The 56,885-nt window shown below is 73.3% G+C and carries 47 protein-coding genes and 2 pseudogenes (2 of these 49 cut by a window edge); 31 read left to right on the top strand and 18 right to left on the bottom strand.

What is annotated here, in order from left to right; genetic code table 11:
- The 6 genes from AB0L21_RS17805 to AB0L21_RS17780 form a co-directional block, all read left to right on the top strand.
- A protein-coding gene (locus tag AB0L21_RS17805) for an acyltransferase (RefSeq protein WP_365705880.1) crosses the window boundary here: on the top strand, positions 1 to 883 show its 3' portion. 290 nt of this gene lie to the left of the window's left edge; the window shows 883 of its 1,173 coding nt (coding positions 291-1,173); its start codon lies beyond the left edge, outside the window; its stop codon occupies positions 881 to 883.
- A 950-nt stretch (positions 884 to 1,833) separates the two neighbouring features.
- Complete coding sequence (locus AB0L21_RS17800) at positions 1,834 to 2,727, top strand: STAS domain-containing protein (RefSeq protein WP_365705878.1); 894 nt, start codon at positions 1,834 to 1,836, stop codon at positions 2,725 to 2,727.
- The gene (locus AB0L21_RS17795; RefSeq protein ID WP_030640693.1) at positions 2,724 to 3,104 is read left to right on the top strand and encodes an STAS domain-containing protein; all 381 of its coding nucleotides are present in this window, start codon (positions 2,724 to 2,726) and stop codon (positions 3,102 to 3,104) included. Before AB0L21_RS17800 ends, AB0L21_RS17795 begins: the two co-directional genes overlap by 4 nt.
- Positions 3,104 to 3,550, top strand: a complete 447-nt coding sequence (locus tag AB0L21_RS17790; RefSeq protein WP_365705874.1) for an ATP-binding protein — start codon at positions 3,104 to 3,106, stop codon at positions 3,548 to 3,550. The genes AB0L21_RS17795 and AB0L21_RS17790 overlap by 1 nt, the downstream gene beginning before the upstream one ends.
- Positions 3,547 to 4,608: a SpoIIE family protein phosphatase gene (locus tag AB0L21_RS17785; RefSeq protein WP_365705872.1), complete on the top strand. Its 1,062-nt coding sequence runs from the start codon at positions 3,547 to 3,549 to the stop codon at positions 4,606 to 4,608. Before AB0L21_RS17790 ends, AB0L21_RS17785 begins: the two co-directional genes overlap by 4 nt.
- On the top strand, positions 4,592 to 6,259 hold the full coding sequence (locus tag AB0L21_RS17780) for a SpoIIE family protein phosphatase (RefSeq protein WP_365784944.1): 1,668 nt from the start codon (positions 4,592 to 4,594) through the stop codon (positions 6,257 to 6,259). The genes AB0L21_RS17785 and AB0L21_RS17780 overlap by 17 nt, the downstream gene beginning before the upstream one ends.
- Positions 6,260 to 6,343: 84 nt before the next feature.
- On the opposite strand, the gene AB0L21_RS17775 is transcribed toward AB0L21_RS17780, so the two are convergent.
- Positions 6,344 to 8,626 (bottom strand): catalase, encoded by a 2,283-nt coding sequence (locus AB0L21_RS17775; RefSeq protein WP_365784942.1) that lies wholly within the window; start codon positions 8,624 to 8,626, stop codon positions 6,344 to 6,346.
- Positions 8,627 to 9,071: 445 nt separating this feature from the next.
- Positions 9,072 to 10,535, bottom strand: a complete 1,464-nt coding sequence (locus tag AB0L21_RS17770; RefSeq protein WP_365784940.1) for an ornithine decarboxylase — start codon at positions 10,533 to 10,535, stop codon at positions 9,072 to 9,074.
- A 140-nt stretch (positions 10,536 to 10,675) separates the two neighbouring features.
- Here AB0L21_RS17770 and AB0L21_RS17765 point away from each other — a divergent pair, with 140 nt between their 5' ends.
- On the top strand, positions 10,676 to 11,842 hold the full coding sequence (locus AB0L21_RS17765) for an amidohydrolase (RefSeq protein WP_365784938.1): 1,167 nt from the start codon (positions 10,676 to 10,678) through the stop codon (positions 11,840 to 11,842).
- An 81-nt stretch (positions 11,843 to 11,923) separates the two neighbouring features.
- Here the strand turns inward: AB0L21_RS17765 and AB0L21_RS17760 are convergent, their stop codons facing one another.
- The gene (locus AB0L21_RS17760; protein ID WP_365784936.1) at positions 11,924 to 12,274 is read right to left on the bottom strand and encodes an ANTAR domain-containing protein; all 351 of its coding nucleotides are present in this window, start codon (positions 12,272 to 12,274) and stop codon (positions 11,924 to 11,926) included.
- A gap of 132 nt (positions 12,275 to 12,406) precedes the next feature.
- Here AB0L21_RS17760 and AB0L21_RS17755 point away from each other — a divergent pair, with 132 nt between their 5' ends.
- Positions 12,407 to 13,348 (top strand): helix-turn-helix transcriptional regulator, encoded by a 942-nt coding sequence (locus AB0L21_RS17755; protein ID WP_365784934.1) that lies wholly within the window; start codon positions 12,407 to 12,409, stop codon positions 13,346 to 13,348.
- Between the two features lie 20 nt (positions 13,349 to 13,368).
- On the opposite strand, the gene AB0L21_RS17750 is transcribed toward AB0L21_RS17755, so the two are convergent.
- Positions 13,369 to 15,909 (bottom strand): discoidin domain-containing protein, encoded by a 2,541-nt coding sequence (locus AB0L21_RS17750; RefSeq protein WP_365784932.1) that lies wholly within the window; start codon positions 15,907 to 15,909, stop codon positions 13,369 to 13,371.
- Positions 15,910 to 15,972: 63 nt separating this feature from the next.
- The gene (locus tag AB0L21_RS17745; protein WP_365784995.1) at positions 15,973 to 16,530 is read right to left on the bottom strand and encodes an RICIN domain-containing protein; all 558 of its coding nucleotides are present in this window, start codon (positions 16,528 to 16,530) and stop codon (positions 15,973 to 15,975) included.
- On the opposite strand from AB0L21_RS17745, the gene AB0L21_RS17740 reads away from it, so the two are divergent.
- From AB0L21_RS17740 to AB0L21_RS17715, 6 genes and pseudogenes are all read left to right on the top strand, one after another.
- Positions 16,465 to 16,788: a ribosomal protein L7/L12 gene (locus tag AB0L21_RS17740; protein ID WP_365705856.1), complete on the top strand. Its 324-nt coding sequence runs from the start codon at positions 16,465 to 16,467 to the stop codon at positions 16,786 to 16,788. The two genes, AB0L21_RS17745 and AB0L21_RS17740, sit on opposite strands and share 66 nt — an antisense overlap.
- Positions 16,789 to 16,868: 80 nt before the next feature.
- Positions 16,869 to 17,876, top strand: coding sequence for a Ppx/GppA family phosphatase (locus AB0L21_RS17735; RefSeq protein WP_365784930.1), 1,008 nt, complete (start codon positions 16,869 to 16,871; stop codon positions 17,874 to 17,876).
- Between the two features lie 153 nt (positions 17,877 to 18,029).
- Positions 18,030 to 18,280: pseudogene (locus AB0L21_RS17730) on the top strand (hypothetical protein); the annotation flags it as partial.
- Between the two features lie 345 nt (positions 18,281 to 18,625).
- The gene (locus tag AB0L21_RS17725; RefSeq protein WP_365705852.1) at positions 18,626 to 19,402 is read left to right on the top strand and encodes a polysaccharide lyase family 7 protein; all 777 of its coding nucleotides are present in this window, start codon (positions 18,626 to 18,628) and stop codon (positions 19,400 to 19,402) included.
- 94 nt (positions 19,403 to 19,496) lie between these two features.
- A complete protein-coding gene (locus tag AB0L21_RS17720; protein WP_365784928.1) occupies positions 19,497 to 19,979 on the top strand; it encodes a hypothetical protein in 483 nt (160 codons plus the stop codon).
- 181 nt (positions 19,980 to 20,160) lie between these two features.
- Positions 20,161 to 21,138: a hypothetical protein gene (locus tag AB0L21_RS17715; protein WP_365784926.1), complete on the top strand. Its 978-nt coding sequence runs from the start codon at positions 20,161 to 20,163 to the stop codon at positions 21,136 to 21,138.
- Between the two features lie 153 nt (positions 21,139 to 21,291).
- Here AB0L21_RS17715 and AB0L21_RS17710 read toward each other — a convergent pair whose 3' ends face one another.
- Both AB0L21_RS17710 and AB0L21_RS17705 read right to left on the bottom strand, forming a co-directional pair.
- Positions 21,292 to 24,666: a pyruvate carboxylase gene (locus tag AB0L21_RS17710; RefSeq protein WP_365784993.1), complete on the bottom strand. Its 3,375-nt coding sequence runs from the start codon at positions 24,664 to 24,666 to the stop codon at positions 21,292 to 21,294.
- A gap of 386 nt (positions 24,667 to 25,052) precedes the next feature.
- A complete protein-coding gene (locus AB0L21_RS17705; protein ID WP_365784924.1) occupies positions 25,053 to 25,913 on the bottom strand; it encodes a hypothetical protein in 861 nt (286 codons plus the stop codon).
- 393 nt (positions 25,914 to 26,306) lie between these two features.
- On the opposite strand from AB0L21_RS17705, the gene AB0L21_RS17700 reads away from it, so the two are divergent.
- The 7 genes from AB0L21_RS17700 to AB0L21_RS17670 all read left to right on the top strand — a co-directional run bounded on the left by AB0L21_RS17700 (position 26,307) and on the right by AB0L21_RS17670 (position 33,349).
- On the top strand, positions 26,307 to 28,163 hold the full coding sequence (locus tag AB0L21_RS17700; protein WP_365784922.1) for an ATP-binding protein: 1,857 nt from the start codon (positions 26,307 to 26,309) through the stop codon (positions 28,161 to 28,163).
- Positions 28,160 to 28,567, top strand: coding sequence for a roadblock/LC7 domain-containing protein (locus tag AB0L21_RS17695; RefSeq protein ID WP_365705842.1), 408 nt, complete (start codon positions 28,160 to 28,162; stop codon positions 28,565 to 28,567). Before AB0L21_RS17700 ends, AB0L21_RS17695 begins: the two co-directional genes overlap by 4 nt.
- Before the next feature lie 41 nt (positions 28,568 to 28,608).
- A complete protein-coding gene (locus AB0L21_RS17690) occupies positions 28,609 to 28,956 on the top strand; it encodes a DUF742 domain-containing protein (RefSeq protein WP_365705840.1) in 348 nt (115 codons plus the stop codon).
- A 25-nt stretch (positions 28,957 to 28,981) separates the two neighbouring features.
- The gene (locus tag AB0L21_RS17685; protein WP_365784920.1) at positions 28,982 to 29,575 is read left to right on the top strand and encodes an ATP/GTP-binding protein; all 594 of its coding nucleotides are present in this window, start codon (positions 28,982 to 28,984) and stop codon (positions 29,573 to 29,575) included.
- Complete coding sequence (locus AB0L21_RS17680) at positions 29,572 to 30,783, top strand: cytochrome P450 (protein ID WP_365784918.1); 1,212 nt, start codon at positions 29,572 to 29,574, stop codon at positions 30,781 to 30,783. Before AB0L21_RS17685 ends, AB0L21_RS17680 begins: the two co-directional genes overlap by 4 nt.
- Positions 30,784 to 30,890: 107 nt before the next feature.
- Positions 30,891 to 32,117, top strand: a complete 1,227-nt coding sequence (locus tag AB0L21_RS17675) for a cytochrome P450 (protein WP_365784916.1) — start codon at positions 30,891 to 30,893, stop codon at positions 32,115 to 32,117.
- 242 nt (positions 32,118 to 32,359) lie between these two features.
- Complete coding sequence (locus tag AB0L21_RS17670) at positions 32,360 to 33,349, top strand: aldo/keto reductase (protein WP_365705832.1); 990 nt, start codon at positions 32,360 to 32,362, stop codon at positions 33,347 to 33,349.
- Positions 33,350 to 33,533: 184 nt separating this feature from the next.
- Here the strand turns inward: AB0L21_RS17670 and AB0L21_RS17665 are convergent, their stop codons facing one another.
- Positions 33,534 to 33,869, bottom strand: a complete 336-nt coding sequence (locus AB0L21_RS17665; RefSeq protein WP_365784914.1) for a DUF6343 family protein — start codon at positions 33,867 to 33,869, stop codon at positions 33,534 to 33,536.
- 285 nt (positions 33,870 to 34,154) lie between these two features.
- On the opposite strand from AB0L21_RS17665, the gene AB0L21_RS17660 reads away from it, so the two are divergent.
- The gene (locus AB0L21_RS17660) at positions 34,155 to 35,489 is read left to right on the top strand and encodes an MFS transporter (RefSeq protein WP_365784912.1); all 1,335 of its coding nucleotides are present in this window, start codon (positions 34,155 to 34,157) and stop codon (positions 35,487 to 35,489) included.
- A 135-nt stretch (positions 35,490 to 35,624) separates the two neighbouring features.
- Here the strand turns inward: AB0L21_RS17660 and AB0L21_RS17655 are convergent, their stop codons facing one another.
- The 3 genes from AB0L21_RS17655 to AB0L21_RS17645 are packed head-to-tail and all read right to left on the bottom strand — an operon-like array spanning position 35,625 to position 37,314.
- Complete coding sequence (locus AB0L21_RS17655) at positions 35,625 to 36,356, bottom strand: metallophosphoesterase (RefSeq protein ID WP_365705826.1); 732 nt, start codon at positions 36,354 to 36,356, stop codon at positions 35,625 to 35,627.
- Positions 36,353 to 36,631 (bottom strand): BON domain-containing protein, encoded by a 279-nt coding sequence (locus tag AB0L21_RS17650; RefSeq protein WP_365705824.1) that lies wholly within the window; start codon positions 36,629 to 36,631, stop codon positions 36,353 to 36,355. The genes AB0L21_RS17655 and AB0L21_RS17650 overlap by 4 nt, the downstream gene beginning before the upstream one ends.
- Positions 36,628 to 37,314 (bottom strand): hypothetical protein, encoded by a 687-nt coding sequence (locus tag AB0L21_RS17645; protein WP_365705822.1) that lies wholly within the window; start codon positions 37,312 to 37,314, stop codon positions 36,628 to 36,630. The genes AB0L21_RS17650 and AB0L21_RS17645 overlap by 4 nt, the downstream gene beginning before the upstream one ends.
- Before the next feature lie 281 nt (positions 37,315 to 37,595).
- On the opposite strand from AB0L21_RS17645, the gene AB0L21_RS17640 reads away from it, so the two are divergent.
- From AB0L21_RS17640 to AB0L21_RS17630, 3 genes are all read left to right on the top strand, one after another.
- On the top strand, positions 37,596 to 38,741 hold the full coding sequence (locus tag AB0L21_RS17640) for a PP2C family protein-serine/threonine phosphatase (RefSeq protein WP_365705820.1): 1,146 nt from the start codon (positions 37,596 to 37,598) through the stop codon (positions 38,739 to 38,741).
- 270 nt (positions 38,742 to 39,011) lie between these two features.
- The gene (locus AB0L21_RS17635; RefSeq protein ID WP_365784910.1) at positions 39,012 to 39,770 is read left to right on the top strand and encodes an NPP1 family protein; all 759 of its coding nucleotides are present in this window, start codon (positions 39,012 to 39,014) and stop codon (positions 39,768 to 39,770) included.
- A gap of 84 nt (positions 39,771 to 39,854) precedes the next feature.
- Positions 39,855 to 40,916, top strand: a complete 1,062-nt coding sequence (locus tag AB0L21_RS17630) for a glycerophosphodiester phosphodiesterase family protein (RefSeq protein WP_365784991.1) — start codon at positions 39,855 to 39,857, stop codon at positions 40,914 to 40,916.
- Positions 40,917 to 41,003: 87 nt separating this feature from the next.
- Here the strand turns inward: AB0L21_RS17630 and AB0L21_RS17625 are convergent, their stop codons facing one another.
- The 3 genes from AB0L21_RS17625 to AB0L21_RS17615 form a co-directional block, all read right to left on the bottom strand.
- Positions 41,004 to 41,504 carry a hypothetical protein gene (locus AB0L21_RS17625; RefSeq protein ID WP_365705816.1) on the bottom strand — a complete coding sequence of 167 codons (501 nt, stop codon included), beginning with the start codon at positions 41,502 to 41,504 and terminating at the stop codon, positions 41,004 to 41,006.
- 417 nt (positions 41,505 to 41,921) lie between these two features.
- Complete coding sequence (locus tag AB0L21_RS17620) at positions 41,922 to 42,737, bottom strand: SAM-dependent methyltransferase (protein ID WP_030984463.1); 816 nt, start codon at positions 42,735 to 42,737, stop codon at positions 41,922 to 41,924.
- Between the two features lie 83 nt (positions 42,738 to 42,820).
- The gene (locus AB0L21_RS17615; protein ID WP_365784908.1) at positions 42,821 to 43,696 is read right to left on the bottom strand and encodes a helix-turn-helix transcriptional regulator; all 876 of its coding nucleotides are present in this window, start codon (positions 43,694 to 43,696) and stop codon (positions 42,821 to 42,823) included.
- A 980-nt stretch (positions 43,697 to 44,676) separates the two neighbouring features.
- Between AB0L21_RS17615 and AB0L21_RS17610 the strand changes: the two genes are divergently transcribed.
- Positions 44,677 to 45,333 carry a GNAT family protein gene (locus AB0L21_RS17610; RefSeq protein WP_365784906.1) on the top strand — a complete coding sequence of 219 codons (657 nt, stop codon included), beginning with the start codon at positions 44,677 to 44,679 and terminating at the stop codon, positions 45,331 to 45,333.
- 3 nt (positions 45,334 to 45,336) lie between these two features.
- Here AB0L21_RS17610 and AB0L21_RS17605 read toward each other — a convergent pair.
- Together AB0L21_RS17605 and AB0L21_RS17600 are read right to left on the bottom strand one after the other, a co-directional pair.
- Positions 45,337 to 45,489, bottom strand: a pseudogene (locus AB0L21_RS17605) (acyl-CoA desaturase); the annotation flags it as partial.
- Positions 45,490 to 45,842: 353 nt separating this feature from the next.
- Complete coding sequence (locus tag AB0L21_RS17600; protein ID WP_365784904.1) at positions 45,843 to 46,301, bottom strand: NAD(P)H-dependent oxidoreductase; 459 nt, start codon at positions 46,299 to 46,301, stop codon at positions 45,843 to 45,845.
- A 146-nt stretch (positions 46,302 to 46,447) separates the two neighbouring features.
- Between AB0L21_RS17600 and AB0L21_RS17595 the strand changes: the two genes are divergently transcribed.
- Together AB0L21_RS17595 and AB0L21_RS17590 are read left to right on the top strand one after the other, a co-directional pair.
- A complete protein-coding gene (locus AB0L21_RS17595) occupies positions 46,448 to 47,089 on the top strand; it encodes a class I SAM-dependent methyltransferase (RefSeq protein ID WP_365784902.1) in 642 nt (213 codons plus the stop codon).
- A gap of 84 nt (positions 47,090 to 47,173) precedes the next feature.
- Positions 47,174 to 47,887: a lipoprotein gene (locus AB0L21_RS17590; protein ID WP_365784900.1), complete on the top strand. Its 714-nt coding sequence runs from the start codon at positions 47,174 to 47,176 to the stop codon at positions 47,885 to 47,887.
- On the opposite strand, the gene AB0L21_RS17585 is transcribed toward AB0L21_RS17590, so the two are convergent.
- Entirely contained in the window at positions 47,874 to 48,530 is a 657-nt protein-coding gene (locus tag AB0L21_RS17585; RefSeq protein ID WP_365784898.1) for a GNAT family N-acetyltransferase, read from the bottom strand. The two genes, AB0L21_RS17590 and AB0L21_RS17585, sit on opposite strands and share 14 nt — an antisense overlap.
- Positions 48,531 to 48,622: 92 nt before the next feature.
- Positions 48,623 to 50,575 (bottom strand): DUF1996 domain-containing protein, encoded by a 1,953-nt coding sequence (locus AB0L21_RS17580; RefSeq protein WP_365784989.1) that lies wholly within the window; start codon positions 50,573 to 50,575, stop codon positions 48,623 to 48,625.
- A 394-nt stretch (positions 50,576 to 50,969) separates the two neighbouring features.
- Here AB0L21_RS17580 and AB0L21_RS17575 point away from each other — a divergent pair, with 394 nt between their 5' ends.
- From AB0L21_RS17575 to AB0L21_RS17565, 3 genes are all read left to right on the top strand, one after another.
- Positions 50,970 to 52,751 (top strand): NlpC/P60 family protein, encoded by a 1,782-nt coding sequence (locus AB0L21_RS17575; protein ID WP_365784896.1) that lies wholly within the window; start codon positions 50,970 to 50,972, stop codon positions 52,749 to 52,751.
- A gap of 903 nt (positions 52,752 to 53,654) precedes the next feature.
- Positions 53,655 to 55,019, top strand: a complete 1,365-nt coding sequence (locus AB0L21_RS17570; protein ID WP_365705801.1) for an FAD-dependent oxidoreductase — start codon at positions 53,655 to 53,657, stop codon at positions 55,017 to 55,019.
- A gap of 910 nt (positions 55,020 to 55,929) precedes the next feature.
- Positions 55,930 to 56,885, top strand: partial view of a hypothetical protein gene (locus AB0L21_RS17565; RefSeq protein ID WP_365784894.1) — the 5' portion only. Its footprint extends 259 nt past the window's final position; the window shows 956 of its 1,215 coding nt (coding positions 1-956); its start codon is at positions 55,930 to 55,932; its stop codon lies beyond the right edge, outside the window.

Below are 56,885 nucleotides of genomic sequence, written 5' to 3'. Positions count from 1 at the left end.
GCTCGCCTTCTGGCGGCGGCGCGTCGCCCGGATCTACCCGGTGCACCTGGCCACCCTCGCCGTCGCGCTCCTCATGGCGTACACGCTGACGCACCAGGCACGGCCGACGGCGAAGCAGACGCTGGCGAACGCGCTGCTGCTGCACTCCTGGTGGCGCCCGTGGTGGCAGACGCTGAACCCGGTGAGCTGGTCGCTGGCCTGCGAGGCGTTCTTCTACGCCGCCTTCCCGCTGCTGATCCTGCTGCTGCGCCGGCTCGGAGCGCGCGGCTCGGCCGCGCTGGGCGGGCTGTCGATGGCGGCGGTCCTGGTACTGGCCCGGGCGGACGCCCACCACTGGTGGACCTACTCGATCTACTCGTTCCCCGCCGCGCGGCTGCCCGAGTTCGTGCTCGGCGCGGTCACCGCGCGGCTGGTGCTGCTCGGCCGCTGGCGCGGACCCGGCCTGGAGGCCTCGCTCGCCCTGGCCGTCATCGGCTACTTCATGGTCCCGCAGGTCACGCCCGGCTACTCCGCCACCGTGTGCACCATCGCCGGGTTCGCCCTGCTCATCCCGGCGGCGGCCGTCGCCGACCTGCGCGGGCTGCCGTCCCTGTGGCGGCGCCGGCGGATGGTCCGGCTCGGGGAGCTGTCGTTCGCCTTCTACATGATCCACCTGCTGGTCCTGCGCGCCGCTACGGAGGTGCTGGGCAGGAAGCCGCACTTCGGCGCCCTGGCGGGGCTGACGGTCACCGCGACGGCGTTCACCGTGTCGCTGGCCCTGTCCTGGGCGCTGTACGAGGGGGTGGAGCGCCCGGCACGGCGCCTGCTGCTGCGCCGCCGTCCTTCTTCGCAGCCGGACCCGGTACCGGTCCGCCGGGAGGCCCCGGCACCGGCGCGCGACTGATCCCCGCGGTCACGGCCGGTCGCACGCACGGGTGACGTCCGCAACAGCGAGGAGAGTCCCGCGGGTTTCGGGGTAGGCGGCCCACCGACACCGGCCCGGCGGCACACGACGGCGGGCCGGCACCACGTGAACGCACCGAAGGAGCCGAATCGCCGTGCGCGGGAAGCAGACCGGGACGAGCCGGCGGCCGAGGACGGCCGGGCCGTGCCCTGCGCCTGCCCCTGCCCGTCGACGGGTCCGCGCCGCGACGGAACACAACGCTCCGCATCGCGGCACGGAGTCCCGCGGCACAGCCCGTGCCGCGAGCCACAGCCTGGCAGCCCACGGCCCGGCCGGTACGCGGCACCACGACAGCCCGGCCCCAGCCTCGCACCACAGCACGGCGACCCACGGCCCCGCCCCTACCCCGCACCACAACACAGCGGCGTACAACCCGGCCCGCGGCACGGAGTCCCGCGGCACAGCCCGTGCCGCGAGCCACAGCGTGGCAGCCCACGGCCCGGCCGGTACGCGGCACCACGACAGCCCGGCCCCAGCCTCGCACCACAGCACGGCGGCCCACGGCCCCGCCCCTACCCCGCACCACAACGCAGCGGCGTACAACCCGGCCCGCCCGGCGCCCCCGTCCCCCGGACGCCCCGTCCGGGACGGCACCCGGCGTCTCGGGCGACCGGCCGCGCCGGCACTGACGGCCGCGGCTCCGGTCCCCCACACCAATGCGGGGCCGCCTCCGGCCTACCGACCGGCGCGGCGGCCGGCGGCACGGCCAGTACCGATGGCGTCCGCCCGATGTCCCCGGCCAAACGACGCTGACCTGGGGAAAGTTGCCATGGACGCGGTGTCGGGACCGGGTTTGGCCCGGTCGGACGGCGAGAGCTACGGTGGGCGGTCGGCAATGATCGGTTCGGGGAGCCGGCCGGCCGGCGGACCTGGCTGTGCGAGAGGAGAGGATGAGAGTGCCCGAGCAGGACACGGCCGAATCGGCCCCGCAGGTGGTGAGTTCCTTCCTGGAACGGCGCAAGGAGCAGATCGCCCAGCGCTGGGCCGACGCCCCCCTGTTCCGCTCGGTCTTCACCGTCTCCCGCGACGAGGCGGTCGAGGCGTGCAAGGCCGTGGTGGACGCGCTGTCCGAGGTGGCCGTCAGCGGACGGCTGGAGGACATCGGGGCGCCCGGCTTCACGCCGGTGCGTGACCAGTTGGGGCGCATGACCCAGACCCGGACCCGCACCGGATCCACCCCGGCCCAGATCGCCGACGAGGTGGCCGGCCTGCGCGTCCCCGTGGTCGATCTGCTCCGCGAGGAGTTCGCCGACCCCGCCACCCCGCAGGCCCAGGAGTGCGTGATGGCGCTGACGCTGCTGCTGGGCACGCTGCGCCTGGTGGTGATGGAGACGGCGCTGGACGCGAACGCCGAGCTGATCGAGCGGCAGCGCCAGCAGCTGCTCGAAGTGGCCACCCCCGTCATCAAGTTGTGGGAGGGCACGGTCGCCGTACCGCTGATCGGGACGCTGGACAGCGCGCGCAGCCAGGTCGTGATGGAATCGCTGCTGGAGGCCATCGTCGACCAGCGGGCCCGGTACGCCATCCTGGACATCACCGGTGTGCCGACGGTCGACTCGCTCGTCGCGCAGCACCTGATGAAGACGGTGGCCGCGGCGCGTCTGATGGGCGCGGAGTGCATCGTGTCGGGAATCCGTCCGGCCATCGCGCAGACCATCGTGCAGCTCGGCATCGACCTGGGCTCGGTGCTCACCCGCGCCTCGCTGTCCGACGCGCTGGCCTACGCGCTGGGCAAGCAGGGCATCGAGGTGTCCCGTGCGGACGCGGGTGCGAGCGCCCGGTGAACCAGCCCACTCCCGCCCAGCCGTCCCAGGTCCCGGTGCTCGCCCTGGGCGACATTCTGCTGGTCTCCCTGCAGGGCGAGCTGCACGACGGTATGGCCGAGCAGTTGCAGCACGACATCACCGAACGCATCGCCACCAGCCGGGTGACCGGTGTGGTCCTCGACATCTCCGGCGTGGACATCGTCGACTCGTTCCTCGGCCGGGTCCTCGCGGAGATCGCGTCCACGGCCAGCCTGCTGGCGGCCCGTACGGTCCTGGCCGGCATGCGGCCCGCCGTGGCGATCACCCTGGTCGAGCTGGGGCTCACCCTGCCCGGCCTGGTCACCGCCCTGGACGTCGACCGTGCCATGGAACTGCTGTCCCAGAGGGGGAGCTGATGCAGTCGTCCGGCCAGGCTTCCGTGACGAGCCTGCCCATCGGCTCGGACGCGGATCTGGCCTGGGTCCGGCAGCAGGTGCGGCAGTGCGCGGCGCAGCTCGGCTTCGGTCTGGTGCAGCAGACCAAGCTGGTCACGGCGGCGAGCGAGCTGGCCCGCAACACGCTGGTGCACGGCGGCGGCGGGCGGGCGGAGATCACGCCGCTGGACAACGGCCGCAGCCGCGGTCTGCGCATGTGTTTCATCGACAGCGGCCCGGGCATCCGCGACCTGGAACTGGCCATGACCGACGGGTACACCACCGGCGGCGGCCTCGGACTCGGGCTGAGCGGAGCGAAGCGGCTGGTGCACGAGTTCAGCGTGGACACCGAGCCCGGCCGGGGCACGACCGTCACCGCCGTCGCCTGGGTCGCCCAGGTGCCCGCGTCGCGTCCGGGGGTGGGATGAGCCGGGTATGGGAGATCCCGGTGCACGACTCCACGCGTGTCCGGGACGCCCGGATCGCGGCCCGTGAGGCGTGCGGACAGGCGGGCCTCGCCGCCCCGCGCACGGCCGCCGCCGAGCTGGTGGCCACCGAGCTGGCCACCAATCTGCTCAGACACGCGGGCGGGGGCCGCATGGTGGTCAACCTGGTGATGCCGCCGGGCGGCGGGGAGGACATGTCGGTGCAGCTGTTCTCGCTCGACCACGGTCCGGGCATCGCGGACGTCGGCGCCGCGCGGCGGGACGGCTGGTCCACCGCCGCCGGCTCGCTCGGCGCGGGTCTGGGCGGCTGTCAGCGCAGCGCCAACGCCTTCCACCTGTACAGCCTGCCGGGCCGGGGGACGGTGGCGGCGGCGCGGATCGACCCCGAGCCCGGCCGGCGCGGGACACCGGCGGCACCGGTGCCGGCGGGCGGGATCACGATCGCCCTCGCGCAGGCCGAGCAGAGCGGTGACGCGTGGAGCTGGGTGCGCTGCGGGAGTCTGCTGACGCTGCTGCTCGCGGACGGTCTGGGGCACGGTCCGAAGGCCGCGCACGCCTCCGCCGCTGCGGTGGCGGAGCTGCGCCGCACCGCGCATCTGCCGCCGGCGGACATCCTGCGCCGGCTGCACACCGCGCTGCGGCCCACCCGGGGCGCGGCGGTCACGGTGGCCCAGGTGGACACGGACCGGGCGGAACTGAGTTTCGCGGGCGTCGGCAACGTCGGCGCCCGGGTGCGCACCGGGGACTCCTGGACGTCCCTCGTCTCCCATCCGGGGATCGTCGGCGCGTACTTCCCGGCGCAGGTTCCGGTGCGCCGGGTGCCGTGGCGCCCGGACAGCCTGCTCGTCGTGCACAGTGACGGGCTGCCCAGCCGATGGCGGCCTCCGGAGGACCCCCGGCTGCTCGCCCACGACCCGTCGGTGGTGGCCGCGGCCATCCTGCGCGACGCGGGCAGCCCGGCCCGCCCCGCACGCGACGACACCAGCGTGGCCGTACTGGCCCCCGACCGCCGGACCAGCGCCCATGACAGCCGCCTCTGAGAACTGGACCATCGCCTCCGCCGCCGACGCGGCCCGCGCCCGTGCCCTGCTGGCGCGGCTCACCGCGGACGCCGGGATGCCCGCGCTCGACCGCGCCCGCTTCCTGACCGCGCTCGGCGCCCGGCTGCGCCGTGCCCTCGGCACCGGCGGCGCGGACCTGGCCGTGACCGCCGAGGCGGGCGGGAAGCTGCGGGTCGCCCTGGGCGGTCCGCAGCCGTGGCGGCACACGCTCGTCTGCCCCGCCCCCGTGACCGGCCCGCTGCCCGGCCTGGACGACGCCCCGCTCGCCGAGGCCCTGCTGGGCGCCGACGAGGACACCGCCGCGCTGCTGGCGCGCCTGGCGGAGACGGAGAAGCTGCTGCGGTTCCACCGGGAGGAGCTGCACCAGACCAACCAGGGGGTGCTGGCGCTGCACGCCGAGCTGGAGGCGGCGGCGCTGGCGCAGCGCGAACTCCTCGACGCGGAGCGGGCGGCGCGCGCGGAGGCGGAGAAGGCCCGCAGTCTGCTGACGTTCCTGGCCAACGCGAGCGCGGTGCTGAACGCCTCCCTGGACCACGAGGACATCCTGCGCCGGCTGCCCGAGCTGCTGGTCCCGGAGTACGCGCGGCACGTCGACGTCTGGCTCGTGGACGACGAGCGGATCCCGTCGGCCGAGCGGGCGGCGGCCACGGTCACGGCGGCGCGCACCGGCCGTCCGCAGCACGCGGGCCCCCACCCCGGTGACCTCCCCGGCGTGGACGACCTGCCGGCCTCCGCGCTCTCCCCGGACCGGCCGCTGCTGTGCCTGCCGCTCGGCGCCCGCACCGTGCAGGGGGTGCTGACGCTGTCGGCGCCCGGTGAGCGTTTCGACCCGGACACCACCGTGATGCTGCTGGAACTGGCCCGGCGGGCGGGCATCGCCCTGGACAACGCCCGCCAGTACGAACAGCACCGGGACGTGGCCGAGGCCCTGCAACGGGCCCAGCTGACCGAACTGCCGACCACCCCGGGCCTCGACCTGGCCGCGCGCTATCTGCCGGCGACGCACGGTCTGAACATCGGCGGCGACTGGTACGACGCCTTTCCGCAGCCGGACGGCAGTGTGCTGGCGGTGATAGGGGACGTCACGGGGCACGGGCTGCGCGCGGCGGTGATCATGGGCCAGCTGCGGACCGCGCTGCGCGCCTACGCCGTGGAGGGCAACGGCCCGGCGCGCATCCTCACCCTGTTGCACCGGATGCTCCGCCATCAGCAGCCGGAGCTGTACGCGACCTGCGCGATCGCCCGGTTCACGCCCGGGGAGCCGGGGGTGGTGTGGGCGGCGGCCGGGCATCCGCCGGCCATCGCGCGCGGGCCGCACGGCGAGGTGCGGGTGCTGGAGGGCAGACCGGGGATCATGCTGGGGGTTCCGATGGCGTTCTCGTACGAGGAGCACACCCTTCAGCTGCCGGTGGGCTCGACGCTCGCGCTGTACACGGACGGTCTGGTGGAGCGGCGGTCGGCCGGGATCGACGCGGGCATCGACCGGCTCGCCCAGGCCATGGGGGCACTGGGCCGTTCGGATCTGGCGGATCTGGACGGGGCGGCCGACGCGCTGCTGAAGCCGATGCTGCACGACTCGGAACACGACGACGACATCTGCCTGCTGCTGTGCCGCACCACGTCGGAGTGAACAGCCGTGCGCCGGCTCCTGGCGTGCGGAGCCGGCGCGGGGCCGACGCTCTGGCGACGGGTCCGGACGACTGTCCGAAGACCGTCAGGCGGCGGACGGGAAGCGTTCCCAGACCCGGTGGGCGCCGAGCAGCTGGGTGAGCCGCTGGAGCGCGGCGGTGGCGCTGTCGTCGGCGATGACACCGGGCGCCTCCAGCGGGATGCCGGCCGCCTCCAGGGCGCTCTGGCCGCCCTTGGCGGCGCCGATGGCCTTCCCGTGCCGGAAGGCCTCCGCCAGCAGCAGCCCCACCCGCGGGTCGGGGGTGGCCTGGTGGCCGTTGGGCCGGCCTGCCTTGGCGTCCCGGGCGCCGTAGGCGTCGGCGCCCACGCCGGGGGTGCCGGCCACCAGCAGCGCGTCGAACTCCACGGAACGGGCGGTGGCGTAGGTCCGCTGGACGGTGAGGGCGTCCGCGCCGTCGCCGAGGGTGCCGCCGGCCGGTGCGACGATCAGTGGGACCATGCCGCCGTCCAGGATCTCCTGGCGTACGGCCCGTACGCCGTCCAGGTCGCCGTCGGGGCCGGTGACGATGCCGATGATCCGGCCGTCGGTGGGCCAGGTGTGCCCGACCTGGGAGAGGGCGGGGCTGGGCTCGACGTCGGCGAGCGGCACGGTGGGCGCGGGGGCGGGCAGGCCGAGGCCGGCGGCGACGCCCTCGCACAGTTCCGGGTCGATGTTGGCCAGGACCCGCAGGGCCCGTTCCCTGATGGCCTGTTCGTAGCACTTGCCGAGTTCGAAGGTGTAGGCGCCGATGATGTGCTCGCGCTCGGGCGGGCTCATGCTGAGCCAGAACCGGCGCGGCTGGCTGAAGTGGTCGTCGAACGACTCGGGTGCCTCACGCACCTTGGTCGCCTCCGGGATGCGCACGGGCGTCTCGACGTACGCGCCGTCGAGGCCGGCGCCGGGCGTGAACGGGCAGCCGCCGTCGAGGGAGTTGGGGCGGTAGGGGGCCACGCCCCGGTGCACGGCGGTCTGGTGCATGCCGTCGCGCAGCATGTCGTTGACGAGGGCGTGCGGCCGGTTGATGGGCAGCTGCGGGAAGTTGGGGCCGCCGAGCCGGGTGATCTGGGTGTCCAGGTAGGAGAAGAGCCGGCCGGCGAGCAGCGGGTCGTCGGTGATGTCGATGCCGGGGACGAGGTGGCCGACGTGGAAGGCGACCTGCTCGGTCTCGGCGAAGAAGTTCGACGGGTTGCGGTTGAGGGTGAGCAGCCCGATCGGCTGCACGGGGGCCAGTTCCTCGGGGACGATGTTCGTCGGGTCCAGCAGGTCGATGCCCTCGAAGGTCTGGTCGGGGGTGTCGGGGAAGGTCTGGATGCCGAACTCCCACTGCGGGTAGGCGCCCGCCTCGATGGCGTCGGCGAGGTCCCGGCGGTGGAAGTCGGGGTCGACGCCGTTGATGATCTGGGCCTCCTCCCACACCAGGGAGTGCACGCCCAGCTTCGGCTTCCAGTGGAACTTGACCAGGGTGGTCCCGCCGTCGGCGTTCACCAGGCGGAAGGTGTGGACGCCGAAGCCCTCCATCGTGCGGTACGAGCGCGGGATGCCCCGGTCGGACATGTTCCACAGGGTGTGGTGGGTGGCCTCGGTGTGCAGGGTGACGAAGTCCCAGAAGGTGTCGTGGGCGCTCTGCGCCTGCGGGATCTCCCGGTCCGGGTGCGGCTTGCCGGCGTGGATGACGTCCGGGAACTTGATGGCGTCCTGGATGAAGAACACCGGGATGTTGTTGCCGACGAGGTCGAAGACGCCCTCGCTGGTGTAGAACTTGGTCGCGAAGCCCCGGGTGTCGCGGACGGTGTCGGAGGAGCCGCGGGAGCCGAGCACGGTGGAGAACCGGACGAACACCGGTGTCTCGACGTCCTCGGCGAGGAAGGCCGCCTTGGTCACGTGGGCGGCGGTGCCGTAGCTGCGGAAGACGCCGTGCGCGCCGGCGCCGCGGGCGTGGACCACGCGCTCGGGGATGCGCTCGTGGTCGAAGTGCATGACCTTCTCGCGCAGGTGGTGGTCCTGGAGGAGCACCGGGCCACGGGGGCCCGCCTTGAGGGAGTGGTCGGTGTCGTACAGCCGGGTGCCCTGGGCGTTGGTCAGGTAGCTTCCGCTCTGCGCCGTCCGCGCCTGGTCGGCGCCGGTCGGCTGCCCGGTCGGCGAGACGGTGTCCGGGCCGGTCTGGTCGGGCTTGGGCGGGTACGGCTCATGGGGGTCGGTCGGCTCGTCGACCGGCGGCGACTTGGGTCCCGGCTTGCCGGGGATGCCGTCCTCGGGGCCCGCCGGCCCGCCCTGCAGGGCGTCCGCCACCTTGTCCGCCGCTCGCTTCAGGGGGTTCGTCTCGCTCATCAGTTCCAATTCCTTCGCTGGTCACGGGGCGGGCCGGGCAGGGGCGAGGTGGGCGTCCGAGGCGCGGCGGCCCACGCCGGGGCATGCGGCCGACACCAGGGACGTACCGGGCGAACGTCGAATGAAAGGGGTACGACCGGGCTCGTACCGAGGTCCCCGGGCCGGGGCGTCCGAAACCGGGAATCACGGGGATTTCCGGTCGGGGTGAAGTCGGGCCGTCTCCTATCGAGTTGCCGGGGCGGGAGGCCCGCCGGACGCTGGTCCGGACCCGGGGACCACCGGCAGGGCCAAGGGCCCCCTGCCGAGGACGTGTTGATCGGCAGGGCCGGCTTCTTGACCCGGGGCGGGCGGTCACCCGGCGGCCGCCCGCACAGGCCACCCTAGGCGCTGACCCCGTCCGGCGCAGGTCGGGACGGGCCTGGGGGTACGGCCCCTCGGCCGCCGGTCACGGGCGCGCCGCGACCCGGAAGGTCTCCAGGGAGGAGTCCGCCGCGTCCGGGATGAGGAAGCCGTGGGCGACACCGCTGCGCAGGTAGTCGACGACCTCGGCGGTGATCACCTCGCCCGGCGCCACGACCGGAACGCCCGGCGGGTAGGGGCTGATGGTCTCGGCGGCGACCCGGCCCACGGCCCGCTCGGCGGGCACCTGTTCGGCGGGGCCGAAGAAGGCGTCGCGGGGCAGCACCGCCTGTTCCAGTTCCAGGGCGTGGGGCTCGGGCAGGTGCACGGCGGGCTGCCGCTCGATGGTGTCCGCCCGTTCCACCAGCGAGCTCACGGACTCCACGAGGAGTTTCTCGGTCTCCTCGTCGTCGGAGTGGGTGATGGAGGCGCTGATCCGGCAGGTGTCCGAGCCGCCCACGTCGATGTGGCAGTTCGCGCGCAGCCACTCGGCCGCCTGCATGCCGCTGATGCCGAGGTCCCGGACGTCCACGACGATCTTCAGGGGGTCGAACTCGGCGGCCAGGCCCTCCTCGATGATTTCCCCGCCCATCACCCGCAGCCCGGTGAGTTCCCGCAGCCGGGCCCGGACGCGCTCGGCGCGGTGCAGCGCCGCGTCCAGGAGGCCGTGTCCCTGTTCGACCATCTGCCGCCGCCAGCCGTCGAGGGTCGCGTAGACCAGGGAGGAGGCGCTGGTGGTGCCGAGCAGGTCCTCGCGCTGTTTGAGCACGGTGGGCGAGACCCGGTCGTGCTGGAGGTGGAACACCGAGCTCTGCTCGATGGCGCCGCCCATCTTGTGGACGCTGGTGACGACCAGGTCGGCGTCCGCGTCCATGCCCCAGGCGGGCAGGCCCGGGTGGAAGGGGAGGTGGGCGCCCCATGCCTCGTCCACGATGAGCGGGACGTCGAAGGCGTGGCAGGCGTCGGCGACCGCGCGCACGTCGGCGCAGGTGCCCCAGTCGGTGGGCGTGATCAGCAGCATGCCCCTGGCGTCGGGGTGTTCGCGCAGCCGGTTGCGCACGTCGTCGGCCTCGGGCGGATGGGCCATGTACCGTTCGGCGTCGAACTTGGGGTGGACCCAGATCGGCTCCACGCCGTTGATGATCACCGCCGCGATGACCGACTTGTGGGCGTTGCGGGACAGCAGCAGCTTCTCCCCCGGTCCGGCGACCGAGCACATCGCGGTCTTCACGGACAGGGAGCTGCCGCAGGTGGAGAAGAAGGCGTGCTCGGCGCCGACCGCGTCCGCCATCAGCTCCTGGGCCTGCTCCAGCACGCCCTGTGACTGGCGGCGGTCGTCCAGCCCGTTGAGGCTGAGCACGTCCGAGCGGAAGACGTCCAGACCGAGGATCTCGGCCACCCGGGGATCGGTACCGCGGCCCTGTTTGTGCCCGGGTGGCCCGTACGCCACGTCTCCTCGCCGCCGGAACTCCTGCAGAGCCTCCAGGACGGGTACGCGTGAGTGATCCATGGCTGTCCTCCTGAGCTGGTCGGTGCCGCATCCATCGTGTTGCACCGGCCGGGCTCCCCAAACACGCGGCCGGTGTCAGGGGGCCGTTCGGTGGAACCCGGGCCGGCACGGAACACGCCCGCCGAACCCCAGGAGGTCTCGTGTCGCTGTACCAGCGGATCCGGGAGGAGACCGCGCGCCGCGCCGACGCGCTGTGGAGCGTGGCGACGGCCCTGCACGCCGATCCGGAGACCGCGTTCGCCGAGCACCGGGCGGCGAAGCTGCTCACGGGGGAGCTGGAGCGCGCGGGGTTCGCGGTGCGACGGGAGGCCGCGGGGCTGCCGACCGCGTTCACGGCACGCTCGGGCGAGGGCCGGCCGGTGGTCGCCTTCCCCTTGGAGTACGACGCCCTGCCCGGGCTCGGGCACGCCTGCGGGCACAACCTGATCGCGGCGGCGGGCCTCGGGGCGGCCCTCGTGACGGAGGCCGTGCGGGACGGCACCGGGGGCACGGTCCTGGCGGTGGGCACGCCGGCCGAGGAGGGCGGTGGCGGCAAGGCCCTGGAGGTGGAGGCTGGGGTCTTCGACGGGGTGGACGCGGCTCTGATGTTCCACCCGGGGGTGTACGACTGGGTGCGGGCGCCGCTGACCGCGCAGGTGCAGTACCGGGTCGCCTTCCGGGGCCGGGCCGCGCACCCGACGGGCAACCCGACGGAGGGCATCGACGCGCTCGCGGCGCTGATCGAGCTGTTCAACGTCCTGTCCGCGCTCGGGCGGCGGCTGCCGGAGGGGTCCCATGTGCAGGGGATCATCACCGAGGGCGGTACGGCGACGAACATCGTCCCGGAGTACGCCGAGGGCCGCTTCGGGCTGCGCGCGGTCACGACGGCGGCCCTGGACGAGCTGGCGGAACAGCTGCGCACCGCCGCCGAGGGGGTGGCGCTGGCGACCGGCACGGCCGTCACGGTGGAACGCGCGAGCGTGCGGTACGAGCATTTCCGGGACAGCTCGGTGCTGTCGGAGCGGTTCGCCGGGCACCTGGACCGCGCCGGCATCACGCTCACCGCGCCCACGCCCGGCGTCTACCTGGGCTCCTCCGACATCGGCAACGTCAGCGGCCGGGTGCCCGCCATCCACCCGTTCGTCGCGATCATGGGCGCCGACGGCTCCGACCACACGCCTCAGTTCGCCGAGGCGGCGGCCTCGAAGCGGGCCCGCCGGGTACTGACGGCGGTGGTGGAGGCGCTGGCCTGCACGGCGGTGGACATCCTGCGGGACGCGGATCTGCGGGGCCGGGCGTGGGCGGACCTGCACCTGACGGCGGACTGACGGCGGCCGTGGGCCCGCCGGCCCTGGGCACCGGCCGCCGTGCTCCCGCCCGGCCCGGCGGTGCGACCGCCGTACGGTCGTTCAGCCCGGCCGGCCGCAGCGGACCTCGCGTTCGTCCTCCCTGCCGGCGGCCTCGGCCAGGGTGCGCACGTGCTCCACGGCGGCGGGCAGGGCCCGGCGGACCACCTCGGGCAGCCGGCGGCTCGACGGCCAGTCCACCAGGCAGCGCGCGACCTCCCGCAGTTTGATGTTGGTGTGCTGCGAGATGTGCCGCAGCATCTCCCAGCCCTGCTCCGGACGCAGCCCGCCCACGGTGATGACCACGCCGATCGCCTGGTCGACCAGGGCGTGCGAGCCGAGGGCGTGACGCAGCTGCTCCACCTCCTCCTGAAGCGCCGTCAGCTGGTCCGTCTGCTCGTCAGGTCCGATCATGCGCTCACCCTCCGCAGCCCGGTCGCCGAGCACCAGCCGCCAGGCGAACACCTGGGCAACAGGCCGTACAGAAAACGAAAAACCGCTGGTCGGCGGGCCCTGGAAGCGGGATTCGGGGGCAGCCGGGGGGACATGGACACCCTCACCTTCGACAGCCACGACCTGGACGTGACGGAGGATTTCCTCAGCCGGGCCTACGCCAGGACGCGCATCGCCAGCGGGACGCCCGGCTCGACCCGTGCCCGGATCCACCGCACCGGCATCCCCACGGTGAGTGTCGACGAACTCGCGCTGGACTTCGAGATGGCCTACTCGGTGTCACCGCTGGGCCGGGTCTGCCTGTGCGTCGTGCACGAGGGAACCGTGCGGGACCACGGCTACCAGGGCGTCGAGGACACCTTCGGCCCCGGTGACGTGGTGCTGTTCGCGCCACCGGACCTGCCGTGCGCGGGCCGCGCCTGCAACGCCCGCTGCAACATCACCATGCTGGAGCCCGCGCTGCTCGCCCAGGTGGCCGGGGACGGCTCGCGACCGGTACGGCTGACCGGGCACCGGCCGCGCTCGGCCGCCGCAGCGCGCCATCTCAGCCGTACGATCGCCCATCTGCGGGACGAGGTGCTGTGCGACCCCGAGATCGCGGACCAGCCGCTGATCGCCGCCACGGCCGCCCAGCACCTGGCGGCGAGCGTCCTGAACGCGTTCCCCAACACGGCGCTGGACGAGCCCGACGCCCACGGCGCCGACGCGCACCCGGCGGTGCTGCGCCGCGCGCTCGCCTACATCGACGACCACGCGGACCAGCCCGTCACGGTCGCGGACATCGCCGCCGCGGCCCATGTGACAGTACGGGCGCTGCAGTACGCGTTCCGCCGTCATCTGGACACCACTCCGCTGGCCCAGTTGCGGCGGGTGCGGCTCGCGCACGCCCATCACGAGCTGGTGGCCGCCGGCCCCGGCGAGGTCACGGTGACGGAGATCGCGGCCCGGTGGGGCTTCCACCACCCGGGCCGCTTCGCCTCCCTGTACCGGGACACCTACCGGAGGGCCCCGCACGAGACTCTGGCCGGCGGCTGAACGGCGGCTGACCGGTGTCCCTAAGGGAAGGACGTGACCTTGGACGGGACCGTGTCGCTGCCCGAGGTGGGTGCGCCGGTGCTGTTGACGACGTGCGCGTACTGGCCCTTGCCGCCGAGGGAGATCACCAGCAGGTCGTGCATCTTGATCCCCGGGGTCACGGGCACCTGGAAGCCGTGCGCCTGGACGATCGAGGGATCGGCCGTGTAGTTGCAGTAGCTGCCCAGGCCCCACGCCTCGTGGGTGGTGACGGAGTCGGCCACCTTGTAGGCCGCGTAGCCGGTGATGCCGTCGTGGGTGATGGCGGCGGCGTTCGGGGCGTCGTAGGCCTTCTCGTTCTGGAAGAAGATCGTCCGGCCGTGTTCTCCGCTCCAGTAGACGTCGTACTTGTTGAAGTGCTCCACGAACAGGCCGGTGGCCAGGACGTCGTCGCCGTTCACGCGCAGGCCGTGGTCGGCGCGGTTGGTGTCCCAGCCCACGCCGCTGCCGTGGTCGGCGCGCCAGAGCCAGGTGTGGTCGATGATGACGTCGTCGCTGTTGACCACCACGGAGTTGGTGGCGAGCCCGGGGCCGGCTCCGCCGACGCGGATGAACACGTCCTGCATGGTGGTGGGGTTCGCGGAGTGGTCGGCGGTGGCGCCGGGTGTGCCGATGCGCAGCAGCGTGTCGGAGTTGACCGGGCCCGCGTCGATCAGGAATCCGGCGAGCCGCACGCCGTCGACGTCGGCGACGTGCATCGCGTCGATGCCGTTGTCCGGGACGAGGGTGGCGAGGCCGAGTCCGAGGACGACGGTGTTCGGCCGGGTGACGTCGATGGTCTGGTCGAGGTGGTAGACGCCGGGGGTGAACACGAGGTTGAGGCCCTGGGCGAGGGCCTGGTTGATGGTGGCGGCCGTCGCGCCGGGCTTGACGACGTAGAACTGGTCCAGCGGGAGCGACGTGCCGGCGTTCACGGGCCAGGAGACGCCCCGGGCGTTCGTGCGCCTGGCCGGGACGAACACCTTGTAGGCGGAGCCGTCGAGGTAGAGGAACGGCTTCTCACGGGAGACCGGGGTGGTGTCCAGGGTGGTGTACGGGCCGCTGTCGAAGTCGGTGGCGGGGGCGCCCTGGACTCCGGAGAAGGTCATGTTCCACACGCCGTTGGTCCAGCCGCCGACCGAGCTGTCCCGGGTGTACCACTGCTGCTGGGAGTACGGGCCGACCGTACCGTCGATCTTCGAGTCCGCGATATAGCCGCCGGAGGCCCAGCCGTAGCCGTTGGGGGCGAGGTTCAGGCCGCCCCGCACGTGGATGCGGCGGAACGGCGCGGCCTGGGCGACGGCCCAGCGGTCGGTTCCGCTGACCGGCTTGAGGGCGAGGTTCTCCGCCGAACGCCAGAAGTTCTGGGTGGCGTTGCCGTTGAACCAGCCCGCGTCGACCGTGATGTCCCCGTTGATCTGGGTGTCGTCGGGGTTCAGGCCGAGGCCGGAGACCGCGGTGTAGAAGCCGAGTTGGGCGTTGATGTCGTTGTAGGTGCCGGGCTTGAGCAGGAACTGGTAGCGGCCGGTGCCGAACTGCGCCGACTCCTGCTTGGCGAAGACGTCGTCGAACTTCTGCTGGAGGCCCGGGGTCGAGGGGTCGACGACGATGACGTTCGGGCCGAGGTCGCCGCCGCCCTGGACGGGCGGGACGCCGGTGGTGCCGGTGTGCACGGCGACCTCCCACAGGGAGTAGCCGTAGCCGGTGCCGCGGGCGGTGCCGAGGATCCGGACGTACCGGCCGGAGCCGCCGACGCCGTAGGACGCCGTACCGCCGGTCGCCCCGGTGACGGTCTTGAGGGTGTTCCAGCTCTGCCCGTCGGAGGAGGCCTGGATCTGGAAGTCCTTGCCGTAGGCGGCCTCCCAGTTCAGGTCCACCTCGCACAGGTCCTGGACGGAGCCGAGGTCGACGCGGAGCCACTGCGGGTCGGCGGCCTGGCTGGACCAGCGGGTCCCGGTGTCGCCGTCGAAGGCGGCGGAGGCGGGCGTGCCGGCGTTCTCGGTCGAGGAGGCCGTGGCGGGCCTGCCCTGGGCGGCGTTCGCGGTGCCGCAGCCCGCCTGGGCGCCGTCCGTCGTGCCGAACACCTGCAACTCCCAGAGGGAGTAGCCCCAGGGGGTGGCCCGGTGCACGCCGAGCATCCGTACGTAGCGGCCCTGGCCGGACACGTCGAGCGTGTCGGTGCCGCCGTCGGAGCCGGTGACGGACTTCAGGTCGGTCCAGGTGCTCCCGTCCCCGGATATCTGGATCTTGTAGTCCTTGCCGTAGGCGGCCTCCCAGTTCAGGACGACCCGGGTGACGGTGGCGGTGCTCCCGAGGTCGACCCGGACCCACTGGTCGTCGCTCGCGACCGAGGACCAGCGGGTCCCGGTGTCACCGTCGACGGCTTCGGCGGCGGCGGTGCCGCTGTTCTCCTCGGACGACGCGGTGGCGGACTTCCCCTGGGACAAGGGGAGTTCGGCGGTGGCGGCCGAGGGGTGCGTGGTGGGCAGGGCGAGCAGCGCGGCCGTCGCGGCCAGCGCTGCGCCCAGGGATCTCAGTCTCATGCGACGGCTCCAGACGTGTGGGGGTTCAACGGGCGCACCCCCTGACTTAGTTCATGCTTTGATTTAAGTGGTGAACCAACCGGGCCACAAGCCTTCGGACACCAGATCCTTCGACTGCCGCACCGGAGCACGCCGGTGGCTGCCCCCGGCCGGGGTGAACGGCAGCGTCTGTTCGGCAGCGGTGCGTCCGCCGCCGACGGTGCCGCCGGTAACATCCGTCCAGGTACGCGGCGGAGTGGTCTCGGCGAGCCGGCCCGCGGTCGCGGAGAGGCCTAGCACGAGGCCGCTGTAGCGGTTGACGAGGCGGTAGGTGCCCTCGGCGGAGCCGGGGATCACGAACCACTGCTGTCCGGCGGTCGGCCCGGCGGCGCGGGCCGCGGTGACCGTGGGCCCGGCGCCCCAGGCGCGGCCCGCCGCCCTCGCGGAGTCGACGCCCAGCAGCCGGCCGGTCGCCGCGTTGACGAGGGTGAAGACGCCGTCGCCCGTGGGCGTGAAGGACCACGACTCACGGACAGGCCGGCGGCGGGCCGCGCGGAGGCGGGGAAGGGGGTTCGGGTGGAGGAACCGGAGTTCGCCGTGCTGCTCAGGGGTGTGGGTGAGCGCCGGAGGGACGTCGTACAGGCTCTGCGGGCCGTCACCGGCCTGAGTGCCTGGCGGAGCGCACAGCTGTTGGCCGCCGCTCCGGCACCGGTCGTCGGGGGAACCTGGTTCGAGGCGGCCGTCCGGGCCGCGGCGCGGCTGCGCGAGGCCGGAGCAGACGTGGACGTGGTCTGCGGAGGGTGCGCGCGCACGCTGCCGCCGGGCGGGCGTCCGTTGCGTCCCGGCCCGTGCGCCTCGCGCTACTGGCCCGCCTCCGGCTGCCGCGCGAGCCGGTCCTGAGGCACGCGGCCGGGTACGCCGTGCACCGGCACGCCCCCTGTGCGAAGGGTGGCCGCCGGTGACGTGGGTACTCCCCGGCCATGCGGGTGAGCGTGGTGGATGCGGGGTCGAACACGGTCCGATTGGTGATCGCAGATATGGAGGGTGGTGTTCCGCTGCCGGTGCACACCGTCAAGTGGAAGCTCCGCCTGTCCGAACAGGTCGGCCCGGACGGCACCATCGCCGACGAGGCGGTGGAGCGCCTGGTGAAGGCGGTGACCGCGGCGGGCGCCACGGCCCGGCGGTGGCATGCGGCGGGCCCGCTGGCCTTCGCGACCGCGGTGGTGCGCAACGCCCCCAACCGCCATGAGGTGCTGCACCGGGTGGCGTCCGGCACCGGCATCCGCATGTGCACTCTGCCCGGTGAGACGGAGGCCGAGCTGACCTTCCTGGCGGCGCGCCGCTGGCTGGGCTGGAAGGCGGGGCCCCTGGCACTGCTCGACATCGGCGGCGGCTCACTGGAGGTGGCCTTCGGCCGGGGCCGGCTGCCCGACTTCGCCGCGTCCCTGCCGCTCGGCGCCAACCGGCTGACCCGGGAGCACCTGGGCGTCCAGGATCCGCCCGGGCCGGGCGAGCTGAAGGAGCTGCGCCGCCGTATCCGCCACGAACTGCGCGACGTGGCCTCGCGGATCCGCTGGGAGCGTCCGCGCACCGCCGCCGTCACGTCCCGCACGTTCCAGCAGCTGGCCCGGCTGTGCGGGGCCGCGCCGGGCCGGTTCGGCTTGTTCGCGGACCGGGAGCTGGCCTGCCGGGACCTGCGCGCGGCGGTGCACGCCCTCGCCGCGCTGCCCGCCGCCGAACGCGCCCAGCTGCCCGGGATCTCCGCGCCGCGTGCCGCCCAGAGCCTGGCCGGAGCGGTCGTCGGGCACACGGCGCTGAAGCTCATGGGCCTGCCCCGGGCCGTCGTCTGCCCCTGGGCGATCCGCGAGGGCGTGCTGCTGCGCTACGTCGAGGACGGCACCGACTGGTGGGCGGACGCCACCGGCGAGACCGGCACCACCGCACCGGCCCCGGCGGCACCGCTCCGCATCGCGAGCCCGTCCCCCTGACCGGTGGTCATCGGGCGGCTCATGCAGCTCTCCTGACGGTCTGCGGCGCACCGGGGGACCACCCGCCGCCCTCGTTCGGGTGAGCGGTGCTTCAGGGCGGTCGGCCGGGTGGAACGCTCGGTGCGTGAGGCCGGGTCCGGATGAGAACCTGGAGCAACCGCCCGGGGCCTTCAGCACCACCACGCCCAGCTCGGCCTGTGGACCCAGGACGGCATCGCCAAGCCCGCCGACCAGACCGAGGCCGGCCGGCGGGTGGCCAAGCCGGACGTGGCCCGGGTCGGCAAGGGCTACGAGTTCGCACTGGACGCGGGGTGCTGTGGAGCGGCGGCCAGAAGCTGTCCTGGGGCTCCGTCCGCCGGCAGATCCCGACGTACGCCGGGGCGACCAGGTCCGGCATCGCGTACCGGTGCGCCCGCTGCGGCTGGAGTACCCCGACGCCCACGCTGAACGGCTACCACGCCCCGCTGGACACCCTCCCGTCCATTGTGTGTCCTGCTCGACGGGCGCCAACTGCCGCACGGCGCTTGGTCGTACGACGCCGGCTTCCGCGCGACCACCGTCAGTACACCGAGGCTGCCGCTCGACCTCGGGTTCACCGTGCGGTCGGCCGACGCCCGCCCTTGACGTGTCTGGTTCAGACCTTTAACTTCTCGGGTCACCGGCGAACAAGGATGCGTTCAGCGTTCACCATGCTGAACGCATCCCTGGTTCACACCGACCGCATCCGGTCCGACGAAGGGACCCCCCACATGACCCGATCCCGGATTCCCACGGCGACGGCCACCGCCGTCCTCGCCCTCGCCCTCACCGCCCTCGGCACCGGCGGCGCGGACGCGGCCGACCCGCGTGTCGCGCCCGGCGGCAACTTCGACCTGTCCGTGTGGCAACTCCAGGAGCCCGTCGGCTCCCCCGGCAAGCCCACCACCATCCCGTCGTCCCGGCTCCAGGGCGCGAACGGCTACCAGGACGCGTACTTCTACACCGACACCCGCGACGGCGCCATGACGTTCTGGGCGCCCGAGAAGGGCGTCACCACGCCGAACTCCAAGTACGCCCGATCCGAACTGCGCGAGATGAACCGCGACGGCTCCGCCGCCGACTGGGCGCTCAGCGGCAGCCACCGGATGAGCGCGACGCTGCGCGTGGTGTCCGTGACCAAGAACGTCTGCGTCGGCCAGATCCACCTCGGCTCCGGCGGTTCCTCCACCAAGCCGCTGGTGGAGCTGTATTACCACGCCAACGGGGACATCGTCCTCGGCACCGAGGACTCGCCGGCCGGCGGCCAGACCCAGCACCCCGTCGGGCACGTGTCCGTCGGCAAGACCTGGAGCTACACCATCGCCGTCTCCGGCGGGAACACCATCGACCTGACCGTCAACGGCACGACCACGCACTACGCCATCCCGTCCTCCTTCAAGCCGTACAAGCAGTACTTCAAGGCCGGCTCCTACAACCAGTCCTCCTCGGACAGCACCACCAAGGGGGCCCGCGTGGCCTTCTACGGGCTCACCGTCTCGCACGGCTGACACGCGGCCCGACCTGCGCGACTGGTGCAAACGGCGGGACGGTCGTAGCGTCGGGTGCACGCGGTCGGACACAGCACGACGGGTGGGAGCGACCATGCGCGGATCAGTGACGGGAACGGCGGTCGCCCTCGCGGCGGGAGCCCTGCTGACAGCGGCCATGACCACGGCGACGGCCAGTCCGCCGGTCACCGCCACGACGCAGCCCCGCGCCGGCACGTCACCGACCCACACCGGTACGGCGCAGCCGGTCCTGGTCGACTGCCTGTGGAATCGCACCGTCCGGCCCGGCGACTTCATCCTGGCCTGCGGCGACGGAAACAGCCGTCTCACCGGACTCCACTGGACCCAGTGGAGTCCGGAGGGGGCGACCGCCGTAGGCCTGAACATGGTCAACGACTGCAAGCCGTACTGCGCCGCCGGCTCCTTCCACGCCTACCCGGTGACCGTCCGGCTCGACGGCCCCAAGCCCTGGAAGAAGCACCCTGAGATGCAGCGGTACAGCAGGATGAGCCTCACCTACCAGGAGGGCCGTCCGGAGGGCTTCAAGCAGGTCATGACGTATCCGCTCTGGGACTGACGGCACCCGCCGCGGAATGCGCGGGGGGCCGTACGTCACCCGGCGTGCCTCGTACGGCACGTCCCGGTGGTCCGCGCGGGCGATCCCGCGGCCCCGGCTCCCGCCACCGGTGACCCGCCCCCCGTCATGTTGGTGTGACCCGCACGCCGGCGTCTCCGCGCGCCGACCGAAAAGAGGTCACATGCCCCGACTCCCCCGTCTGGCCGGTGCCGCCACGGCCGCGCTCGCGCTCGGCCTCGTCGCCGCAGCGCCCGCCATCCGCCAAGAACCGCTGGTCACCGACGTGCGCGTGCTCGCCCACCTCGACCTGGCCGCCGGGCAGACTCCCGACAACATCGCGCTAGACCTCGACGGCTCCGCCGACCTGACCTTCGCCTTCGCCCGGCAGATCGCCCATGTCACCCACGACGGCCGCGTCCGGACCCGTGCCACCCTGCCCGCCGTCGCGCACCCCGCCACGCCCCTCGTGCACAGCGCCGTCGTCACCGGCATCGCCCGCGCCCACGACGGCACCCTGTACGTCAACTACGCCACCGGCACCAGCGCGACCGGCGTCTGGCGCCTCTCCCCCGGCGACGCACCGGAGCAGATCGCCGCGCTGCCCGCCGACGGGCTGCCCAACGGGCTGGCCCTCGACGAGCAGCGGGGCGTGCTCTACGTCGCCGACTCGGCGCGCGGCACCGTCTGGCGCGTCCCGCAGTCGGGCGGCACGGCCACGGCGTGGGCGACGGGCGCGGCGCTCGCCCCGCTTCCGGCACCGCACGCGCGCGGCTTCGGCGCCAACGGCATCAAGGTCCGCCGGGATTCCGTGTGGGTGTCCAACACCGACCGGGGCACGCTGCTGCGCTTCCCCGTCCGCCCGGACGGCGCCGCCGGCCCCGTCGAGACGCGGGCCGACGGACTCCACGGGATCGACGACTTCACGTTCCCCGGCCCCGGCAGGAGCGTGCTGGCCGCGCTGAACGCCGGCAACAGGGTCGTCCTGGTCCGCGCGGACGGCTCCGTCACCACTGTGCTCACCGCTCAGGACGGCCTGTCCAACCCGACCTCCGTGGCTGTCCGCGGCCGAACCGTGTACGTACCGAGCGCCGCGTCCACCACCCGGCACGACCCGAACCTCCTCCTCGCCCACCTGCGCCAGCTCATCGGCCGGGGATAGCGAAGGCAGGGCCTGGCACGGCTCACCCGGGCGCCCGGCGTCCCGCCCGGCCGTGCACCGCAGACCGGACGGCGCCCTCGGCCCCGCGCCGCCGGCCGGAACGGTCCGGTCGGCGGCGCGTGCGGGCGTCGGTGGCAGGCGGGCCCGGCGGTGTCAGGTCAGCTCTGCCAGGAGGTCGCCGCCCTCCACCTGCTGGATGCGGTTGATGGCGAGGCGGGAGACGCGGCCCGCCTTGGGGGCGGTGATCGTGGCTTCCATCTTCATGGCCTCGATGGTGGCGATCGTGGCACCCGCCGCCACCTCGTCGCCCTCCGCGACGGCCAGGGTCACCACACCTGCGAAGGGTGCCGCGACATGGCCGGGGTTGGAGCGGTCGGCCTTCTCCGTGACCGGGATGTCGGAGGCCGCTGCACGGTCACGTACCTGGATGGGCCGCAGCTGGCCGTTGAGCGTGGACATCACGGTCCGCATGCCGCGCTCGTCGGCCTCGCCGATCGCCTGCAGCTCGATCAGCAGCCGCACGCCGGGCTCCAGGTCGACGGCGTACTCCTTGCCCGGGCGCAGGCCGTAGAAGAACGCCTTGCTGTCGAGGACGCTGGTGTCGCCGAAGGACTGGCGGTGCGTCTCGAACTCGCGGGTCGGGCCGGGGAACAGCAGCCGGTTGAGGGTGGCCCGGCGCTCCTTGGCCAGCCCCTCGCGGTCCTCGGCGGACAGCTCGGGCACGGGCTTGGTCGCCGCACGGCCCTGGAGCGCCTTGGTGCGGAACGGCTCCGGCCAGCCGCCGGGCGGGGTGCCCAGCTCACCGCGCAGGAAGCCGATCACCGAGTCCGGGATGTCGAACTTGTCGGGGGTCGCCTCGAACGCGTCCGGGGAGACGCCGGCGCCCACCAGGTGCAGGGCCAGGTCGCCGACGACCTTGGAGGACGGGGTGACCTTGACCAGCCGGCCGAGGATGCGGTCGGCGGCGGCGTACATCGCCTCGATGTCCTCGAAGCGGTCGCCGAGACCGAGGGCGACGGCCTGGGTGCGCAGGTTGGACAGCTGGCCGCCGGGGATCTCGTGGTGGTAGACGCGGCCGGTCGGGGAGGCGAGGCCCGCCTCGAACGGGGCGTAGATCTTCCGGACGCCCTCCCAGTACGGCTCCAGGTCGCCGACCGCCTGGAGGTCCAGGCCGGTGGGCCGGTCGGAGTGGTCGGTGGCGGCGACGATCGCGGACAGCGACGGCTGGGAGGTCGTACCGGCCATGGAGGCCACCGCGCCGTCGACGGCGTCGGCGCCGGCCTGGATCGCGGCGAGGTACGTGGCGAGCTGGCCGCCGGCGGTGTCGTGCGTGTGCAGGTGGACCGGCAGGTCGAACTCGCGGCGCAGGGCGGAGACGAGCTTGGCGGCGGCCGGGGCGCGCAGCAGGCCCGCCATGTCCTTGATGGCGAGGACGTGGGCGCCGGCCTCGACGATCTGCTCGGCGAGGCGCAGGTAGTAGTCGAGGGTGTAGAGCCGTTCGTCCGCGTCGTTGAGGTCGGCGGTGTAGCAGAGGGCGACCTCGGCGATCGCGGTGCCGGTCTCGCGTACGGCGTCGATGGCGGGGCGCATCTGGCCGACGTCGTTGAGGGCGTCGAAGATGCGGAAGATGTCGATGCCGGTGGCGGCGGCCTCCTGCACGAAGGCGTCGGTGACCTCGGTCGGGTACGGGGTGTAGCCGACGGTGTTGCGGCCGCGCAGCAGCATCTGCAGACAGATGTTGGGGACGGCCTCGCGCAGGGCGGCCAGCCGCTCCCAGGGGTCCTCGGCGAGGAAGCGCAGCGCGACGTCGTAGGTGGCGCCGCCCCAGCACTCCAGGGAGAGGAGCTGCGGGAGGGTGCGGGCGACGGCCGGGGCGACGGCGAGGAGGTCCTTGGTGCGCACCCGGGTGGCGAGCAGGGACTGGTGGGCGTCGCGGAAGGTGGTGTCCGTGACGCCGATGGTCGGCGACTCCCGCAGGTGCCGGGCGAAGCCCTCGGGGCCGAGGTCCACGAGCAGCTGGCGCGAGCCGGCGGGCGGCTCGCCGGCGGGCAGCGGCGGCAGCTTGGTCAGCGGGTCGAGCAGGTCGGGCCGCCGGCCGTGCGGCTGGTTGACCGTCACGTCGGCGAGGTAGGTGAGCAGCTTGGTGCCGCGGTCGGCGGAGGAACGGGCGGTCAGCAGGTGCGGGCGCTGCTCGATGAAGGAGGTGGTGACCCGGCCGGCCTGGAAGTCGGGGTCGTCCAGGACCGCCTGGAGGAACGGGATGTTGGTGGCCACGCCACGGATGCGGAACTCGGCGACCGCGCGCCGGGCCCGGCCGATCGCGGCCTGGAAGTCGCGGCCCCGGCAGGTGAGCTTGACCAGCATGGAGTCGAAGTGCGCGCTGATCTCCGTACCGGCGTGGGTGGTGCCGCCGTCGAGGCGGATGCCGGAGCCGCCCGGGGAGCGGTAGGCGCTGATCCGGCCGGTGTCCGGGCGGAAGCCGTTGGCGGGGTCCTCGGTGGTGATGCGGCACTGGAGGGCGGCGCCGCGCAGGGTGACCGTGTCCTGGGAGAGACCGAGGTCGGCGAGGGTCTCGCCGGAGGCGATCCGCATCTGGGCCTGGACCAGATCGACGTCGGTGACCTCCTCGGTCACGGTGTGCTCGACCTGGATGCGCGGGTTCATCTCGATGAACACGTGGTTGCCGTCGCGGTCGAGCAGGAACTCGACCGTGCCGGCGTTGCGGTAGCCGATCTCGCGGGCGAAGCGGACGGCGTCGGCGCAGATCCGGTCGCGCAGCTCCGGGTCCAGGTTGGGCGCGGGTGCCAGCTCGATGACCTTCTGGTGGCGGCGCTGCACCGAGCAGTCCCGCTCGAAGAGGTGGATGACGTTGCCCTCGCCGTCCGCGAGGATCTGCACCTCGATGTGGCGGGGCTCCACGACGGCCTTCTCCAGGAAGACGGTGGGGTCGCCGAACGCGGAGGCGGCCTCGCGGGAGGCGGCCTCGATGGACTCGCGCAGCTGTGCCGGGTCCTCCACGCGGCGCATGCCGCGCCCGCCGCCGCCGGCGACCGCCTTGACGAAGACGGGGAAGCCGATCTCCTCGGCGGCGCGCACCAGTTCGTCCACGTCGGTGGAGGGCTGGGAGGAGCCGAGAACGGGCACGCCCGCCGCGCGGGCGGCGGCGACCGCGCGGGCCTTGTTGCCGGTCAGCTCCAGGGTGGCCGCGCTGGGGCCGACGAAGGTGATGCCGGCTTCCTCGCAGGCGCGGGCGAGCTCGGGGTTCTCGGACAGGAAGCCGTACCCCGGGTAGACGGCGTCGGCGCCCGCCCGGCGGGCGGCGCCCACGATCTCCTCCACGGAGAGATAGGCCCGCACCGGATGCCCCGGCTCCCCGATCTCGTACGCCTCGTCGGCCTTCAGCCGGTGCAGCGAGTTGCGGTCCTCGTGCGGGAACACGGCGACGGTGCGCGCGCCGAGTTCGTAGCCCGCCCGGAACGCGCGGATCGCGATCTCTCCACGGTTGGCGACCAGCACCTTGCGGAACATCATGGATTCCCTTCAGCTGCCTGCCGGCGACGAACACCCTGGTGTCAGCCACGCCTGCCGTACTCGCGGCCACCTTAGGGGGTGCCCGCACGGGTCGATGTGCGAAAACCATCACATCGACGGGGTGGGCGGCGCCACAGGGGCGCGCCGGGCCGGCCGGGTCGGAAGCGGCAGCGCGGACCGTCGGGGAAGGCCGGCGGGGGGCGTGGCGAGGGCCGGGCGGACCGATTCCTCCGGTACGGAACGGGCCTGGTCGGCGCCGCCGTGCGGGCGCAGCCGGGATGTTCCGCCAGTGGCAGAGTGATGCCGGTCTTCCTGGAACCTCGCCCCGCACCGTGCACGGGGTCGCCGCAGGCGACGGCGCGAGCCGTTTCCGCCGGACGGGACTAGCGTTCGAGGAAAGGCGTTGAGACCTTGGCGTGGGTACTTCCGGGGCGGTCGGTCGTCGGGGTGGGGCCGGGGACATGCGCGGGGGGTGTCGGGGTGGGCGGGGGTGTGTGCGGGGGCCGTCGGCGCGCGGGCCGTAGGGACCGCACGGCGGCGCGGATCCGCTCCCCCCGGCCGTGCAGGACACCGAGGACGCTCGCCGCGGCCACCGCGATCAGATGCTCGCGGCCGGCCAGGTTGGGGACGGCGATGGACTCCCACACCATCGAGCCGCCGGTCAGCGTGAACACCACGGGCGCGCGCCGGACCACCGAGAGATAGGTGAAGAGGCCGACCACGGCCGCGGAGGGCCCGGTGTCCAGCACCTGCCCGGCCTCGGGCGGCAGTCCGAACCCCCACCAGCCGGGCCCCAGCGCGATCATCAGGCGGGCGGTGAGGGTGCCGGCCAGGGTGGTGGCGTAGGCGATCACCAGGGTCCGGGCCCGGCCGAGGGTCAGTTCGGCGAGGGCGAAGGCGAGGAACAGCTGGGTGATGCCCGCCCATACCGGCAGGTGGAGCGCCGGAACGTACAGCGACACGGGGGTGCGCAGCAGGGACAGCCACAGCGGCAGTTCGGCCCGGACCCCGCCGAGCCGCTCCACCCACAGCGCTCCCGTGGGGTGCTGGGCGATGTCGTGGAAGAAGACGACACCGAACGCGGCGACGAAGGCCAGCAGCAGCCCGGACAGTCCGCGCCGCGCGAGCCGCCGCACCGGGTCGGCCACGATGGCGTGCCACTCGCCGCACAGCGTCCGCCCGGTGAACCGGGCGAGCCGCGCGAGCAGCGGGCGGACTCGCGTCGTGCGCCCTTCAGCGGTCATGAGGCGCGGCAGTCCCTCGCCGTCGGCTCCCCCGTCACGCGCTCCGCCCCCTTCACCTCGCTCCCGGCGGTCCGATCCGCCTCTCCGTGCAGTCCAGCGAGCCGGGAGGCGGGCGTCAAGATCCGTCGCGAGGGCACGCCGGTGTGGGAAGACCCACAGGCGTACGGCGCGCGAACCAGGGGCCGGGAGGCAACCGGCACCCCCGCGGAACCGTCCTCAGATACAGGCTTCCCCGGGGCCGTGATCACGAAGGGGCACAGAACCTTTCTGTTTCGATCACGAACTCTCGTATAGTGACCGCCGGTTCATCACCGGTGTCACGTCTCACCAGCCGATGTTCCTGTCAGCCCCGCCCCAGCCTGCCGTCTCCGCCGCAAGGATCAGACCGGACCGATGACCGCGCCCACGCATCCCGGCGACCGACCTTCCCTCCGTACGTTCGTCTCCGCCCTCACCGTAACCGGTGTGCTGTCGGCGCTCGTGGTCTGCGCGGCCGTGGCGGCGGCGCCGGACTCGGTGCGCACCCCGCTCGCCACGGGCGCGGGCGCGGCGGCGGTCGTGCTCAGCGCGGCGGTGGCCACGGCCGCGCACGCCCTGCGGACCGCGCGCGGCACCCGGCGCAGGCTGGAGAGCGTCACCCAGGACATCGGACGGCTGCTCCAGCAGCAGGCCCGTACGACCGAGGAGGCGCGCCAGGAGCAGCAGCGGCTCATCGACGAACTCGCGCAGCAGCGCGCCGAGTTCACGGAGTCGTTCGCGGCCGAACGCGCGCGTCTGGAGGAGGAGAGCACACGGGAGCGGGACCGGCTGGCGAAGGAGAACGCCCGTCTGACCGGCGAGTTGGAACGGGCCCGGCGGGAGCGGGCCGCCGCGGTCGCCGCGACCTCCAACGCCGCCGCCCGGATGCAGGCCCTCGCCACGGCGACCCTCGCCGACCTGCGGGCGATGGAGGACCGGCACACCGACGAGGAGGTGCTGGCCGACCTGCTCCATCTCGACCACCGCACCGCCCAGGCCGGCCGGCTCGCGGACTCCATCGCCGTGCTCACCGGGGCGCGTTCGGGCCGCCGGTGGGCGCGGCCGATCGGGATGGAGTCGATCCTGCGCGGCGCGATGGGGAGGATCGCCGGGTACCGGCGGGTGCGGGTGCACTCGGTCAGCGAGGCCGCCGTCGCCGGGCACGCCGCCGAGGGCGTGATGCACGCGCTCGCCGAACTCCTTGACAACGCTGCCAACTTCTCACCGCCGACCGCCGAGGTCCACGTCTACGTGGAGGAGGTGCCAGCCGGGGTCATCGTGTCCGTGGAGGACAGCGGGCTGGTGATGGGCGAGGTGCAGCTGCGCCGCGCCGAGCGGGCGGTCTCCGGTGACGTCGCCGAGCTGGGCGGTCTGACCGGCACCCGGCTCGGGCTCGCCGTGGTCGGCCGGCTGGCCCGCAAGCACGGGCTGACGGTGTCGTTCCGGCCGTCGGCGCGCGGCGGTACGGGCGTGCTGCTGCTCATCCCGCAGGAGATCCTGACCAGCCCCGCACCCGCCGAGCCGGCCGCCGCGGCCCGACGACCGGAGAGCGGCCCGTCCGCGCCGGCACCGGCCGCCGTGGACACCGCCGTCGTCCACGCGCCCGCCACACCGCCGGAGGAGGGCCCGGCCGGCCTGCCCAGGCGCCGCCGGGGCCGCACCCTCGCCCGAGCGGAACGCGCCCGGACGGCGCCGGGCATGCCCGAGGACCGTACGGCCCGGGGGACTTCGGACCACGGCACCGTGCCGGGCACCGGCGTACCCCGTTCCGCACCGGTCCCTGCCGAGCACGACACCGCACCGGACACCGCGGAGCGCCGCGCCGCGCCGAGCGCCGCCGGGCACGGCACCGTGCCCGGCACGGCCGAGCACGACACCGCACCGGCCGCCGCCGAACACCGCACGTCACCGGACGCCGACGTACCCCGCGCCGTCCCGGCCTCCGACGTGGGCAGGACCCGTGCCGCCCGCTTCAGCAGCTTCCGTCAGGCGGTACGCCCCTCCGCACCGGACACCCGCCGCCCCGGCCCCGCGCCGGCCGACCCCACCACCGCCCAGTCCCAGAACCACCGCACCACCCACCCCTCGCACACCACGGCGCCGGACGAGCGAGCCGTCACCCCCCCGCCGGACGGCGTGCCGGCCGGCGACTCCTCGTACGGCGCCGGCGAACACAGCTCCCCCGCCCCCTCTCACCCGCACGCGTACCCGGAAGGCGACACGACCTCATGACCGGCCCGACCACCACCGACGACAAGCTCACCTGGCTCCTGGAGGGCCTGCTGGAGAGGACCCCGGGTGCCCGGCACGCGCTCGTGCTGTCCCGGGACGGGCTGAAACTGTGCCGTACGCCGGAGCTGAGCGTCGACCAGGCCGACCAGCTGGCCGCGATCGCCGCCGGCATCCAGTCGCTGTCGCACGGCGCGTCCGTGGAGTTCGGCGACGGCAGCGGCGGTGTGCGCTCGGCGATGACGGAGTTCTACGGCGGTGTGCTGTTCATCGTGGAGGCGGGTGCCGGCGCCCATCTCGCCGTGATCGCCACGGAGGACGCGGACGCCGGTGTCATCGGGCACAACATGAGCGAGTTGGTGGAGCAGCTCGGCGAGCACCTCACCGCTCCGCCCCGCACGTCATGAGCCGACCGGGCATGGACCGGTCGGACAGGGACCGTCCGGGCATGAGCCGTCCGGGCCGCGACGACGCCCCCGACCGGCTGTACACCATCACCCAGGGACGCACCCGCACCGGCGCCGACAACCCCTTCGACCTGGTCACCCTCGTGGTCGCCGAGTCGGAGCCGGCGGCCGGCATGCAGTCGGAGCACGTGGCGATCCTGGAGCTGACCCGGTTCCCCGCCTCGGTGGCGGAGATCGCCGCCGAACTGCGGCTGCCCGTGGGCATCACCAAGGTGCTGCTGTGCGATCTGCTCGCGGCGGGCCGGGTCAGCGCCCGGCATCCGCGCAGACCGGCCATTACCGATCCCGACATCCTGGAGCAGGTGCTCGTTGGACTCCGCAACCTCTGACGCGCGCGCTTACGCGCGCATTCCGTTGGGTGCCTCCGCCGACCAAGGTTTCAAGATCGTGGTCGTGGGCGGCTTCGGCGTCGGCAAGACCACGCTGGTCCACTCGGTCAGCGAGATCCGTCCCCTCAACACCGAGGAGACGATGACGCAGGCCGGTACGACGGTGGACGACATCCGCCAGGTGCGCGGCAAGTCCGGCACCACGGTCGCCTTCGACTTCGGCCGGATCACCCTGGACACCCGCAATGTGCTGTACCTGTTCGGCGCGCCGGGCCAGGAGCGGTTCTGGTTCCTGTGGGACCGGCTGTTCTCCGGCACGCTCGGCGCGGTCGTCCTGGTGGACACCCGGCGCATCGACGACTCCTGGTACGCCATCGACCGGCTGGAACACCACGGCACGCCGTTCATCGTGGCCTGCAACGACTTCGGCGGCCCCGTCCGCGCCGGAGCGGACGTCCGCGAGGCCCTCGACCTGGATCCGCAGGTGCCGCTGGTCGACTGCGACGCCCGCTCCCGGGAGTCGGGCAAGCAGGTGCTCATCACCCTGGTGCAGCACGTGAAGAACCGGTACGCCGACCCGTCCGCGCGGGCGGTCCTGCCCCGACAGGAGTTCGTGTGACCACGCCCGACGCCGTCCCGCTGAGCGGACCGCGGTTCCAGACCGAACCCGCCCGTCTGTACCGGGAGATGCGGCGCGACCACGGCGCCGTCGTGCCGGTGCTGCTCGACGGCGACATCCCCGCCTGGCTGGTGCTGGGCTATCGCGAGCTGCACCAGGTCACCGGTGACCCGGTGCTGTTCAGCCGGGACTCGGACCTGTGGAACCAGTGGGAGAACATCCCCGCGGACTGGCCGCTGCTGCCGATGATCGGGCACAAGCAGCCGTCGATCCTCTACACGGTCGGCGAACGGCACCGGCAGCGCGTGGCGATGATCAGCAACGCGCTGGAGGCGGTGGACCCGTTCGAACTGCGCGCGCACGCCGAACGGTTCGCGGACGAGCTGATCGACGCGCTGTGCGCGGCGGGCGAGGCCGATCTGGTCGCGCAGTACGCGATGCTGCTGCCGGTGCGCGTCCTGGCCCGGCTGTACGGCTTCCCGGACGAGGACGGTCCGGGGCTGGTCACGGCCCTCAACGACATGATCGACGGGCGGGAGCGGGCGCTGGCCGGGCAGGCCCGTCTGGCCGCGTCCATGGGGCAGTTGCTGGCCGACCGGAAGAAGGAGCCGGCCGCCGACGTGGTCTCCCGGATGCTCGCCGACGAGAGCGGGTTCAGCGACGAGGAGATCGCGCAGGACCTGATGGTGATGATGGCGGCCGGGCACCAGCCGACCGCCGACTGGATCGGCAACTCGCTGCGGCTGATGCTGACCGACGACCGGTTCGCCGCCTCCCTGTTCGGCGGGCGCAACAGCGTCGCCGAGGCGATGAACGAGGTGCTGTGGGAGGACACGCCGACGCAGAACGTGGCGGGCCGCTGGGCCGCCCGCGACACGCACCTCGGCGGCCGGCGCGTCAAGGCCGGTGATCTGCTGCTGCTCGGTCTGCAAGGCGCCAACTCCGATCCGCAGGTGCGGACCGACGCCTCCGCGCTGACCGGCGGCAACAACGCGCACTTCTCCTTCGGTCACGGCGAGCACCGCTGCCCGTTCCCCGCGCAGGAGATCGCCGAGGTGGTCGCGCGGACCGGTATCGAGGTGGTCCTGGACCGGCTCCCGGACATCGATCTGGCGGTGCCCGCCGACTCCCTCACGCGTCGGCCCTCGCCGTGGCTGAGGGGACTGACCCGGCTGCCCGTCCGGTTCACCCCCGTACCCGCCCGCTGACCCGCGTCGCCCCGGCCGACCCGCTGATCCGCCGCCGGTCCGGGGACCGTCCCCGGGCCGGCGCCGTACTCGCCGCACCCGACCCCTGCCCTGGGAGGCACGTCACGATGACGACCGGTACCGAAGCACCCCGCATCGCCCTCGATCCCTTCGTCACCGACCTCGACGCCGAGAGCGCGGCGCTGCGCGCGGCCGGCCCGCTCGCCGCCGTCGAACTTCCGGGCGGCGTCCCGGTGTGGGCCGTCACCCACCACGCCGAGGCCAAGGCGCTGCTCACCGACCCGCGGCTGGTGAAGGACATCAACGTCTGGGGCGCGTGGCGGCGCGGCGAGATACCCGCGGACTGGCCGCTGATCGGTCTGGCCAACCCGGGCCGCTCCATGCTCACGGTGGACGGCGCCGACCACCGCCGGCTGCGCACCCTGGTCGCGCAGGCACTCACCCCGCGCCGGGTGGAGCGGATGCGGGAGCGGATCGAGAAGCTCACCCAGGACCTGCTGGACGCGCTACCCGCGGACGGCGGGACCGTCGATCTGAAGGCGGCCTTCGCCTACCCGCTGCCCATGTACGTCATCGCCGACCTGATGGGCATCGACGAGGGCCTGCTGCCCCGGCTGAAGGTGCTGTTCGAGAAGTTCTTCTCCACACAGACCCCGCCGGAGGAGGTCGTCGCCACCCTCACGGAGCTGGCGCAGATCATGGCGCGGACGGTGGCGGCCAAGCGGACCGCGCCGGGCGACGACCTGACCAGCGCGCTGATCCTCGCCTCGGAGGACGGCGACCACCTCACGGACGAGGAGATCGTCTCCACCCTCCAGCTGATGGTGGCGGCGGGCCACGAGACGACGATCTCGCTGATCGTCAACGCCGTCGTCAATCTGTCCACCCATCCCGAGCAGCGCGCCCTGGTGCTGTCGGGCCGGGCCGACTGGTCCGCGGTCATCGAGGAGACGCTCCGCTACTCCACCCCCACCTCCCACGTCCTGATCCGCTTCGCGACCGAGGACGTGCCGGTCGGCGACAAGGTGATCCCGGCCGGGGACGCGCTGATCGTGTCGTACGGAGCGATAGGCCGGGACGAGAGGGCCCACGGCCCGGACGCCGGAGAGTTCGACATCACCCGCGACACGAAGAACCGGCACATCTCCTTCGGCCACGGCCCGCACGTCTGCCCCGGCGCCGCCCTGTCCCGTCTGGAGGCGAGCGTCGCCCTGCCCGCGCTGTACGCCCGTTTCCCCGGCCTGGACCTGGCGGTCCCCGCGACCGAGCTGCGCAACAAGCCGGTGGTCACCCAGAACGACCTGTTCGAACTGCCGGTACGGCTGAATCCGTAACGTGGCGGGGGGCGCGGCTTTCCGGGACTGCCGTCTACAGCGTCGGCGTCCACGGCATCACCTTCGTCGAACCGGCCCTTGACTTCGAGAGCGCTCCAGCTCGTAGCGTCGCAGAGCGCCGGTGCGCGTGCCCCGCACCCGGTTCCCCCACGGGATGCCGGGTGCCGGATTCCGTCGCTAGATGGAAGAAGACCCTCGCGCCCGGGGAACGACCGACGCATGACGAAAGGCTGTGACCCCACATGCAGAAGCGCAGGCTGCGGGACCTCCAGGTATCGGCCATCGGGCTCGGATGCATGGGGATGTCCGCCTTCTACGGCTCCGCCGACCGGGAGGAGGGCATCGCGACCATCCGGCGCGCCCTGGAACTCGGCATCGACTTCCTCGACACCGCGCAGGTCTACGGGCCGCTCACCAACGAGTCGCTCGTCGGTGAGGCGATCAGGGGCCACCGCGACGAGTACGTCATCGCCACGAAGTTCAACTACCGGATGGACGACGCCGTCCCCGGCGACATGAGCACGGTCGGCCGGCAGGACGGCTCGGCCGAGCACGTGCGCAGTTCGGTGCACGGCTCGCTCCAGCGGCTCGGCACCGACCACATCGACCTGTACTACCAGCACCGGGTCGACCCGAACGTGCCCATCGAGGAGACGGTCGGCGCGCTGGGTGAGCTGGTCGCCGAGGGCAAGGTGCGGTACATCGGACTGAGCGAGGCGAGCGCGGAGACCATCCGGCGCGCGCACGCCGTCCACCCGGTCACCGCGGTGCAGAGCGAGTACTCGCTGTGGTCGCGGGACGTCGAGGCCGAGGTGCTGCCCACCTGCCGGGAGCTGGGCATCGGCTTCGTGCCGTACTCGCCGCTCGGCCGGGGTTTCCTCGCGGGCCGCTTCACCTCGCCCGACGAGCTGGACGAGAACGACTTCCGGCGCACGAACCCGCGCTTCGCGGACGCCAATCTGGAGGCGAACCTGCGGCTGGCTCAGAAGGTGAAGGAGATCGCCGCCGAGAAGGACGTGACCCCGGCCCAGCTGGCCATCGCCTGGGTGCTGGCCCAGGGCGAGGACCTGGTGCCGATCCCGGGCACCAAGCGCCGCACCTACCTGGAGCAGAACGCCGCCGCGGTGGGCATAGAGCTGACCGAGGACGACCTGGCCCGTATCGACGCGGAGCTGCCCGCGGCGGCGGGTGAGCGGTACGACGAGGCCGGGATGAGGGCCGTCAACCGCTAGACCACCGGGTGGGGAGCCTCCGCGCGTCGACCGCGGGTTTCGTGGTTGCCCGCGCCCGGGCGGCGGTAGTCCCGTTCGCCCCTGGGGAGGCGTACGCCGGTTCTTCGTCCGCGAACCCAACGGCCAGGTGGTCGATGCGCTGAGCCGTCTCCGGCGCCGCGGTACCGGGATGACCTCGGTCGGATCACCGTCCCGCGCCCCGTTCCCGCCGGCCGCGCCCGGACACCACCACGAGGTCCAGCGCCGCCGCCAGTGCGAGGAGCCCGCACACCGCCGCGAGGATGGTCAGCGGGCCGGTGCCCGGGCTGTCGCCCGGGCCCTCGTGCGCGGCCCACACCGCGAACCCGGCGGTCGCCGCGGCGAACAGGGGCAGGAAGACGGCGGAGAGCAGCAGCCGCAGCCGCAGGGCGCTGCGCGCGGTGGCCGGTTCGGTGCCGGTGCGGGGAGAGCGGCGGCCGATCCCGCCTGAGTGTGGCCGGGAGACCGGCGCCGTCGTCCGTCCGTGCTGGTACCGGCGCATGATGTGCCTCCTCCGGCGTGGCCGCTCGGTCCGCCGCTCTTCGCGTACCTGGACGGACAGGGCTGAAACCGGCCCTGTGAGGAACCCCACGCGCGCCCCAACCACCGTATGCCCGAGGCTCTTTGGCGGATGTCACCGGACACCGGCGGACGCGGCGGCGTCGACCGTGCCGTCCCGTCTGCCACCATGGTCGGCGCCCTGACCAGGCAGCCCCGGCCGTGCAGCGCTGCCGACCCGACGGGCTCGCCGGTCTCCCCCGAGTTTCCGGTTGTCGAGTACCCCGTCGTGTCTTCTGACCCTGCCCAGCCCCCGTCAGCGTCCCTCACCGGCCCGGCCTCGCGTTCGCCGTGGCGTTCCCTCCGGCACCGGGGCATGCGCTGGTGGTCCGCCGCGAACTTCGTCTCCAACGCCGGCACGTGGATGCAGCTCACCGTGCAGAACCTGCTCGTGCTGCACATCACGGGCTCGGCTGCGGCGACCGGTCTGTCCATGTCCGTCCAGGCGGCGCCCGCGCTGTTCGTGAGCCTGCTCGGCGGCGCGGCCGTGGACCGCTGGCCCCGGAAGCTGACGGTCACCGTCAGCCAGGCCCTGCTCGGCGCGGTCGCCTTCACCACGGCGTCGCTCGTGGCGCTGGACCGGATCGACATGACGGCGCTGCTGGTGCTGGCCGCCGTGACCGGCGTCATCGCCACCGTCGACGGACCGGCCTGTGCCCTGCTCGGCAATGATCTGGTGCCGGTGGAGGACGTGCCGTCCGCGATCGGCGTGGGCGCGCTGGTGCATAGCGCGGGCCGGCTGGCCGGCACGGCCCTGGCGGGGGTCACCGTCGGTGTCCTCGGCACGTCCGCCGCGTACGCCGCGAACGGGCTGTCGTTCCTGTTCGTTGCCTCGGTGGTGCCGTTCCTGCGCCCGGCGCCCGGGGCCGCCGGGGAACCCGCGGCCGGTGCGCGGGCGGTTCCGGCGCGCGCGGGGATGACGGTGCGGGAGGGTCTGTCCTTCTTCGCGCGCAGGCCCCGCCTGGTCGCGCTCGCGGGCATCACCGGGCTCAGCTCCGTCTTCGGCCGCAACTACGGCCTGACGCTCGCCGTCCTCGTCACCGGACCGCTGGCGGGCGGCGCCGGGGCGTTCGGCACGGTGTCCACGGTGCTCGCCGTCGGCGGCATCCTCGGCGCGGTCCTCGGCGCCCGGCTGCGCAGGCCGTCCGTGCGGACCGTGGGTCTGCTGGCTGCGGCGGGCGCGCTGCTCCAGGTGGTGGCGGGTCTGTCGCCGTCGCTGGCCGTACTGCTCGTACTGGTACTGCCGATGGCGATCGTGGAGTCCGTCTCCGACACCGCCGGTACGGCCGTGCTCCAAACCGATCCGCCGCCGCGTCTGCGGGGCCGGGTGCTCGGCGTGTGGAGCAGCATCGGCACGGTGTGGAGCCTCGGCGGCCCGCCGCTGCTGGGCCTGCTCATGGAGTGGGCCGGCGCACGCGGCGCGCTGGTGGCCGGCGGTCTGCTCATCGCCGGGTCGATCGGCGCGGGCCTGCTGCTGCGCCGCCGCTGCGAACCGGTGCCGCTGACGCTTCCCACGAAGGACGGCGACGTCACCGGGCGCGAGGCGCTGAGCACGGCGGCGTGACACACCGGGAGGTACCCGCGCGGCCCGCCGGGGTGTGCGGGGGTCGGCCGCGCCGGGCGTGATCCCCGGCCGACACCTCCGCGAGGCACCGGCCCCGCCGGAACACGACCACCCCCGGCGCCGCCTCCGCCCCCGTCACCCGTGGCGGCTCGGCAGGTGGTACACGTGGAACGCCTGGCCGATCACCGGCTGGGCGACGTTGCGTACGCGGACGCCCCCGCTGGTCATGCCGTGCTCGGTGCCGGCGTGGGCGTGGCCGTGCACCGCGAGGTCGGCGCCGCCGGTGTCGATGGCCTCCGCGAGCAGGTAGCTGCCGAGGAACGGGTAGATCTCCAGCGGCTCCCCGGCCAGGGTGTCGGGCACCGGCGAGAAGTGGGTCAGCGCGATCCGCACGTCGCAGTCCCGCTCGTTCAGGTTCTTCAGGGCGCTGTGCAGGGCGTCGGCGCTCCGCCGGGTGTAACGGACGAACTCCTTCATCAGCGGTTCGCCGAACTCCCCCGCGCAGCGGCCGACGAAGCCGCCGCCGAAGCCCTTGGTCCCGGCGACCCCGATCCGGGCGCCGTCGGCGGTGACGACGGCCGCCTGCCCTTCGAGGACGTGCGCGCCCGCGTCCCGGAGGATCGCGGTGACCTCCTCGGGTCGCTCGTCGTGGTGGTCGTGGTTGCCGAGTACGGCGACGACGGGCACCCCGAGGTCCTTGATCTCCCGGGCGACGATCGCGGCCTCCTCCGGTGTGCCGTGGCGGGTGAGGTCGCCGGCGAGCAGCAGGACGTCGGCACACGCGGGCAGTGTCTCGAAGGAGGGCCGCAGGGTGCCCTGGCTCTCGGGGCCCATGTGGATGTCGCCCACGGCCGCGACGCGGATCATGTCAGGTCCTCTCCGTGGTCGGGCGAGGACGTCCCGGCGATGAGCAGGTCGCTGTGGACCGGGTGCCCCGCCAGTTCCTCGCGGGCCATGCGCAGGATGTCGTCCCGGCACTGGGTGGACGGCACGGTGCCGGTGAGCAGGACGGCGTCGCCGCGCAGTTCGAGCCGTACGCCGAGTTCCGCGAGGTCTCCGGAGGCCAGGTGCTCGGCGAGGTGGGCGACGCGGTAGTCGAAACTCCCCGCCGCCGACGGGTGCGGCGGGCTGGTGTCGGTCATGGCTGCCCCTCCTGGGCGTCGATCACGTTCAGCCGTTCGAGGAGGAAGAGGAAGGCGGCCGGCATGGGCTGGTCGCCGCAGGTCGTGCGGACCTCGTCCCAGTCGACCTTCTCGCGGACGGCGCGCGCCACCGGCAGGACCGAGCCGAAGTCGCAGTAGTGCTCGGAGAAGGCGCTGATCAGGCTGCGGATCAGGTCGGTCGGTGACAGGACCGGCATGAGCACCGAGTCGACCGGCAGGACGTGGGCCCGGTCGAGCATGTCCCGGGTGACGGGCTGGTGGGCCAGCGCGAAGATGATGTCGACGTTCTGCCCGTGGCAGGTGGTCTTCACCAGCCAGTCCTCCGGTGGGGTCCGCACGGGCAGGCCGGCCTCTCGCAGTGTGGCGGCCACCGCCTCGGCGTCGTCGGGCAGGATGGCGAAGTCCGCGTCGTGCTGGAGGTAGCGGCTGCCGCCGTGTGCGTAGACGGCCACGCTCCCGGCGAGCGCGAAGGGGTGGCCCGCGCGTTTGAGGAGTGCGCCGATCTCCTTGGCGGCCTCCAGGATCGCCTGGCTGCGATCGTGCGGCAGTTGCGCCGGATCCGGCGCGGACGAGGACTCCAGGTCCGGCCCGTCCGAGGCGAGTCGGAGTTCGGTGACCTCCGGTCGCCGGACGGGCGCGGTGTCCTCCCCGTTGTGCGTCATGACCTCTCCATTCGGCACCCTGCGTCCCGGGGCGGCCGGATCGGCCCCGGGGTCGGTACGGGTACCCGGCGCACCGCCGGCGACACGGCGTCACCGGAAGGGTTCACTCCTCCGATGCCGAGCGCCGGAGTGCGGGAGTGCCGGGGGCCGCGCGCGGGGTTGGCCGGGCCCGGCCCGCCGGCGTCCGAGGCCGACGGCCGGCTGGGCGGCGACCGCAGTGGCCTGAGGCAGCAGCCCCCAGCGAGTGGCCGGTCGACCGGGCCGGGAGCACGCTGGTAGGCATGGCGTCCGGGGCCGCGCGCGTCCGCCTCCGGCAGCCGTGGCAGTCGGTCCACGCGCTGCTGGTGCTCCCGGTCGTGCTCATCGTGGTGATCACGGTGGTGGACCTGTGGCTGCCGTGGGACATCCATCTCGGGCCGGCCCTGGTGATCGCGCCCGCGCTCACGCCCTCTTTCGCCGGCCCCCGGGCGACGGCGGGCATCGGGGCACTGGCGGTGGCCGCCCAGCTCCTCATCGGCGTGCACCGCGGCGGGCTCGGCACCACCAATCACATCGTGCAGCTCATCACCCTCGCGATCCTCGTGGTGCTCACCGTGCTCTACAGCGCCCTGCGCGAGCGCCGGCAGGCCCAGCTGGCCCAGGTCCGCACGGTCGCCGAGGCCGCGCAGCACGTCCTGATGTGGCCGTTGCCCGAGCAGATCGGCCCGCTGCGGATCGCTTCGCTGTACCTGGCCGCGGAGGACGAGGCCCAGATCGGCGGCGATCTCTACGCGGCGACCGTGTGCGACGGCTCGGTGCGCCTCCTCATCGGTGACGTCCGCGGCAAGGGGCTGCCCGCCATCGGCGAGGCCGCGCTGCTGCTCGGATCGTTCCGGGAGAGCGCCCACCGGCACATCCCGCTGGCCGAGCTGGCGACCCGGCTGGACCAGAGCGTCACCCGCTACGCGGCCGATCTGGAGACTCCGGAGGAGGAGGGCGAGCGGTTCGCCACCGCCCTGCTCGTGGAGATCCCGGACCGCGACCCGGTCACCCGGATGACCAGTTGCGGTCATCCGCCGCCGCTGCTGCTGAGCCCCGGTCACGTCGTGACCGTCCCGAGTCTGCACCCGTCGCCGCCGCTCGGGGTGCACGCGGGCGCCGAGCACACCCTGGACGTGTTCTCCTTCGAGCCGGGCGACACGCTGCTGCTGTACACGGACGGGGTCATGGAGGCCCGGGACGAGCACGGTCGGTTCTATCCGCTGGCCGACCGGGTCACGCGGTGGACCGAGGACAGCCCCGAGGCGCTGATGCACCACCTGCGGCGCGATCTGCTCGCCCACGCCGGCGGCCGGCTCGGCGACGACGCCGCGCTCATCGCGGTGCACCGCACCCCCGTCGAGCGCCGCCGCCACCACGGCCGCGGCGAGATCGCCCGCCACGGGTGAGCGCCCGGCGGTGACGCCTGGCCGGCGGACGATCCCGAGGACGGCCGGGGGCCGCCGGCCCGCGGCCGGCCGGGCATCGGCCGGCCGGCGTCCTACGGCCGGAACCAGGGCGAACGCCTGACTTCCGGGGGACAGCGGTACGACGGCACCCACTCGGGTGGCTTCGGCCGCCACGTTCAACAGGCCTTGTGACAAAGTTCAGTTCGGAGGGTGGCCCCTGCCGCCGAGGCGTTGCGAGAATCTGCGGCGCCTCGACAACAGGGAGCCCACGTGCGTCAGTTGACCTCCGCGCTCGCCGCCGCCCTCGGCGCGCTCGCCCTCGTCCTCACCTCGCCCGGCACCGCCGCCGCCGGCGTCCTGCAGCTGCTGCCGCAGAACGCCGACGGCCTGGAACAGACCTTCTCCCCCGCCTACGACTACGACGGCGACGGCTGTTACGCCACCGCCGCCATCGGCAGCGACGGCACCATCAACCCCGGCCTGAAGCTGGGCGGCGACGTCAACGGCCACTGCCACGACTACGCACAGCTCGCCAACGCCAACACCTACTCGCGCGAGAAGTGCAACAACGGCTGGTGCGCGGTGATGTACGCCAGCTATTTCGAGAAGGACCAGGCGACCCTCGGGCCCGCCGCCATCGGACACACCCACGACTGGGAGCACGTCGTGGTGTGGATCAAGGACAACACCGTCCAGTACGTCTCGGTGTCCCAGCACTCCGGCTACCAGGTGGCGGACCGCTCCTCGGTGCGCTTCGACGGCACCCACCCGAAGATCGTCTACCACAAGGACGGCGTCTCCACCCACTGCTTCCGGTTCGCCAACACCAACGACGAACCGCCGGAGAACGTGACGGGCGGCTGGTTCTACCCGCGGCTGGTCGGCTGGAACGGCTATCCGGCGGGCTACCGCGAGAAGCTGCTGAGCGCGGACTTCGGGGCGGCCACCATCAAGATCAAGGACGGCGACTTCTCGTACGCGCTGGCGCACTCCATGCCGTCGGGCATCCCCTTCGACCCCAACGCCTGACGCCGGACACCCGCGCCTGCCTCGATCCGAGTGAGGTTCCCGATGTCCGTACGTAAGTCCCCGCGCCGGCCGTTCCTACGGCCCCTGCCCCTACGACGCCTGCTCGCGGGCCTGGTCCTGGTGCCGGCGGTGTTGTCCCCGGTGGCCGCTCACGCGGCACCGGGCGGTCCGGCGAAGGCCCGCTTCGACCTCCAGGCACACCGCGGCGGCCTCGGCCTGACGACCGAGGAGTCGCTGGAGGGCTTCGGCAAGGCGATGCGGCTCGGGGTGTCCACGCTGGAGCTGGACACCCAGGTCACCAGGGACCTGAAGGTGGTCGTCAACCACGACCGGCAGATCAGCGGCGTGAAGTGCAGGGACACCGGCCCGGTCACGCCCGGCGATCCGGCCTACCCCTACGTCGGCAGGTACATCAAGGATCTGACCCTGGCTCAGATCAGGACGCTGGACTGCGGATACCAGCAGCTGCCCGGCTTCCCCGAGCAGGAGGTGGTCAAGGGCTTCCGGATGGTGGAGCTGAAGGACGTCCTGCACCTGGTCGAGAGCTACCGCGCCTGGGGCGTGAGGCTGAACATCGAGACCAAGGTGGAGGCGGGCGCGCCCGAACAGACCGCGCCGCGCGAGGTGTTCGTCCGCCGGGTGTACGAGGAGATCCACCGCTCCGGCATCGAGCGCCAGGTCACCATCCAGTCCTTCGACTGGGGCGCGCTGAAGGTGATGCACCGGCTGGCGCCCAGGTGGCCGCTGGTGGCGCTGACCAACTACGACTTCCTCCAGGTCGGCAAGCCCGGCGCGTCCCCGTGGCTGGGCGGGATCGACGCGGACGACTACGGCGGGGACTTCGTCCGGGCCGCCGCGACCCTGCCCGGGGTGACGACCCTCTCCCCCAACTACGGCTTCCCGCAGTCCGGCAAGGTCGGCGACCCCGGGTTCCGGTTCTACTCCGACGCGGCGATGGTCGCGAAGGCGCACGCCCGGGGGCTCAAGGTGGTGCCGTGGACCTGTGACGACCCGGCGACCGTGGAGGCCCTGATGGACATGGGCGTCGACGGGATCATCACCGACTACCCCGACCGCGTACGGCAGATCATGGCCGACCGCGGCATGCGGCTGCCGCGTTCCTACCATCCGGGCAACCGCGCCTGACCGGCCCGCGGCACACCTCCGACCGGCCCGGCGGGCGCGAGCCCCGCTCCGAATGGGGCGGGGCGGGACCCGCGCCCGGTGCCCCGGTCAGCCGGCCGGCTTCAGGTCGGTGATCTTCAAGGTCTTCAGATCGGACTGGACGTCGATCCGGCTGACCTGCGGGTGCGGCCCGTCGCCCCAGGTGAGCGTGACCCTGCTCGTGGCGTGACCGGCGCCCGAGCCGGTGTAGGCCACCTTCCACTTCACCGGCACGTTCTGCGCGAACAGGATGCCGTCGGCGTGTTCCTTCTTCTCGTAGGCGGCGACCTTCTTCTGCGCGGCGGCGGAGAGGTAGAAGCCGCGCAGCGCCTTGGCACCGGCCGCGGCGGTGGGGTCGTCGGTGGCCCAGACGGCGTCGATGTAGGCGCCGTAGAAGTCGGCCACGTGCTGGGTGACGTTCCGCGGGTCGCCCTGCGCGGACGACACGGCGGCGGCACGGGTCGTGCCGCTCGCGGAGGCCCCCGCCAGGGCGGGCGTGACGGCGGCCAGGGTGAGGCCGGCCGTGAGGGCCGCGGCGGTGAGGAGGGTCTTGCGGTTGCGCATGGACATGTGTCCCGTTCCCCCGGTTTCTTCGCGACCGGTCCGATCCGGCCGTCGACGGATCCTAAGACCGCGTTTCCCGGGCCCTGGTTCCGCTTCCGCTCCTCTCTTTTCGGTCATTCCGGCGCGGGCCGGTCCGGTGCCGCCGCCGGCCGCTCGTGCAGCGCAGCGCGTCGTCGCCGGTCTCGACGGCGACGACCCCGACGACCAGGGCGCCGGGCGCGAGCCGGGCGAAGTGGCCCCGGTAGGTTCCGTGCGCCCGCCGGGCGTGCCGGCCGGGACCAGCCACGCCGTGACCGCCTCGGGGTCGGTGAGGGCCCGGAGGACGGCGTGCGGCGGCGCCTCCGCGTGCCGGGTGACGCGGGTGGTGTACGGGAAGGCGGGGCCGAGGTCCGGGAGGTGGGTCGGACCCCGGCCCCGGGTCTGTCACGGCTTGCGGGCGACCGCGCCGTACATCGCGATGTCCTCGTCCCGGATGCCCTGTTCGCCGCTGCCGTCGGGGTGCCACTTGTGCACCTGGACGATGCCGGGCTCGACCAGGTCCAGGCCCGTGAAGAACTCGTGGGCCTCGTCCAGGGTGCGCAGCCGCATCGGCATGTTGCGGGCCGCGTACTCGCGGGCGACCCGGCCCACCTCCTCGGGCGCGAACTCGGCGGTGCCGATGGACATCGCCAGGTGGCTGCCGGACGGCAGCGGCTCCAGCAGCCGCCGTACGACGCCGACCGCGTCGTCCGCGTCCAGCATGAAGTGGACGATCGCGATGACGGTGAGGGCGACGGGCCGGCTCAGGTCGAGGGTCTCGCGCAGTTCGGGGGCGTCCAGGATGGCCGCCGGGTCACGGAAGTCGGCCTCGATGTACGCGGTCCGGCCCTCGGGGGCGCTGGCCAGCAGGCCCTGGGAGAGGGTGAGCACGATCGGGTCGTTGTCGACGTAGACGACGCGGGACTCGGGGGCCACGGCCTGGGCGATCTCGTGCAGGTTGGGCGAGGTCGGGATGCCGGTGCCGATGTCCAGGAACTGGCGCATGCCCGCCTCCTCGGCGAGCCAGCGCACGGCACGGTTCATGAAGTCGCGGTTGGCCCGCATGTGCACCGGGAGCGCGGGCCACTCCCGGGACATGGCGTCGCCCGCCTCCTTGTCGGCGGGGTAGTAGTCCTTGCCGCCGAGTATGTAGTCGTAGATGCGGGCGGAGTGGGCGTTCTCGGTGTCGATCCGGTCGGCCGGCCATCCGTTGTCGGGCAACGCCGTGTCTCCCATTCGGTCGGGTGGGGCTCGGGGCTTCGCGTCAGCAGGTACCAGGGCGGGGCGGGCAGGTGGGGGGCGGGTCACAACTCCTTGCGCAGCGTGGCGAGCAGGGTTTCGGTCTTCCTGGCGGACGCGGCCTGGGCGCTCAGCCGGTCCAGGGCCTCCCGGTAGACCACGACCTCGTCGGCCTTGTCGAGGTAGACGGCCCCGACGAGGCCGCTGAGATAGGCGATGTCGGGCAGTTCCCGGGCCCGGAACCGGAAGAGGTGGAAGGCGCCGGCCGACAGGGCGGGGTGCGGGCCGTTGGCGAACGGCATGAGCTGCACGGTGACCTGGGGCAGCCGGTTGACCTCGATGAGGTGGTCGATCTGCGCGCGCATCACGTCGGCGCCGCCGACCGGCCAGCGCAGCACGGTCTCGTCCATCACCACCCACAGCCGTGGCGGCGTGGCCCTGGTCAGCAGTTCCTGGCGGCGCATGCGCAGGGCGACGCGGCGTTCGATGGCCTCGGCGGAGGCGTGCGGACCGGTCGCGGTGAGCAGGGCGCGGGCGTACTCCTCGGTCTGCAGCAGCCCGTGCACGAACTGGTTCTCGTACGCGCGAATCTGCAGGGCCGCCTGTTCCAGGCTGAGGTAGGCAGAGAACCAGCCGGGCATGACATCGCGGTACGCGTGCCACCAGCCGCGCTTGTTGGCCTCACGCACGGACTGCAGGAAGGTGTCGATCTCCTGCTGGTCGGTGACGCCGTAGACCTGGAGGAGTTTCTCGGCGTCCGCGAGCCGCAGCCGGGACACCTTGGCGGCCTCCATGCGGCGGATCGTGGAGTGGCTGACCCCGATGGCGGCGCCCGCCTCGGCGTAGCCGAGGCCGGCCCGGGTGCGCAGTTCCTCCAGTCGTCTGCCGAGGATCATGCGCAGCACGGACGGGGCGCCGCCCCAGTCGCTCTCCGCGGTCACGCCCACCCCCTCGTCAGCTCCCGGACACCCTCGCACGCGATCCGTGTGCCCGCCCATTCGATCACGTTCCGGCGAATGCAGCATGCACTTCGCCAGCTGCAAATTTCAACTTGTCGGTTGCGGAGCGTGGTTGGGGAATGCCAGAGTGGACTCACTGCTCCGGCCGACCCATGGAGCAGGCGGCGCGGCCGGCTCGGGGGAGACAGGCCGCCACCACGGCCTGCCGCAGGCGGTGGGACGTCTGCTGCCCGAGCGGCCGGCCGACGCCCGCACCCTCACCCGAGAGGCCGGACGAAAGGCGCACGGCGATGGCGCTGCCCTCCCTCCACCGACGGCTCCCTCGACCGACCGACCAGGACAGACGACTCGCCGTGCGGCAACGGCCGTTGTTCTCGTCGGCGACCGCGCCGCACCGGCTGCCGGCCCCACCCGGCGCCCCCCTGAACCACCCGGAGGCGAGCACCCCGGTCGACTCCCTGGGCCCCACGGCCCCGACCACCTCGCCTCCGGGGCCACACGTCCCGCCCCGGCCGAAGGCCTGGCGTACGTGCTCGTGACCGCGGGTACCGCCCGCCGTGACGCGGGCGGTCTGCCGGCCGTCGGCTGAACAACCCCGCGCACGACTCACCACACCGCCCCCGGACCATCCCCCACCCGTCCGAAGGACAGTCATGCACCACACCACCACCCCCACCCCGGCCGCCGACCCGTCCTGGACCCGCACCCGCCCCAAGCCCGGCTCCCAGGAACAGGCCGACTGACCCGGGCAGCAACCCGCTGCACGGCCCCGTCCGCCCCGGCAGTCCCGTTCCGGCATCCGAGGAGACTCCCGGCACTCTCCGGCAGCACCCTTCCGCCCACACCCGGCAGCGCTACGGCATCCCGCCGCGACCCGCTAGATTCGCCGCCGGTGCGGAGCGTCCGTACTCTCGGCGCGTCGGTGCCGTGTCTGCCGTGTGTGCTGTCGTGCCGGGGGTCTCATGGGCTGGTCGCTGTTCCGCCGGAACCGGATCGCGCCGGGGCTTCCGGTCCCGGGGCGGTGTGCGCCCGGGCGGCATGTGCTGGGCACCGAACGGCTGTTGCTGTTCACCCCGCGCACCCGCCTGGACGTGGCGGCGGCGCTCGCCGCGAGCGCGGACGCGGAGGCGCAGCGGTGGCTCGGCACCCAGGCGGACGAGGTGCTGCCCGATCCCGCCGTCCGCCGGGCCCTGCTGGCCTGGCGGCCCGCCGGGGAGGACGGCCGACGGATCCCGCACCAGTTGGCGGAACCCTTCACACCCGGCCCGGACGACCCGCTCCTGCTGGTCTGCGTGCGCCGGTCCGACCTCAGTTACGCCGGTGCCCTCGAACTACAGCACCGGGCGGGTGAGATGGGTGGCTGGCTGGCCCCGGGCTGCCGTGGCCAGGGCCTGGGCGCGGAGCTGTTCCGCGCGGGCCTGGAGCTGGCCCACACCCACCTCGGACTGGCCACGGTCCGGGCCGGGGCAGAGGACGGGAACACCGCGAGCCGGCGCGCCCTGACCCGCGCGGGCCTCGTCCCCGACCAGGGCCCGCGCCGGCACACCCTGCCCGACGGACGCGTGGTCGACGCCGTCTGGCACCGCCACGACACCGGGACACCCGTGCGCTGCCGCTGACCGTCAGGGGGCGTCCCGGCGGCGCCCGGTCACCCGGTCAGGGTCCGGGTCCGGCCACGGTACGTCGTAGGCCCAGCCGAGGCGTTCGAACCGGCGGATCAGCCGGGCGCCGGCGTCGAGCCGGCCGGTGAGCACGCCGTGCCGGGCGCTGGTGGGGTGTTTACGCTGCGGTGTCCACCGGCCGGTGGGTGCCGGAGAAGGTGGCCGAGCTGTTCCCGCTGGGGCGAGGGCCGTTCCCGCATCCGGCGTGCTCCGCGAGGCGGTGGCTGGAGGTGCTCAGCGCGGCACGACGGCGCCGTCGCTGCGATGGAAACGAACTGTGGGCATGGCACGACGAACAGGGGTCGGGCCGCGTCGACGCCGAGCCGGCGCGGTGGTCCGGCGAACGGTGCCCGCGGGCGGGTTTCGGTCCACGCCGGTCAGCGCGGCACAACCGTACCGAGATCACGCCGGTGCCCGCGCGACGGGCACCGGCGCTCACGTGACCGCACAGCGGACGGCGGGGCGGCTCAGGCGCCGGGCATCAGACCCGCCGCCACCGTGGCCCCCAGCTCCCAGCACGCCTGGATGTCGGCTCTGCCCGGCTCGCCGGTGACGGTCACCGGCTCGGCCGCCCGGCGCCAGCCGAGGCCGGTGGTGACGGTCTCGATGGCGCGGACGGCACCGGTGACGTCGTTGCCGCCGTGGACGTAGAAGCCGAAGGGGCGGCCCCGGGTCTCGTCCAGGCAGGGATAGTAGATCTGGTCGAAGAAGTGCTTGAGGGCGCCGGACATGTAGCCGAGGTTGGCGGGCGTGCCGAGCAGGTAGCCGTCGGCTTCGAGCACGTCGGAGGCGGTGGCCGACAGGGCCGCCCGGCGTACGACGCGCACGCCCTCGATCTCGGGTGTGGTGGCTCCCGACACGACCGCCTCGAACAGGGCCTGGCAGTTCGGTGAGGGGGTGTGATGGATGATCAGCAGGGTAGGCACATCCGGCACCCTGCCGTTTGCGTACCGTCCCTCGCAAACGGTGGCTTCAGCGACTTTCCAGGCGCGCTTGCAGGCGCAGTGCAAGGCCACGCGGCCGGCTTGCCGGGGACGGGACGCGCGGCCGGGCCGAGACAGGAGGATCAGTCGTGGTCGACGAGGACCGCAGGGCACAGGCCGCCGTGGTGTTCGACGCGCTGGGGCTCACCTACGAGCAGGCGTTCGCCGACTCCGCACCGCACCGGGCGTCGCTGCGCTGGCTGGTGCGGCGGCTGGCACCGGGCAGCAGGGTGCTGGACGTGGGCAGCGGGACGGGCCGCCCGACCGCGCAGACGCTGACCGAGGCCGGACACCGTGTGCTGGGCATCGACATCTCACCGGTCATGGTCGACCTGGCCGCGCGGCAGGTGCCGGGGGCCGAGTTCCGGCTCGCCGACATCCGGGAGACGCCGTTGCCACAGGCCTCGTTCGACGCCGCGTGCGCGTACTTCTCGCTGCTGCAGATGTCCCGCGCCGAACAGGCGGCCGTCGTGGCGAAGCTGGCCCGCGCGGTACGGCCCGGCGGCTTCGTCGCGCTGGCCACCGTGCCGCTGGACCTGGAGGACACCGAGGCTGTCTTCATGGGGCAGCCGGTACGGGTGACGAGCTTCACCGCCGAGGCGTTCACCGCACTGGCCTGCGGCGCGGGCCTGACGGTCCTGGCCGAGGAGCAGACCGTGTTCACGCCGAGCGGCCCCGAGGCAGGGCCCGAGCCGCAGCTCTTCCTGCACTGTGTGCGCGAGGCCGGCTGAGGCGCAGCCGGCGAGCGGCATCGCGGTCGGCGTTGTCGGTGCCCTCGGTTACAGTGGCGGCTCCGAACCGAAGGGGAGGCAACAGTGCAGGTCGGGGTGGGGACCGTCGGAGCCCGCATCGCCGTGGCGGCGGCGCTCGCCGCGGTGCTCGGCGGGTGCGCGGAGTCGGCGGACGGCGACGGGAAGAAGTCCGCGAGCGCGTCGGCGAGCGCGAAGGGCGCGGCGGCCGGGGCCACGGGCGCGAAGGGTACGGCAGCGGCCCGCGGCGGCACGATCGGCGCGGCCGGTTCGGCCTGCGAACTGCCCGTCACCTTCGACATCGCCAAGCACTGGAAGGCCAAGTCGGTCGATGCCGACAAGGAGTTGGCCAAGGCCTCGAACGGCGAGGACGGCGACCTCAGCGGGGCGCTCGCCGACGCCTTCCTCCGGCAGGGACCGGTCACCGCCGCCTGTGAGGTCGACGCCAAGCCGGCCGGCAACATCGGCTTCCTGCGCGTATGGAAGGGGAAGGCCGGCGACGCGGACGCGGGCGGTGTGCTGCGCGCGTTCGTCGCCGCCGAGGACAACGTCAGCAAGGCGACGTACCACTCCTTCAAGACCGGCGGCGGCGTCTTCGCGGTGGAAGTGGAGTACCTCTACACGAGCAAGCTGCTGGACGAGACGAAGAAGGAGAGCGCCTTCGCGGTCAGCACGCCCGACGGCCCGGTCGTGCTGCACCTCGGGGGCATGGACACCGAGGAGCACGAGGAGATGCGTCCCGCGTACGACCTCGCCAAGCAGACGCTCAGGCTCGGCTGAGGTCCGCCGCCCGCTCCCGGGCAGTGGCCCGGCCCAAGTAGGTGAGAGGGCCCGCGTCTGCGACCGGTATCTCGTGGAAACCGACCCGGTCGTAGAAGGCGCGGGCTGCGGTGTTGACGGTGACCATGCCGAGGTGGACCGCCTGGACGCCCTGTCCGCGCAGGGCGTCCAGGAACGTGTGCATCAGGCGGCGGCCGTGGCCCTGCCCCTGCCAGGGCGGCAGCAGGTCGATGTGCAGATGGGCGGGGTAGGCGGCGAGTTCGGGGACGAGCATCCGCTCCGGGTGGTGCAGGAGGCGGATCATCTCCTCGGTGGGCGTGCGGGGCGGCGCGGCGGGCTCCGGATAGCGGTGGGCCAGCCGGGGGATCCAGCTCCGCCGGAAGTCCTTCACGAAGCGCTCGGTGTCCGCAGTACCGACGATGTATCCCACGGCCCGGCCCGTGCCGTCGTCCAGCACGAAGGCGAGGTCCGGGTCGAAGTGGCAGTACGGCTCGGCGAAGAGCGACGGCATCAGGCGCTGGTCGGGGTAGAGGGCCCGGGAGTCGCCCCCGTTGTGCGCGGTACGGACGCAGACGTCGGCCACGGCGTCACGGTCGGCGGAACGGTAGGGCCGGATCAGCGCGTTCGGATCGAGGGACGGCATGGCCCTATCGTCACCCTTTGGGAGCGCTCCCACAAGGTGCAGGCGCCCGGCGGCGACCACCTCGAAGGGTGGCCGCCGTCGTCCGCGGACGGTCAGTAGCGCATGCGCCTGGCCCGGAGCAGCATGAACAGGCCCGACATCGCGAGCAGCGTGCCGATGGCCGCGGGCCACAGATGGGCGCCCGTCTCCGCCAGACCGCCCTGGCTCGCCCGGGGTTCGGTCCGCGCGGCCGGCGACGGGGCGTACGCGGCGGCGGTGGCGGCCTGGCCCGGCGCTGCGGCGGACGGGGCCGGCGCCGAACGCGCCGGCGTGGATCCTGGTTCGGCGGACACGGCAGGGGCCGCCTTGTCGTCCGCGTCGTGCTTGGTGGTGCGGGCGGGCGACGTCGTCGCGTCGTGCCGTGGCGCCTCACCGGTTCGGGACGCCGACGGCGCGGGCGGGGAGGCGACGCTCCCGCCGTTCTCCTCGGCGGAGCCGTCACCCGGCGCCGCCGTGGCACTCGTACTCGCCGTAGGCGTAGGCGTAGGCGTCGTAGCGGAGTCGTCGTCGGCGGAGGAACCGCAGGTGCGGCCGGAGTTGATGCAGTCGACCATCTCGCGCATCAGGTTCTCGTCGAAGACGTTGATGAAGTCGCCGTGGTCGGTGACGGGCTTGTGCAGCTGCTCGGGGAAGGAGTCCACCGCGAACAGCGGGACGGTACGGCCGCCGTCCGCGAGGCTCGGCGCGTCGACGTCGTAGACGATGCGCTGCACCAGCTGCGGAATGGGCTGGAAGCCCGCCGGGCAGGAGCCGTCGGCGGCCGTGAAGGCCACGTGGGTGCGGTGGTTGGCGCTGTCGATGTTGCGGCCGTCCCAGCAGCTCTGGAAGCGGAAGGTGCGCACCACGTCGCTGCCCGGCGGGCACAGCGGGTACTTGTCCTTCAGCTGCCGGTCCTCGTAACCGGTACAGCTCCACGACGCGTTGGCGTTGCCGGGGCCGTTGACGAAGGCCTTGGCGTCACCGGTGATGATGCGCAGCAGGCGCGGCATGGCGGTGACCTTGCCGCGCGGGTTTCCGACGAAGGTCAGCGTGACCTGCTCGGGCGTCACGATCTGGCCGGCGTTGCCCTCCGTACCGCCGCCCGGGGCTCCGGCGTCCCGCTCCTGCGTGCCGTTCTGCAGGCGCAGCACCGGCCAGTAGTACGACGACTTGTCGCCCTGGTCCGCGCAGCTCGTGCCGGCCTTGGCCAGGTCCTCGTCGCTCGCGAAGGCGTTGTTGCCCTGGTTGCCGATGTAGTCGTGGAAGTGGTGGGCGCCGTTGGAGACGCCGGGGGCGACGATGACGTTGTCCGAGTTGAACAGGCCGCCCGCGTTGACCCCGCAGTCGGAGGTGAATTTGCCGCGCGAGGCGTCGGCCTGCGGCGGCGGGACGGACGCGTCGGGTGGTACGGCGGTGATGTCCGCATAGTCGGAGACGACGGGCCCGTTGCCGCCCTGACCGGCACCGCTCTGCCCTTGACCGTTGCCGCTCTGTCCCTGACCGCTGCCGTTCTGTCCTTGGCCGCTGCCGCCTTGGTCCGCGCCGGCACCGTCCTGCCCCTGGCCGGTGCCGCCCTGCCGGCCGTCGTCGTCCGAGGTCCTGGTGGCCTGACCGTTGTCGCCGGGGCGCAGGGTGCAGGCGGCCAGGTCGTCCAGGCCCTGCGGGCGCTCCCCCGCCCGGTCGATGGCGTCCGCGATCCGTCCGATGGACTCCGACCGCTGCTCCTCCAGGGGCTTCACGATCGTTTCCTCGGTGGAGCCGGTGTCCTGGCCGCCGGCCCGTGCCGCCTGCTGCACCTGCTGGTACGCCGCCGCGATCTGCTGGTCCAGCACGGCGAGTTCGCGGTCGACGTCGGGCCGGGCCGCGTCCGGCACGGCCGTCAGCCGGCTGCCGACGTCGGGACAGTCGATGGTCGCCATGCCCGAGGACAGGACGCGTCCGGAGGCGTCCGTACCGGATCCGTCGTCCCAGCCCTCGGTGGCCGAGGCGTAGACGTTCGCCCCGACGAGCCCGGCTCCGCCGAGCATCAGGGCCACCGCGGCGAGGGTCGCGCGTCGTGCGCCGGTCGGGCGTCTGCGCCTGTTGCGTACCAAGGTCGTCCCCTGTGTGTGATCGCCGGTGGTCGGACCGCCGGTGGGTGTGGCCGGCGGTCGGGCATGGAGTTCCCCGGCTTCATACGGCGGGCGGAGCCACCGTGTTCAACAGAATCACGAATTCACCGGGACCTCACAGGAAACCATGGTCGCCACCTCTTCCCCGTCGAACGCCGTCGCGAACATCACGAATATGTATCGGACATTTCACACCTCAACCTTCACACGAGGTACACACGTTGGCTAGGTTGACGCGAGGCCGCCGCCCGGCTCTTGCCCCGGCGAGCCGCCCAACTGCCCCACGGGGCAAGGAAGGAGCACGTCTTCCATGGCGCCGGAGAGCCGCGACGAGGTGCGACAGCGGATCGCATCCCTCTACGACCAGGCGGAGAACGACACCGGTAACTTCAACGCGACCCGGGCCATGGCCGCCCGGACGCGTTCACGCGGCGTCCCGCTGGCCAAGCGGGCCGGCCGGCGTCCGGATCCGGCACTGGACGAGGTCGCCCGGCAGTGGTTCGACGCGGTGCGCGCCAGTCTCGGCCCGACCGTCCCCGCCGTACTGCCCGCCGACCGGCTGCCCGACAGGCCTGCCGCGCCGGCGCGTTCGCGAGAGCGGATGGAGAGGCTTCCGCTTCCGGGGGGTGAGCGGGAGGTCCGCGCCCTGCCGGGTGGCGGCAGTGAGCCCCTCGGTCTCCCGAGCGGTGGCAGCGAGGCCCTTGGTCTGCCTGGGCTCCCGGGCGGCGGAGGGACCCGCGCTCTTCCGGGCGGTGAGCGGCGGGCGCTGGGGATGGGCGGCCGGCCCGAACAGCGGCCCGCCGCCCTGGAACCGGGCACCGGGCAGGCAGTCGCCGAACTGACGACGGGCTCGGCGACGGACCCGACGAGCGGGTCCCTGCCGACGGGGTCCGTGCAGGCAGGGTCCTCGCGGACGGGCTTCCTGCCGACCGGGTCCCTGCAGACGCAGACGGCGTCTCTGCCGACCGGGTCCCTGCCGGTCGATTCCCTGCCGACCGGTTCCCCGTCGGTCGGTTCCCCGCCGACCGGTTCCCCGTCGGCCGGTTCCCCGTCGGTCGGTTCCCTGCCGGCTCCGGAGACCGGCCGGGCGGCGCTGGTCGATGCCGCGAGCAGCAGCGAACTTCCAGGCGCTGTGCTGGAGTTGAGCGGCGATACCCTGGACACGGCCGGCTGGAACACGGCAGAACCGGCCGGCTGGAACACGGCAGAACCGGCCGGCTGGAGCACGGCAGAACCGGCCGGTTGGGACACGGCAGCACCGGCTGGCTGGGACACGGCAGAACCGGCCGGTTGGGACACGGCAGAACCGGTGAGCCCTGCCGTCCTGCCGGTCGCCGCACAGCCCGCCGTTCAGCGGGCGGCGGTTCGACTGCCCCGGACACTCCCCGGCTCCGCCGGATTCGTTCGCCTGTCCCCCACTGCCTCCAAGGCCGGCCTTCGGCGCAAGCTCGACACAGCACGTGACCTGCTGTCCGGGCGCACCGCCCGACTCGGCTTGCCGGACACCACCGTTCAGCCGGCACCGGTACTCCCCGACCGGTCGGCCGGGGCGCAGCAGATGGCGCAACCCGCCATGACCTCGACGGTCCAGTGGCAGCAACAGGGCGCGGAACCCGTCCTGTCGGCAGCGCCGATGGCAGGCGCCCTGCCGGCCGGCATCACCGCTCCGGTGACCGACACCGGCTCCTTCTCCCTCCCCCTGCCCGCGTCCGCCCCCGTCGAGTCGCCTCGTGCTCTCCGTGCCGCCAAGGCCATCGCCTTCGCTCGGGCGCAGCTCGGGAAGCCGTGTGTGTGGGGTGCGACCGGGCCGGACTCCTACGACTGCTCCAGCCTCACCCAGGCCGCGTGGAAGGCGGCCGGTGTCACGCTGCCGCGCGCCGCGCACGAGCAGGCGCTGGCCGGAACGCCGCTCACGACGGCCGGGCTCGAACCCGGCGACCTCGTCCTCTTCTTCGAGGACGACCGGCATGTGGGCCTGTACGTCGGCGACGGGAACATGGTCCACGCCCCCGGCCCGGGCTCGTCCATCCGTGAGGAGTCGATCTACGGCGCCGGCGAGGCAGCGATCCACCGGATCATCCGGCCGGCCTGACGGGACCGGCCTCGGCGTCGGCTGCCCGCCGCACTGTCCCGGCGAGCCGAGTGAACGGTCTTCATCGAGCGCACTGTGGGGTAGGTCCCAGGCCATGCGAGTGCGCATGGTGCCGACGGCCGTGGCGCGTGCGGGGCGGGCCGAGCCGAGGCGTCCGCCGGCACCGGAGTGGCCGAAGGAGCCGGGGCCGGGCATGGGTACGGCGTCGCGGCGGAGTTCGTGGCCGAGGCCGAAGCGCAGGGCGGAGGACGTCGGCAGCCGGTCGAGCGGGGCGGGTGCGGTGAGCCGGTCGGTCCGTGGGGCGCGGGCGGTTCGACGGCCGCCGGGTCCAGCAGGCGGACGCCGTCGGCCCCGCCGATCAGGGCGGGGCATGCGGGCCCCCGGAGCGGGCGTTGGCGATGCCGTCGCGTAGGTGGCCACCGGGGCGTCGGGGGTCCGGAATCCGCGCTGGACGAGCAGGTGCGCGCAGGTCGGACAGCTGGACGTCGCCGGGGTCGTCCCGCCCGGGCCCGGGTGAAGGCGTCGCCGATCTCCTCGAAGCCGGCGGCGAGGGTTCCTTCGACGCGAGGGGGCACGGGTGCTCCGGGGTGGGCGGGCTGAGGCGGGCAGGCTGGGCCTGGGTATCGCCGGTCCACCCGACCGCGTGGGCCGTCTTCCGCGACTTCTACGCCGCCCGCCCGGAGGTCGTCCGCCGAGCCGTCTGGCGCCGGCTGGAACACCCCGGGCGCTGAGCGGCCCGCGGCTGGTGCCGACTACTGACCCGGCCCCGCTCATAAGGCACCGCTAGGGAAGGCATAAGATCCGCTTATGAGGTCATAGACCGGACCCGCGTACCGACTTAGGTCTGCCTTAGTTTAGGCTTCGTGATCAAGTCGCCCATTAGCGCTCGAAGGGAACCTGATCATGCCGCGCCCCCTGCGGGTAGCCATCGTCGGAGCCGGCCCCGCCGGGATCTACGCCGCCGACGCCCTGCTCAAGTCCGAGGTGGCCGCCGACCCCGGTGTCTCCATCGACCTCTTCGAGCGGATGCCGGCCCCGTTCGGCCTGATCCGGTACGGCGTCGCGCCCGACCACCCCCGCATCAAAGGCATCATCACCGCCCTGCACCAGGTGCTCGACAAGCCGCAGATCCGCCTCTTCGGCAACGTCGACTACCCGACGGACATCAGCCTGGACGACCTGCGCGCCTTCTACGACGCGGTGATCTTCTCGACCGGCGCGATGGCCGACCGTGAGCTGCCCATACCCGGCATCGACCTGGACGGCTCCTACGGCGCCGCCGACTTCGTCTCCTGGTACGACGGCCACCCGGACGTGCCCCGCACCTGGCCCCTGGAGGCCGAGAAGGTCGCCGTGCTCGGTGTCGGCAACGTCGCCCTGGACGTCGCCCGCATCCTCGCCAAGACCGCCGACGAACTGCTGCCGACGGAGATCCCGCCGAACGTCTACGACGGTCTGAAGGCCAACAAGGCCGTGGAGATCCACGTCTTCGGCCGCCGTGGCCCGGCGCAGGCGAAGTTCAGCCCGATGGAGCTGCGCGAGCTGGACCACTCCCCGAACATCGAGGTCATCGTCGACCCCGAGGACATCGACTACGACGAGGGCTCGATCGAGACCCGGCGCGGCAACAAGCAGGCCGACATGGTCGCCAAGACGCTGGAGAACTGGGCGATCCGCGATGCCGGCGACCGCCCGCACAAGCTGTTCCTCCACTTCTTCGAGTCGCCCGCCGAGATCCTCGGCGCGGACGGCAAGGTCGTCGGCCTGCGCACCGAGCGCACCGCCCTGGACGGCACCGGCAACGTCAAGGGCACCGGCGAGTTCAAGGACTGGGACGTCACGGCGGTCTACCGCGCGGTCGGCTACCTCTCCGAGAAGCTGCCCAAGCTCCCCTGGGACATCGACTCCGGAACCGTCCCCGACGAGGGCGGCCGGGTGATCGAGGAGGGCGGCACCCACCTGCAGTCCACCTACGTCACCGGCTGGATCCGGCGCGGCCCCGTCGGCCTCATCGGCCACACCAAGGGCGACGCCAACGAGACCGTGGCCAACCTGCTGGACGACTACGCCGGCGGCCGTCTGCACACGCCCGCCTCGCCCGAGCCGGAGGCCGTGGACGCCTTCCTCGCCGAGCGCGACGTCCGTTTCACCACCTGGGAGGGCTGGTACAAGCTGGACGCCGCCGAGCGGGCCCTGGGCGAGCCGCAGGGCCGCCAGCGCGTGAAGATCGTCGAGCGTGAGGACATGCTGCGGGAGAGCGGGGCGTAAGCTCGCTCCTTCCTCCGGGTCCAGGGGCCGGCGCCGGTGCGCCGGCCCCGCTCCGTTCAGCCCCGCGCCGCCCGGCCGACCAGTTCGTGCAGCGGGACCGGTGCTCAACTTGCCGCTCCCTACGGGCAGATGGGGTGGGCCGAGGGTTTCCCAGGTGTTGCGGGCGAAGCCTGTGCGTCCGGCCCGCGCCCGTCCGCCGCTCTCCACCGCCCCGACCGCCACCGGCTCCGTCTGGGCCGCCTCGTGCCGGGCGGCCGTCCAGCCGTTCCGGCGGCGACGTCGCGGTCCGTGGGCCGGGCGAGCGCGTGGAACCGGAGGTGGAGCGCGGTGGCGTCCGCCCCGACACCGGGCCGCTGCGCGACCTCGGCGACCGGGGCCGGGGCGCCGGGCGCCGGGTTCTCCTCCTAGTCGCCCACGGAACCGGGGCCGCGACCGCGCGGGCCGCCACCCGGGCCAGGCCGTCGGGCAGCGCCCGCGTCCGGGCGACCTCCTGACCGAGCCGGGGCAGGCCCACCCGGTCGCACCGGTCCAGCGCGCCCGCCGCGCGTCCGCCTCCCATGGCTCGGTCGAAGAGTGAAGCGGTCCGAGTGGGTGGCGCTGGACCGGGTGCCGGCGGGCGCGAGGGGTGCGCGGCGTTCCGATGGGCGGGAGTGAGGGTGAACGGGGTCCGCCCCTGAGCGGATGGATGGGCGGGCCCCGTTCGCCGGACATTGTGGATGCCGCGACCGCCGACGGGGCACGGGTGAAACGCGGTCACCTGACGCGCACCGCGCACACGCCGGGCGTACGGCGCACACCCCGTGCCCGGTCGCGCCCCCGGGCGACGCGCGGGGGCGGGCCCCGGCCGCCGTGTCGCCCCGCCGAACGGTGATACTGGGAGGCACACCCGCCCCCATCAGCAGATTGGCTCATGTCGAACTCCGCCGGCGACCGCGCCACCATCCCGCAGACCCTCTGGGCGGCCCGGGGCCGCCACACGGGTCCCGCCCCCGAGGACGTCGTCCGTCGAACCCTGCGACGGCACCGGCAGAGCGGGGACATCGACGACTTCGCCGAGCCGCCCGCGGCCGAGGACCCGGCCCGGCGGGTCTTCGAGGCCCGCTGGCGAGCCGGCGGCACGGTGACCGTGCGGGCCCGGCTCACCCTCGTACCAGGGGAGGGTCGGCTACCGGGCGACGAGTGGCGGCTGGTCGCGGAGGCGGAGCGTCCGTGGGACGACGCCTGGCCGTCCCCCGCGACGCTCTTCTGGCCCGAGGGCGGCTCGGGCGAGGGCGACGACGGGTCCTGGGACCATCACCCCACGGTCGCGGGACTGCGCTTCCGGCGGGTCAACGCGCTGCCGGAAGACGACAAGGACATGCGGCGCCGGCTGCGGGACGCGGCCCGGGAGGCGTGGTGCGTGCATGTCGTCGTCCACGAGGCGATGACACCCGACGAGCGGGGCCGGCTGCCGCTGGCGCGGCTGCTGCCGCCCGGGCTGCGGCACCGCGTGATCGAGCACCGGGCCGCACCGCAGCAACTGCGCGCCGTCAACTGGGCGCTGAAGGACCTCGGCGTCGAGGTGCCGCGCGGCGGCGCGGTGCTGCTGCCGCCGGATCCGGCGCCGGAGGGGTACGACGGCCGGGAGCACAGCGTACGCACCGTCTTCCTGGACGGTTCGGAACCGGCCGGACTCGTCGCGGCGCTACGGCACTTCGTGGCCCTGCCCCGGCCACTGTCCCGGGACGCCGAGGAGGCGCTGACGGACCTGCGCGAGAACTGGACCCTGATGACCCTTCAGGAGGAGCTGGAGCGCGAGCGGCGGCTGGTGGCCATGTACGCCGAGGCGCTGGAGGCGATGACGAAGTCCCGGGACCTGTACAAGCA

Origin of the sequence: Streptomyces sp. NPDC052721, assembly GCF_040678315.1 — a bacterium.
In the GTDB taxonomy this organism is placed as follows: Bacteria; Actinomycetota; Actinomycetes; order Streptomycetales; family Streptomycetaceae; genus Streptomyces.
Note: the sequence above shows the minus strand (reverse complement) of the source record. Positions and strands in the feature narration are given on the sequence as shown.

Bases quoted from the DNA above. Each gene is read 5' to 3' on its own strand.
- AB0L21_RS17585 (WP_365784898.1), bottom strand. From the start codon at position 48,530: ATGCCGTCCCTCGATCCGAACGCGCTGATCCGGCCCTACCGTTCCGCC.
- AB0L21_RS17675 (WP_365784916.1), top strand. From the start codon at position 30,891: ATGACGACCGGTACCGAAGCACCCCGCATCGCCCTCGATCCCTTCGTC.
- AB0L21_RS17690 (WP_365705840.1), top strand. From the start codon at position 28,609: ATGAGCCGTCCGGGCCGCGACGACGCCCCCGACCGGCTGTACACCATC.
- AB0L21_RS17650 (WP_365705824.1), bottom strand. From the start codon at position 36,631: ATGACCGACACCAGCCCGCCGCACCCGTCGGCGGCGGGGAGTTTCGAC.
- AB0L21_RS17800 (WP_365705878.1), top strand. From the start codon at position 1,834: ATGAGAGTGCCCGAGCAGGACACGGCCGAATCGGCCCCGCAGGTGGTG.
- AB0L21_RS17670 (WP_365705832.1), top strand. From the start codon at position 32,360: ATGCAGAAGCGCAGGCTGCGGGACCTCCAGGTATCGGCCATCGGGCTC.
- AB0L21_RS17710 (WP_365784993.1), bottom strand. From the start codon at position 24,666: ATGTTCCGCAAGGTGCTGGTCGCCAACCGTGGAGAGATCGCGATCCGC.
- AB0L21_RS17780 (WP_365784944.1), top strand. From the start codon at position 4,592: ATGACAGCCGCCTCTGAGAACTGGACCATCGCCTCCGCCGCCGACGCG.
- AB0L21_RS17720 (WP_365784928.1), top strand. From the start codon at position 19,497: ATGCGCGGATCAGTGACGGGAACGGCGGTCGCCCTCGCGGCGGGAGCC.
- AB0L21_RS17705 (WP_365784924.1), bottom strand. From the start codon at position 25,913: ATGACCGCTGAAGGGCGCACGACGCGAGTCCGCCCGCTGCTCGCGCGG.
- AB0L21_RS17625 (WP_365705816.1), bottom strand. From the start codon at position 41,504: ATGTCCATGCGCAACCGCAAGACCCTCCTCACCGCCGCGGCCCTCACG.
- AB0L21_RS17790 (WP_365705874.1), top strand. From the start codon at position 3,104: ATGCAGTCGTCCGGCCAGGCTTCCGTGACGAGCCTGCCCATCGGCTCG.
- AB0L21_RS17755 (WP_365784934.1), top strand. From the start codon at position 12,407: ATGGACACCCTCACCTTCGACAGCCACGACCTGGACGTGACGGAGGAT.
- AB0L21_RS17570 (WP_365705801.1), top strand. From the start codon at position 53,655: ATGCCGCGCCCCCTGCGGGTAGCCATCGTCGGAGCCGGCCCCGCCGGG.
- AB0L21_RS17760 (WP_365784936.1), bottom strand. From the start codon at position 12,274: ATGATCGGACCTGACGAGCAGACGGACCAGCTGACGGCGCTTCAGGAG.
- AB0L21_RS17725 (WP_365705852.1), top strand. From the start codon at position 18,626: ATGACCCGATCCCGGATTCCCACGGCGACGGCCACCGCCGTCCTCGCC.
- AB0L21_RS17575 (WP_365784896.1), top strand. From the start codon at position 50,970: ATGGCGCCGGAGAGCCGCGACGAGGTGCGACAGCGGATCGCATCCCTC.
- AB0L21_RS17775 (WP_365784942.1), bottom strand. From the start codon at position 8,626: ATGAGCGAGACGAACCCCCTGAAGCGAGCGGCGGACAAGGTGGCGGAC.
- AB0L21_RS17770 (WP_365784940.1), bottom strand. From the start codon at position 10,535: ATGGATCACTCACGCGTACCCGTCCTGGAGGCTCTGCAGGAGTTCCGG.
- AB0L21_RS17700 (WP_365784922.1), top strand. From the start codon at position 26,307: ATGACCGCGCCCACGCATCCCGGCGACCGACCTTCCCTCCGTACGTTC.
- AB0L21_RS17645 (WP_365705822.1), bottom strand. From the start codon at position 37,314: ATGACGCACAACGGGGAGGACACCGCGCCCGTCCGGCGACCGGAGGTC.
- AB0L21_RS17785 (WP_365705872.1), top strand. From the start codon at position 3,547: ATGAGCCGGGTATGGGAGATCCCGGTGCACGACTCCACGCGTGTCCGG.
- AB0L21_RS17640 (WP_365705820.1), top strand. From the start codon at position 37,596: ATGGCGTCCGGGGCCGCGCGCGTCCGCCTCCGGCAGCCGTGGCAGTCG.
- AB0L21_RS17695 (WP_365705842.1), top strand. From the start codon at position 28,160: ATGACCGGCCCGACCACCACCGACGACAAGCTCACCTGGCTCCTGGAG.
- AB0L21_RS17655 (WP_365705826.1), bottom strand. From the start codon at position 36,356: ATGATCCGCGTCGCGGCCGTGGGCGACATCCACATGGGCCCCGAGAGC.
- AB0L21_RS17665 (WP_365784914.1), bottom strand. From the start codon at position 33,869: ATGCGCCGGTACCAGCACGGACGGACGACGGCGCCGGTCTCCCGGCCA.
- AB0L21_RS17750 (WP_365784932.1), bottom strand. From the start codon at position 15,909: ATGAGACTGAGATCCCTGGGCGCAGCGCTGGCCGCGACGGCCGCGCTG.
- AB0L21_RS17715 (WP_365784926.1), top strand. From the start codon at position 20,161: ATGCCCCGACTCCCCCGTCTGGCCGGTGCCGCCACGGCCGCGCTCGCG.
- AB0L21_RS17735 (WP_365784930.1), top strand. From the start codon at position 16,869: ATGCGGGTGAGCGTGGTGGATGCGGGGTCGAACACGGTCCGATTGGTG.
- AB0L21_RS17580 (WP_365784989.1), bottom strand. From the start codon at position 50,575: ATGCTCGGCGGAGCCGGGCTCGTCGGGGCGAACGTCTACGCCTCGGCC.
- AB0L21_RS17610 (WP_365784906.1), top strand. From the start codon at position 44,677: ATGGGCTGGTCGCTGTTCCGCCGGAACCGGATCGCGCCGGGGCTTCCG.